We start from the raw sequence: 53,177 nt of genomic DNA on the forward strand, positions 1-53,177 counted from the left end.
TTTTGGAAGAAGATAACAACTACGAAACAGAAAGCCATCAGCCCCCAGTTGATTCTTGGAATATACATCTGTCCTTTGATTCCGGAAGGGTATTCAATATGCTGATTAGGCCAGAAAGATATGGACATTGCTTCTGAGAACATGGTAAATGATCCTGTAATAACAGCCTGACTGGCAATAATGGCAGCTGCTGTTGCTAAAATCACACTTGGTAAAACGGCCCATTCCGGCATAATTCCGAAGAAAGGATTTACCCCGTTGTGTACCTGCTGGTAATTATCTAACAGCCATGATCCCTGTCCAAGATAGTTCAGAATCAGCATCAGCTTAACAAAAATCCAGCTGATTCTGATATTTTTGGCCCCGCAGTGTCCTAAATCTGAATATAAAGCTTCAGCTCCTGTGGTACACAGAAAAACTGCTCCCATGATCACAATAGCACTTGATGAGTGGGTGATCAGATTATATGCGTATATAGGGTTAAAAGCCTTTAATATTTCGATATGATCAAAAATATGCATTGATCCTGACAGTCCCAGTACTAAAAACCATGTGACCATGACGGGTCCGAAGAATTTACCTATGGAAGCTGTACCGAACTGCTGTACGACAAAGACTATAAATAAGATCACTATGGTGATAAGCACCACCGGGGTTTCCGGATTGTATATCTTAAGTCCCTCAATCGCAGACATCACAGTCAGGGAAGGTGTGATCACACTATCTGCAACCAGTGTGGAGGCGCCAATAATGGCGACGACGTACAACCATTTTTTCTTAAGCTTTTTTACCAGTGAATAGAGGGCAAGGATTCCTCCTTCACCCTTGTTATCAGCTCTTAGAGCGATAATCACATATTTAAGGGTGGTCTGCAGCGTCAATGTCCAGATGATACAGGATAATGCTCCTTCAATGTATTCATCAAACGGCATGGTAGCGCCATCTTTTCTTGCGTTCACGATCGCCTTCATTACGTAAAGCGGTGACGTACCAATATCTCCGAAAACGATCCCGAGAGAAACTATAACGCCCACAAATGAGAGTTTCTTTAGGTCAAAGTGATGACCGCCTTCTGTAACTTCTGCCATATCAGCCAATTTATTTTTTTAAAAGCGCAAATTTAGATCAATTTTATGACGCCAAGAATTTTTCTTCATGAATATAATAAATGAAAAAACTTCCTTTCGGAAGTTTTTTTCTATTATTACTTTACGTACATCGCTTTTTTGATTTCCTCTTTTACTTTTTCAAGCTTAGGGAACCATTCTGCAAATAATGCAGCCGAGTATGGTGCAGGTGCATCAGGAGTAGTAATTCTCTTGATAGGAGCATCTAAATAATCAAATGCTTTTTGCTGTACCATGTAGGTAATTTCTGAAGATATTGATCCGAATGGCCATGCTTCTTCAAGAATAACCAATCTGTTGGTTTTCTTCACAGATTCTAAAACAGTATCAAAATCAAGAGGGCGAACTGTTCTAAGGTCAATAACTTCTACAGAGATTCCTTCTTTAGCCATATCTTCAGCAGCCTGTAAAGCCAGCTTCATGATTTTACCAAATGAAACAAGAGTTACGTCTGTTCCCTCTCTCTTAATATCTGCCTTTCCGATTGGCAGATAATATTCCTCTTCCGGAATTTCCATCTTATCTCCATACATCTGCTCAGATTCCATGAAAATAACCGGGTCGTTATCCTGAATTGCTGTTTTTAATAATCCTTTTGCATCATACGGATTGGAAGGTACAACCACTTTAAGTCCCGGGCAGTTCGCAAACCAACCTTCAAAAGCCTGAGAGTGAGTTGCTCCTAATTGTCCTGCAGAGGCAGTAGGACCACGGAAAACAATCGGGCAGTTCCACTGTCCACCACTCATCTGGCGGATTTTTGCCGCATTATTAATAATCTGGTCAATTCCTACCAAAGAGAAATTGAATGTCATAAATTCTACGATGGGTCTGTTGCCATTCATTGCAGCTCCTACGGAGATTCCTGTAAATCCTAGTTCTGCAATCGGGGTATCGATTACTCTTTTCGGACCAAATTCATCCAGCATTCCTTTTGAAGCCTTATATGCACCATTATATTCTGCCACTTCCTCCCCCATCAGGTAGATGGATTCGTCTTTACGCATTTCCTCGCTCATTGCCTGTGCAATTACCTCACGAAAAGTATATTCTGCCATATTTTCTTGAAAAATTTAGACTACAAAAATAGTGTTTTTTTATGATACACATCATAAAAAGGCGTTTCATTTGAACGAGAGGTATTAATATTAATAGGAATTTCAAAAGAGATATTTCTGTGAAAGGGAGCTGGAAGCTAAAAGAAGGAGGTTTAAAAGAATTGACAAACATCTTCTCATCGACTTTAAAATTAATATGATAAAAGTTTTTTCCTTATACCCGCGATTATATTCTATAAGTGGAGATATTAAAAAAACGGCATTTCATTGCTGAAATGCCGTTTCAAAAATTCTATTTAAACTTAAATTAATTGGCCTTCTCCCAAACCTGGGTTCTGCCTAGTAATGATAATCCTAAATAACCTCTTACATTAAGCTTATCTCCGCTTTTTGTAATGGTACATTTGTAAGTTTTACCGGTTTTTGGATCTGTGATAGATCCTCCGGTGAACTCATCCCCTTCCTTTTTTAAGCCTCTGATGATTTCTAATCCTACAATAGGTTTTCCTTTTCTATCATCTTTACATGCTGTACAATTCGGGTCTGCAGGCTTTATCAGCAATTGAGAAACTTTTCCATAATATTTCCCGTCTGATTTTTTGTATATTTCTACAATAGACTTCGCCTGCTTGGTTTCGTCATCTATCGTCTTCCACTTGCCTTCTATCTGTGCAAAAGAGAGCACACCGAATAAAGAAAGCCCAAACGTTAACAATAATTTTTTCATATTTCTTATAGTTTTAATTTTAATACAGTATTCTTATCTACGTATTGATAAAAATATAAATTAATTTTCAACAAACAAAAACTTTTATTATACAAAGCATAAATACCGGTAAAGTAGTGAAAGATCAACAAATACCACTCCAAAAAAGTGTAATCCCATTATGAGCGAATACTTTTTCCGTCTTTCTAATACAGCTTTCTGTTGATCACTCTGTTCATATAATCCTGGTACCAGGCTTTTGCTATCTGTTTTCCTTTTTCAATCTCAGTGCTTTTAAGCTGGTCGATCAGATTTTTTTCAAATCCAAGATCCGTTTTATCGTAGACCCCATTGATTTCCTTGCCGTCAAATCGGTACATATAATTCCCGATAATAAACTGCTCGGTATTCCCATCGGAATTAACTACTATTGAAGGGTATTTTTCAGGACTTACCAAGCTTCTGCCCCAGCTTCTGATCGGCTTATTGTATCCGATAAGGTCAACCAGTGTAGGATAAATATCAGCCTGCTGCGCTGTTTCCGGACTCACCCCTTTAAGCTGATATTCCGGATTGGGAGAATAGAAGATCAATGGAACTGCAAAACGGTTCATGGCTCTTTCATATTCCGGGTAATAGATCTGGTTGGTATGATCTCCAGTAAAAACAAAGATGGTATTTTTGAACCAAGGTTCTTTTTTGGCCGTTTCAAAGTATTTTTTAATTGCATAGTCCGTATACTGTATCGGCTCATGCATTTCTATTTTTCCTTTCTTAAATTTCCCCTGGTATTTTTCAGGAATTTTAAAAGGATGATGGGAAGAAGCTGTAAACACCGTAGTCATAAAAGGCTGTTTCTTTCCAACATTCTTAGCAAAATACTGAAGGAATGGCTCATCCCAGATGGCCCACATCCCATCGAAATCTTCGTCATGATTGTATTCCGTTTTTCCGAAATAATGTTTGAACCCTAAAATATTACCAAACCCCAGGAATCCCATTGAACCATTAGGAGCTCCATGGTAAAATGAAGTGTCATAACCCAGATCATTACAGACAGAAACGATAGACTGGATCTTCTGATTGGAGTATGGCGATCCCGTAAAGGCATCCGTAAGGCTGGGAATTCCGGCCAGCACACTGCTCATCCCATGAATAGACTGTCTTCCGTTCGCAAAAGTATCCGGAAAAATAAGACTTTCCCCCGCCAGACTATCCATAAAAGGAGTATAGGAAACGTAATCCTTTATATTTTTGTCTTTGTTAAAAGCACCGGAATATTCTCTGCCAAAGGATTCTACAATAAAAATGACAATATTAGGCCGGTTTTCAACTTTCCTGTCATAGGTTTTATAAGGAAAAACATGGTCATCAATATATTTTTCGTCTACAAAATGTACTTCTTTAAAGTTATTAGTATTCAAGGTTCTGAAAAAGGAGAATGTACTGTTAAGCACCATATTTCCCTGTAAAGGATTCGTCACAAACCTGGTAGCATCAACCATATTGATCGGTCTTGTACTGTGTTTGAAATCACCCCTGATTCCACCTACTACCAACACCGCAGTGATACATAATGTCACAATGGAAAAAAGGAAATAGGGAAGAAGTTTCGCAGGTTTAGTATCTTCCACTTTTACTTTCTTATAGAGGAAAACCCATCCTGCCATTAAAACAATATACCAGATCAGGACAAAAGGATGCTCTTTGATAGAGATCATCAGGGTCTGGGAAACATTAGATTCGTGCTCGGCCACCTGGAACACCGCTGAAGTAAGTCTTGCCTGGGAAAATTTGTAATAGATAAAATCTCCGAAATTCATAGCATAAGCCACCCCATTGGTTATAAAATACAGCCAGAAAAGAATTTTCTGATAGACTTTCTTTGTATTCACGACGAGAGGCAGCAGACTCAGTAGAATAAATAAAGAATTGACATACAGAATTGCTGTCGTATCGAAAGCCGTCCCGTGGTAAGCAAGCTTCAAATAATCGTAAACCGAATCAACTTTTATGAGGTCTTTATTGAAATACCAGAACAAAAGTCTTGCGATCTGATAAAAAACATAGGCTAAAAAAATTCTGTAAAACAATGCCAGAACTTCCTGTTTTCTAAATCCTTTTAAAAATTTCATGCGGCAAATTTACATCAAAATCGTTTTAATGCCTTTTTTAGTTCATATTATTTTGAGTTAGAATTTTTAAAAATGTAATTTTGTACTTATGGATTTTATAAAAAATAATCTGGCCAATGCCTTGACCCTGGCTAATTTATTTGCGGGCTGCGTGGGTGCAATACACCTTATTTTAGGAGACTATCAGACAACGGCAATATGCCTTGTTCTCTCTTCCATTTTCGATTTTTTTGACGGGTTTGTTGCCAGAGCCTTAAAATCAAATTCCAACCTTGGGCTGCAGTTGGATTCTCTTGCTGATATGGTAAGCTTTGGATTGATCCCGGGACTCACCCTATATAAAGCTCTTGAACCATTCGGAACGGAACTGCTGGGGCTTCACCTTCCTTTTGAAATCAAGTATTTCGGGTTGCTGGTTACTGTATTTTCATGTCTGAGACTGGCCATCTTTAACCTTGATGAAGAGCAGCGTTATTACTTCAAGGGACTGAATACACCTACCAACACCGTTTTACTGTTCGGTCTCTATTATGCATTTAAAGAAACCGGAACTTTCAGCTTCTTATTCAATAATGAGTTGCTATTGGTTCTGCTTACCGTCCTTACTTCATGGCTTCTGATCAGCCCGATCAAGATGATGGCCATGAAATTCAAATCCAGACAATTAAAAGACAATTACCCGAAAGTTGTATTATTGGTGGGGGGAATTGCTATTCTTGCTCTATTTCAGATCGTAGGAATTCCGATGCTTGTTATTTACTATATGCTGGTATCGGTTATTTTTCAAGGGCAGTTGAAGTAGATGAAGGGGTGATGGGTGGTAGTTGCTGGATGCGAGATGCTAGTTTTTAGTTGCTAGATGCTGGATGCGAGATGCTAGATGCTAGATGCTAGAACAAGAAACTAAAAAACTAGAAACTAGCAACTAAAAACTAGAAACTAGAAACTAGAACTTAAATAAATAAAACACATTTTCAAATTATTATTGATCAACATGAATTTAAAACTCCATAAACCGCTTTGCGTTTTTGATCTTGAAACGACAGGAACGAATATCGGAAAAGACAGAATCGTAGAAATCTGCATTTTAAAAGTAAATCCGGACGCCTCCAGAGAGAGCAAAACATGGCGGGTAAATCCTGAAATGCCGATCCCAAAAGAATGCAGTGAAATCCACGGAATTTATGATGAGGATATAAAAGATGCTCCAACCTTCAGGGAAATTGCTCCCAAAATCATGGAAATGATTACCGGTACAGATCTTGGAGGGTTCAATTCCAACCGGTTTGATGTTCCGCTGCTGGCAGAAGAACTCCTAAGAGTCGGGATAGACTTTGATCTCAGCAAATTCAGACTGGTGGATGCCCAAACCATTTTTCATAAAAAGGAACCCCGGAATCTTGGTGCTGCTTACCAGTTTTACTGTGGAAAGACCCTGGAAAATGCACATTCTGCAGAAGCCGATGTTATGGCTACTTTTGAAGTACTGGATGCGCAAGTTGGAAAATATGAGGATATCCCAAATGAGATTGCACCACTAAGCGAGTTTACCTTTCATAATAAAAATGCTGACCTTGCCGGATTCATCGGGTTCAACGAAAAGATGGAAGAAGTATTCAACTTTGGAAAATATAAAGGGCAAGGAGTGAAAGCAGTATTCCAGAAAGATCTGGGCTACTTTGGATGGCTTCAGAATGCAGATTTCCCGTTATATACCAAAAAGGTATTTACCAAGATCCAATTATCAAGTAAATTTTAAAAAATGGCAGACCTTGTTCGTTTTAAATTTTATGAAACTGCCCTTGAAGCTAACAGGGACAAGCAGATATTGGCTGAAAACGGCATCAACAGTTTTATTGCGAATGAACAGCTGATCCAGTCAGACTGGCTTCTTTCACAAGCTGTAGGAGGCATTCAGCTTCAGGTTTTTGAAGACGACATAGAAAAAGCTAGCCAGATCCTGAAGGATTATAAAGAGAATGAACAATACTCTTTAGAAGTAGAGCACACGATTGCCAACCCTGAGTTTGATTTTGTATGCCCGAAATGCGGTTCCAATCATATTTACAGGGATGATAGTGCCACCAGTTTCTTTGGAATTTCATTTCTGACGAGCCATCAGTTCAAATGTTATTATTGTGGAAATGAATTCACTCATTAAAGCTTGATATGATTAAAAGGATTGGAAAAATTTTACTCATTATTGTTCTTGGCTTTTCCGTTTTCATTATAGGAAAGTTCTTTTTAGTATGGAACAGTGTTGAAGTTGATCACAATTTGAGTCAAAAATCTCTTTTCAAAATATTTGACACACAAAAACAGCAAACGCTTTGGGACAGGGGAGATATTAAATCCAATGATTTCAAAGTAAAAACAGAAACCGATGACCTAAGTCCGGAATATTACTGGTGTTCCATCCATAAAGATCCCATATTGACCGTAAGACTTTATGCCGGAGATGGTTTTAGTGGCGACGGTTATGAAATTACTATTTTACAGAACAGATATAAAATTTCACCGTATTCATATACAGATAATATCAAATCTTTTGATTTTCTGAATACGGGAGAATATTATAAGGTTCTGGATAGTAAACTTATTCTGAATAAGGAATCTTATCAAAGAGGAGACAGTATCTTCGGATATACCGAACTTAAAATTCAAAGAAGATATGGTCCGGAAAAATATATAGTAGAAGGAAAAGGATATTTTAAAGGTAAAGTAAATTAATTAAATTATGAAAATCATCTGCATAGGAAGAAACTACAGTGAGCATGCGAAAGAATTAGGAAACGAAATTCCTGAGAATCCTGTTATCTTTATGAAGCCGGATACAGCTGTTTTAAAAGGAAACGATTTTTACATTCCTGAATTTTCGAATGATATCCACTACGAGCTTGAAGTGGTTGTAAAAATATCAAAAGGAGGAAAATATATTCAGAAAGATATCGCGCACAAGCATTATGAGGAAATAGGTCTGGGAATAGATTTCACAGCGAGAGATCTTCAGAGTCAACTGAAGTCGAAAGGGCTTCCCTGGGAACTTGCAAAAGGTTTTGACGGTTCTGCTGTGGTCAGTTCTTTCTTCAAAAAAGAGAAGTTCAGTCTGGACCATCTTCAGTTTTCATTGCTTAAAAATAAAGAAAAGGTACAGGATGGTAATACGAAGGATATGATGTTTACTTTTGATGATATTATTGCCTTCGCCTCTCAGTATTTTACGTTACGAGTGGGAGACCTCATTTTTACAGGTACGCCAAAAGGAGTTGGCAAGGTTGAAGAAAATGATGTTCTTGAAGCGTATCTTGAAGAGGAAAAAATCCTTGATATCCGAATATTATAAGTATTTAACATAAAAGTTTAGCAAATTTTTCATATCTTTAGGTAACAAAATTAGAGGTTATGATAAATATTGTATTACCCGTAGATTTTGGGGACAAGACAGACCAACTGGTAGACGGTGCCATAAAATTTGCAAAACAGCTTAACGGGAGAATTTACCTGATCCATGTAGCACCATCAGATATTGGCTTTGCCATTGGTGATATGGGATTTCAATATTTTCCGGAAGTGGAAGCCAACGAAATCAGGGAAGAGCTGGTTCAGCTCAACAAAATTGAACAGAGAATCATCGCTCAGGATGTAGATTGTGAGCACCTTTTAAAACAGGGGCTGGCAAAAGATATTATCCTGGAATACGCTGCTGCAAAGAATGCCGATTATATTGTGATGGGATCACATGGCAGAAGCGGAATTTATGATGTATTCGTCGGAAGCTTAACAAAAGGGCTTACCAAAAGTTCTACAGTTCCTGTTTTGGTACTTCCAATTCATGACTAAACAAAAGAAATTTTAATCGTTAGTAATAAAAAAACCGATCAAATTATTTAATTTGATCGGTTTTTTACTATATAACCAATTAATTAACCTTCTTTTTTGTAGATATTCGGATCGTAGTAAGGGTGCTTACCTTCCGTTGGAGAATAATAGTCTTTGTCTTTATCGCCGCCTAGTGTCACCACCAGTACATAGCACCAGTATGTAAACAGTACACAACAAACGATAAATAAGATCCAGTTTAAAACATTTCCGAAAGCATCAAAAAAACCAAAAGTCCATTTGAAAACTTTACTTAAGAATAGAAAGAAAGACGTCATTATTTTCCTTTTTTAAATTAACTTTGTACAAATTTATAAAAAATGTTTAAATTACTTTCAAAAGAAAGCAATATTTTTTCAATTCCTGTTTACATTGGTTTTCTTCTTTTAGTAGTCATAATATTTAACATACTGAATTTCAATACATATGAAGCAATTATTGCCGGAATTACTTTTCTGGGAATTGCTTTGGGATATTTCTGTTTTCACAGTATAGCCCTTAATTATCAGACCCATCTGCCTCTCTTTTTATATACGATTTTTGTTTTTGGGCTTTATCCAGGAAATCTGGATATAGGAATTGCGGTGTCCCTGCTTACCAACTCTTTCCTGCTTCTGCTTCTGACCAGTGCAGATGAAGATATCAGAAAGAAGTCGTATGTACTGGTAGGATCAATTGTAGCATTGAACTTTATTTTTCTTCCCACCACGTGGCCCATGGCTGTTTTTGTGATTATCCATGTGATTGCTACTTCGGCTAAGATAGGTTTAAATATTTTCAGGTTCCTTCTGGGAACAGTCTTGATTGCATTGAGCTATTTTTCCGTGATGTATTTCGTGCAGTTTACCTCGTGGAACATTGATTATTTTCCGTTTGGAAAAATGAAACCTGTGACAGATTATACTGAGCTTTTACCGCTGATTCCAGTAATTCTTATGCTGATATATGCGGTATATGACCATTTTAAAAACTATAATAAAAAAAGTCCGATAAGCAGGTACAAATATACGTTCCTCCTTGTTTTTTCGGTGGCCCAGCTTGTTTCGATCATCCTGTATATGAATAAAAGCTATGAATACCTACTGCTTCTGGCGTTCCCTTCAAGCATCATCCTGAGCAGAATGATCCGATTTTTACCAAAATACTGGATGCAGGAGGCCGGTTTATGGCTAATTATTTTCAGCCTGATAACCTTTAAGGCAGGTACAGTTTTTGATTTATTTTAAAAAATTATGATTCAGATAGACGATAAATTGATTTCTGAGGAAATTTTTTCCGAAGAATTTGTTTGCAACCTTACAAAATGTAAGGGCGCATGTTGTGTGGAAGGTGATGTAGGAGCTCCGTTGGACAAGAACGAGCTCGAAATCTTGGACGGTATTTTTGACAAAATAAAGCCTTACCTAACCCAGGAAGGCATTAAAGCCCTAGAAGAGCAGGGAACATGGACTACTGATCCACACGACGGAATGTACGTTACTCCTATGGTGGAGGACCGTGAATGTGCTTATGTGACATTCGATGAGAAAGGAATTACAAAGTGTGGTATTGAAAAAGCCTATGAAGACGGAGCCGTAGACTGGCAGAAACCTATTTCCTGCCACCTCTATCCTATCCGGATTACAGAATACTCGGCATTTACCGCTTTGAACTATCATGAGTGGAATGTATGCAGTGATGCCTGTACGCTTGGGAAAGAACTTCAGGTCCCTGTCTACAAATTCCTGAAAACACCATTGATCAGAAAGTACGGTGAAGAATTCTATTCTGTTCTCAGCGGAGCCGCTGATGAATGGAAAAAAGAATATGGTTCGTAACCGCCCCGAGCCTTGAACTTTAATACATAAACCGCAGACTATTTATCTGCGGTTTTTTGTTTTATCCATAATGGATTTTGGGTGAGGGATCAAGTACAAAAGTTGTGAGGAGAAACTGAGTGTTTTTCTATTTATACTTTTGCCTTGAAATCGAAGATTCGACGGAGTCAAACAAAAGTATACAAAAATTCAAGACTGGAATCATCCGCTAAAAATTGACCTTGCCTCCTAAAATTTCCAAACTCGCATGGATTCAACATTGGTTCTTCGACTCAATAGAATGGCCATGCTCAGACACTGGAAATTTCTTAACGGATTCAAGGTCAATTTTGCCTCTGATTTTTATTTTTTATTTGAATCGGCGAACCTTAGAAGGTTTATTAACGCTCCTGATTTCTAGGTCGGTTAAAGGTTTACTTACAACTATTTCCCATGGCTCTGCTACAAAGTTCCCTTAAAGTTTATGCTCAAAAATCTGTGAAAATCAGTATTATCTGTGGTTAATTATTTTTACTTATACGCTACAATCGAAAATCATCTCCCTTCAGTCGGTGAATACTATTTTTACAGAGTCAAACAGTGATGGGTATACCATCCCAATAGTATTTTTCCTATTCACATTAACTCAACTTTTTGCCTGGTGGCCCAAAACTTTTGTACCTGATCCGGCGAAAGACTGTCTACCTTTATAACTGTGTGAAGAAGTCTTTTTTATTCGTCTTCCGGTACCGTTTCCAACGCATTTCCCAGTATGCATATTGGCTGTCGTATATAAAAAAAAGCCGGAATACCCGGCTTTTATAATGTAAAAAGAATTTTATTTGAAATCTTCATCTGTAACTCCAGAGTTGATGACAACTTTTGTGGTTTTGATATTCACCTTCTGTCCGGATCCTTCTGCTTCCACTTCTGCAGGGAATTTCAATCCGTCTGCGGTCATATAGCTTTTAACAGTTACATTACCTTCTGCCGCATTGGTTTTATATAAAAGCCCTGTTGCCGCATCAAAGTAAAACTTACCTTTATCTGAAGACAGTACATTGTAGTCTTTGCCATCGAGTTTCTCTGTAGTTACCTCTTTAAAATTAGCCACATCAAAAGCAAGGGCATCTACCGGTCTTCCTTTTTTAAGATCAGCAATCTTATCTGCAGGAATATCAGTTTTGTTTCCCATCTGGTCAAAATAGCCTTTTTCACCATCAAAAAGCTGAACCATCTGCTGGCCCATCAAAGATTGTACAGACTTGAATTTGTTTCCTAATTTCTTAGTCGTCATCGTAATTTCCATTCCCTGTACGCTCAGTGTATTTTCAGTAATCGTAGACTTTACAGCTTCCAATTTATCTTTTCCTCCCAGGGCTTTGAAATAATTATCAATAACCTCTTTAGGTGTTAATTTCGATTTTACTGCTTCAGTCTTTACAGAGGCAGCTTCTTTTTTCTGAGCTGTAGCCGGAACGGAAAAAAGCACGGCACAGAAAAACGGAATGATGATCTTTTTCATATACTATAATAAGTTTTTAGAAGGTAAATATATGAATATTGACGGACATACATCAGGATAATCAATAAATCAGGGTAAGAGACATTCCAATGGAAACTTATTTGATTTAAAGACAACGATCATCTTTACATAAGGAATTACCTCCATTGTTCTTCCAGGAAATAAGAAGGCCGAATAATGCTCTTGAAGTCATACTGAATGAAAAACTATCTGTCTGCATATATGATAAAAAAACCGCCAGATCTGGCGGTTTTCAAATATTTATATCGTAATATAATTACTTTTTAAGTTCTTCTAAAAATTCGTCGTGAGAAATTTTAGTTTCTTTTTTGCTTGCTTTTTCAAGAATTACATCTTTCAGTTTAGCCATAGCTACTTCAGAAGAGATTTGTCTTACTTGCTCCTGATCTTTCAGCATTTCAACAGCATATTTCTGGATCTCCTCATCTCCAAGGTGGTGGATTCCGTAGATTGCCAACTGGTTTTTCACCAATTGCTCAGCCTGTGCCAATACATCAGCATAATCAAGGTTGATTTCGTTATCAGTCATCAGTTTACCTTCGATGATCTGGTATCTCAACTGGCTTTTTTCAGCTTCAAGAATTTCTTTAGCCTGATCATCAGACTGGATATTCTGGTTAGAGAATAATAACCACTTCACAAGGAATGATTCAGGAAGTTTTACTTCTTCTTTCTCATTAACCTGCTCCAATACCTTATTCACAAAGTGAACATCAGCATTCTGCTGGAAATACTCATCCAATTCAGTTTTTACTTTTTCTTTAAGCTCATCTTCAGACTTGATGTTTCCTTCACCATATACTTTATCAAATAACTCCTGATTAAGCTCAGCAAGATCTAATGAATAAAAGTCTTTTACTTTTACTTCTACTTCATTGTGGTGAAGATGTTCTACCTCCTCTTTGCTGAAACCTAATTCTTTAGCTAATTCTTCATCTCCTGCAAGTGTTTCTTTAGTCACTTTTACAGATCCGTCCATTTTCAAAGCTTTTACCAATTTGAAAGCTTCTTTGTTTTCAGCGGTAATGGTAACATTCTTCGGATGGTGGTGGTGCTCTCCTTCAGCATCTTCTTCCACAACCTGAGAAACTTCTAAAGCAATGTAAGAATCTTTAGTGATTTTATCTTGAGGAACCTGCTCAGCAAAACGCTTCTGCATGTTTTCAATACTCTTGCTGATTTCTTTTTCAGAAGCTTCTACTTTGTAGTGAGGAGCTTCATATTTAGCTAAATCTATAGTGAATGCAGGCTCATATCCTACTTCGAAAGCAACTTCCAGCTGATCCGCATTGTAGTCGAATTCGTTTACTGGCTGAGGAATAGGCTGACCAACTAATCTTAATTTGTTTTCATTAACATAGTTGTTCAAAGCATCAGAAACTTGTTTGTTGATCTCTTCAAATGCAATACCTGCTTCATATTGTTTTTTAACCATACTCAAAGGCACTTTCCCTTTTCTGAAACCAGGAACTTGCGCATTTTTAGCATAATTAATCAACTGCTTCTCTACTTTTTCTTTGTAGTCAGATTTTTCCAATGTCACTGTAAGCAATGCACTTACATCATCATGGTTTTGTGCGGTAACCTTCATTATTGATTAAAATTTTAGGTTGCAAAAATATGAATTTTTTATGAAAATCACCCATTTAAAATTAACTTATACAGCCAAATATTGTTAAATAAAAAAACCACTGAAAAATCAGTGGCTTCCCAAATTATTATATGACAAGATTGAAATACTCTTTTCAGAGTGTTTCGTATTAATGAAAATCAATAAGGATATCTACATCACTTTCTCCACCTATGGTGCTTCCCAACTGGTTATCAGGTGATGGAGTATTATCATCTACGGCAGTAGGTCCGTGAACAAGAACAATATTAGCCTTACCAGCAGCCGAAGCAGATACAGTCCACTCTGTTTTTAGACCCAGTTTTTTACCGTCTGTTCTTACAATATCATCGGCAGCTCTTTTTACTTTGATATCAGCTCCTGTAAATTTGTAGGTGATAAAGTGCATATCTTTTTCTTCCACGATCTCATCAGAGCTGTGATAATGATCATCATGCTTGATCTGGAAATCCAGGTTGACCAAATAGGTCTGTCCTTGGTTCAGGTGAAGGTGTTCCGCAGCGACTCCGCCTATGACATTTGCGGTCTGCTTTTCTCCCGTCGCTTTATTGGTGACAGTCACTACTACCTTTCCTATTTCCTCGTGCTCATGGATATCTTCCGGAATATCATTATTTCCGTCACGACAAGAGAATAATAAGATAGCAGCGAATAATAAAAGCGATATGTTGAATAATTTTTTCATTTTAATTTAATTTTAAATATTAATTGTTAGAAGTTGTATTTAAGAGTAACCACGACATTTCGTCCGGTCTCAGGCATATAATATCTCAGTCTGTTAAGATATTCCCTGTACTCTCTGTTAAAAATATTGTTGATTCTGAAATTCAGATTCAGGTTTTTACATAGGTCTGCCCCTACTGAAGCATGAAATATGGAATAGGCTGCCGGAGTCGAGCTATAATCTATAATCCGGGTTACCAATTCCTGATTATCAATAAACTGTACCTGCTGATCGGTTATCGGAAAACGGTTTTGTTTGAATACATTTTCATTTTCCAGTCTGATATAAAAATTGGAAGGTTTGTTCAGCTTCAGTTCCAGTGAATTTCTAAGGTTCATTGGCATCATCAGGATCAATGGTTCATTTTTGGTAAGATCATCTCCTCTTAACGCGCTAAAGCTGGTATTCCACTTTAAGTTATCCAGGATATTCAGTTGTGCATCGGCATCAATTCCGTAGATTCTTGCCTTGATCTGCTGGTATTCCCAGACGGCAAAGCTACCTCTATTGGTATCGAGAATACCTACGGGAATCTGATTGATAAAACTGTCTGAGAACATCATATAGGGGTTGGCTTCCACCTGCAGGCCCTTCAAAACATCGAAATGCCCTGTGAGTGACAGATTAGCATTATAGACCACTTCTTTATTGATCTTTAAGCTTCCTTTCTCAATGATGGCTGCAGAGTGGTGAAGCCCATCCGCAAACAATTCTGCGGGGTTGGGAGTTCTGCTCATTCGTGAGAAATTGAATTTGATATCAAAATCTTTAGCAGGTTTATAATTCAGGCCGATATTGGCAGAAAAATTATGATAATCAATTACGGGACGGGTTAAGACTCTGCTTCCGTTTTTCTGTACAAAGAACTGTGGAAAAACATCGGCATAATTGTCATCCCATTCTTTAGCATCATAATATTTATAAGCATCATATCTGCTGAAATCATATCTCACTCCTGCCTCGGCATTCAGTTTTGGTGTAAACCTATATTTGAATACGGAAAAAGCTCCTGCATCATATCTGTAATAATCAGGGATCAAACGCCTCGCTTTAGTGCCGGGATTGGGATAATTATCCTGAAAGCCTCCTGAAATACCACTTTCCAGACTCCAATTTGCCCGTTCTATAAGATGGGTAAGGCTTGCGGAGTGGGTAATCAGCCTGAGGTCCATAGAAGGAGTATCTTTAAGATCTCCTTTTCGGACATCATATTCTTTACGTCTGTTCAGCTGAAAGCTATACTGGAATGTAATTTTTCCAAAGTCGGCAAAACGTTTATAAGCAGAAAGCTTTACAATGTGGTGTTCCACATTCTGCTTTGGATAACCGATATTATAGCTGAAATCATCCAGATAATAAGGCTGTCCCAGTGTCATTGCATTGTAGATATCACGAGCATTACCAAGGTGTGCTCCCCTGTAAATCCCGAAATCCTGATTGATTCCGTTGTAGGTAACATCAAATCCCTGCATAAAGCTGTGATTTCCAAAGGAAAAATTAAAAGAATTTATTTCTGCTCCGGTATTCTGAAGGGTGTGGTGCGGAATATAAAGGTCTCCCAGTTTTCTATAGCTTCCACCAGCTTTTACAAACCATTGATTCTCCCATGATTTCAGCACGTTAGCTGAAATCTCACCGCCTCTGCCATTAGAGATTCCGGACAGCTTCACATTTCCCATTATCGTATCTTTCTTCGGAGCTACGGCAGGCTCCAGAAGAACGACTCCTGCGATTCCGTCATTCCCATATTTCAGGGCAGATGCTCCTTTGATGACATCAATATGTTCAAAATCGTTGACATCCACATTGGGAGCATGTTCTGCTCCCCATTCCTGCTCTGCCATCTTCACCCCATTATTCATAATGGAAATCCGGCTCCCATAAAGACCATGAATAACCGGTTTGGTGATATTATTTCCGGTCTTCAACACCGCTACCCCCGAAATCCTTGAAAGAATATTTCCGAGATTTTCTGTGGAATTCCTTTCAATTTCCGATTTATCCAGTGTTTTCATAATCATGGAACCTTTAGACTTATGACTTCCATGCAAAGTAATGGTTTCAATATCTCCGGTATGATGTTCCAGTGTAATGGTAATGTGAAGATCCTGATCAACTCCTATATTTTCAGTATAATCATTGCAATCAGGATGTTTGGCAATGAGTGTATACTTCCCTGCAGGGATTTTGTCAAAAGAGAACTTACCTTTTTTGTCGGTTTTCATTGCGAAACCACCGATCTTCACGACTGCATTTTCCAGCATTGTTTTGTCATGAAAATCCTGTACGGTTCCTTGTACGGTATACGTTTTTTGTGCACTCGTAAATACTGATCCGCAAAAGATCAGCAGCAGGCAATATATCAATTTCATTGTAAATAGAATGATTGCGCACCCTTTCAGGTACATTTTCGTTAAAATTTGTTGGAAGGGTTGGTTTAATTATAAAATGTACGTTGTACAACGTAAAAAGTAAAATGCCTTAACAAGAAGTCAGAAACAAGTAGTTTAACGGTATTAAATATCATTACAACTACCAGTTGTTTTCTAACAACGATAAAACTAAAAACTTTAAATTTTAAGCATTAAACATTGAACTTTAAAGTATTAAACTTTAAACCCTATAGAATCTATGAATTATGAAAGTGCGGGAGGTCCCCGAAGCTGAAAGGTGAATTTGGTCTGGGACCAGATTTTCTCCTGAATGGCGATGATTTGTTTTACCTCGTGCGTATAATGCTCAAAAGTAAAACTGAAATCTTCAGGAGCCAGTGTATGGCCGGTAGCCAAAAAATGACAGGCCAAACAGTCGCCGGCTTTCTCTTTATGGTTGGCTTGCGCCATCGTATTCTCTGTCTTTTTAAGATTAAAACCTTTAAAATAGTCTACAGAGTCATGATGGTGAAAGCTTTGAGAAAGCAGCGCGAGAAAATACACTCCAAACAAAAGCTTGGAGATAAAACTCTTTAAATTTCTGCTTTCTTTAAAAATCATTCTTCAAAAGTATGAAAATAATTTAACTGTTAGCTTAAACTTACATTAAATTACTGATGTTATTTTTGATGATAAGTGGATAAAAATTACAATATGTTACAAAAAATGCTTCATATTTTTTGGGTATGAAGCATTTTTAATTTAGTGTTAATCAAGCTGAGTCCCCAGGTATTCCCACTCCTGCAGCGCGGTATCCAGTTCTTCTTTAGCCTTATTGTATTTTTCGAGGGTTTCTTCTGAAGGATTTTCCTTTGCAAAAGAACCTTCCATTTCTTCTATTTTTGTTTCAAGCTCAGAGATTCTTTCCTCAACCTTTTTTATTTTATTCTGAATATTTTTCTGCTCCTTGCTTACTATACCGGAAGTGGGGCTAGCGCTAATGACAGGTTTCTCTTCGGCTTTTTTGGGTTCTACCTTTACTTCCTCCTGATGAAGCTTAGCTTTTTCTGCAGAAATTTCTCTGATGGTTTCTTTTTGTCTGTATTCAAGATATTCGTTGATATCACCCAGGAACTCTTTCATTTTCCCATCACGGAACTCATAGATTTTATCACAAAGTCCCTGAAGGAATTCCCTGTCGTGAGAGATTACAATCAAGGTCCCTTCAAAATTCTGTAAAGCCAGCTTAATAATCTCCTTAGACTGAATATCCAGGTGATTGGTAGGCTCATCCATGATCAGTGTATTGAAAGGGCGAAGGAGCAGTTTACATAGTGCCAGACGGTTTCTTTCACCTCCGGAAAGTACTTTTGTTTTCTTGGTAACGGCATCACCCTGGAACAGAAATGATCCTAAAAGATCTCTCACTCTAGGTCTTGTTTCTTCTGTTGCAGCATCCTCCGCTTCTTCCAGAACAGTTTTGTTTGGCGTTAAAACCTCTTCCTGATTCTGTGCAAAATAACCAATGTTTACATTATGTCCCAGGTTCCAGGTTCCTGAATAATCTTTAATATCACCTGCCAGAATTTTGGCTAAAGTTGTTTTCCCTTGTCCATTCTGTCCCAGAAGGGCAATTCTGTCTCCTCTCTGCACGATGAAGTCCACATCATCAAAGATTTGTTTATTTCCATACGCTTTTCCTAAATGTTCCGCTTCAAAAATTACTTTTCCGGGAACCATAGACTGTACGAAACGGATATTGAATTTTGAAACGTCTTCATTATCCACTTCTATCCTTTCTATCTTATCCAGCTTTTTGATCAGTGACTGGGCGAAGGATGCTTTGGTAGCACTTGCCCGGAACTTATTAATATTATCTTCCATCTGCTTGATCTCCGCGTCCTGATTCTTTTTGGCCTGAATCAGTTTTTCACGTCGATCTTCTCTCATCACAAGATATTTGGTATAGTTGGCTTTATAGTCATCAACTTTCTTATTGTTGATATCAAAAGTCCTGTTACAAACTGCAGTCATAAACTGCTTATCGTGGCTTACCAGAACAATGGCACCGGGATAGTCTTTCAGGAAGTTTTCAAGCCAGATAATGGATTCCATATCGAGGTGGTTAGTAGGCTCATCGAGAAGCATAATATCATTCTTCTGCAGAAGTAATTTTGCCAGTTCGATTCTCATTCTCCATCCTCCGGAAAACTCGTCGGTGATTTTCTGGAAATCATCAGCTTTAAATCCGAGACCAAACAATACTTTCTCCATATCACCTTCAAGATTATAGGCGTCATGGTTCATCAAAAGATCATTCAGTTCTGTCATTTTATTGATCAGATCTGTATAGGAATCACTTTCATAATCTGTTCTGACCGTCATTTGGTGGTTTACCTCTTCCAGCTCATTTTTCCATGCATTGATCTGCTCAAAAGCCTGCATCGTCTCATTCCATACCGTTCTTCCCTTTACAAAATCGAGGTCCTGCTTCAGGAAACCGATGGTAACGCTTCCTTCTGTGATGACCTCCCCTTCGTAGAAATTAATTTCACCCGACAGCATTTTTAATAAAGTAGATTTTCCCGCACCATTTTTTCCTACGAGACCTACTTTATCATCCTTTTTGATGGTGAAATTGACATTTTGGAATAAATAATTTCCCGAATGATGTAATCCTAAACTTTGAACCGAAAGCATTGTAATTGATAATTAGTAATGAATAATGAATTTTCGGGTGCAAAAATACGGAAAAAGAAATGAATAGCCCAGAAATAAAAAAGTGAGTGAAAAAGACCTTCTTTTTTTCACGGTCCTATAAAAGGCTATGTTAAAGTGTATCCTTATGAAAGACTTTGTAATGTATACGGATGGATCAAACGGATTAAGTACAAAGTGGGGAGAGAAACAGATATTTTTTCTATTCACATTAACTTTTTGCCTAGCCCCACCTTCAGAGCCTAATCCATAAAAACATTCACGATCGACCCAGCCAGGAAAAAGGGACACCTGTAAAGATGCCCCAAACCTAAATTTAAAATTGAGAAGTACTGTTATTGATTTCGTTTATTTTTACAGGTGCCGTTCTTACAATGTAACGGGTCCAGATATCGTTATTGGGAACATTGGTCCCATAGAGAAAGTCTGCAATAAAGCTGTCTTCGGGCAGATGAAGCTCTACGGAAAGCCTGGTATGGGTATTCTGATCTACTGAAGTGCTGCTGGATACATTCAGCCCGTTATTGATAAGCTCTACATTGATTTCATAATCTGTTCTTTCTAAAAAACGGGTACTGTACAAACCGAAATTACCGGAAATATGGATGTAATCTTTTAGTTCTTCGTAAGGGTATATCGGCTTTCGTGCTGTAGAAAGATCTTTTACATACCCCTGAAGTTCCCTGTAAATTTTTTTGATCACAGGATGCCTACACTCATCAGTTTCAAAATAGATGTTGTTCTCAGTACTGAAAACCGGATGTATGAAATTGGTTTCTTCAAGCATTAATTTTCCATATACTTTTGAAAGATCTGTATAAATCTTATCCCGACAGAGATAAGCCTGCGAAATGCGGTCTACTGTTTCCACCCTGTAATCTGAAAGCAAAGCATCCCAGATCTTATTTCCTTCTGCATCTGTTTTTGAATTTCTCAGATCAGAAACATAAGTCCTGAGTTCATCAGGATTTACAAAATCTGTAGAAATATATACCGATTGAGGCCCTTCCAGATATCCGCCTCCCACGTCAGCATGAGCCCCTGGAACAAAGATTTCTTTCCATACAGAATATTGATTTTTATATTCCTGATCCTCCCTCGTTTTTGAATGTTCAAAAAAACCTGTCAGCGGGAAAAAGAACCTTGATTCATTCACCGCACAAATATGAAGGGCATTTTCCACCTGATGAGGGAGGTTAAGATCATAAGTATTGAATGGCTTTGATTCTACGCTATCGAAAGCGCCTAAAAATCTGATCTTACAGTTTTCCGGAGAATACCTTGCCAAAAGCTGATGACAGAAGGTTCTTGCCAGCATAGCTCCTCTTCCGAATCCGTACAGGTAAAAATGATATTCCAGGTCTCCATTGCTGATGACCTTTCGGATAAAGTCCTCTGCTTTCTCCAGCTTATCATCCGAAGAATAGCCATTACTATAGGGAGCATTGGCACACGTAGCCATTGCAAAATTACTATCTTCCTTTCCTGTAACGGTCCCTATTCCCTCTATATATATTTTTTCAGTTCCATTGAAGAGACGGTAAAGTTTATAGATATTGGTGAAGGCACCATAGTAGCTTTCGTTATTATTCAATGGTTTATCGGTTGAGAAAACATTGACGCCATTATTTCCGGTTCCGTCAAAAAAAATCCCAACGGAAATTACACTGCTACCACTCATGCTTTTATTTCTTTTGTATTATCTGTGTTTTATTTTCATATAAAATCCCTGAAAGAGACATTTCAAAATAACAGAAGAAAAGATCATTACGCTAGAGTAAAAAGTACCAAATAAAAAATTCCGTATTTCTACGGAATCACTTATATTTTTTCAAGGGAGTAAATATGGTTTACAATAGCATAAATAACAATGCCCACCGTATTTTTGGCGCCAATTTTTTCAAGAATACGCTGCCTGTGGCTTTCTACCGTTCTGGGGCTTATAAAGAGCTTCTCCCCTATTTCATTATTGGTAAACTCCTGGCAGATAAGCTTTACGACATCTTTTTCTCGTTCAGACAGTTCATCTTCCGTCTCAAAAAGGGAGTTTTTCTTGGCGGAGCTGTTCATGTAGGTAAATAGCATCTGGTGATCTTCTGCAGTAAAGTACACTCCATTTTTATCCACCATTGTGATTGCCTCAATGAAGGTTTTCTTATTGGAATTCTTGGGAAGAAATGCAGAGACTCCAAGCTTGACCATGTATCCGAGAATAGAGGTTTTATAGTGTGATGAAAGGATGATAATTTTTAGATCAGGATATTTCTCTTTGAGAATTTCTACCAGCTCAAAGCCGTTCATGGGTTTCATCTGAACATCTACCAGGGCGATATCGGGAAACTCTTCTCCGGAAAGAAGAGCCAGACTCTCTATAAAGTCGGGACCGCTATCTCCGGTAAGAGAAACGGAAATATTCTTCTCATTGGACAGCAGCATTTTTACCCCTTCCAGGATCAGCTGTTCATCATCAATCAGGGCTATTTTTATTTGGGAACTCATGATTTTTTGGAATTTTTATAATTAAACGACTTCCTTTTTTTAAAAAAGTTTTTTTCCATTTGTGCAAGGCATTCATTGATTTGATCCGGGATTCTATGTTTTTAATGCCCATTCCTTTTTTTACCTCTTCGTACTCAAAGCCCTGTCCGTTATCTGAGATCACTACAGTCATGTTCTGAGCATAATCTTTGATATATATCCATACCTCAGTTGCTGATGAATGCCTGATGACATTGGTGGTAAATTCCTGGATAATCCTGTACAACTGTACTTCTACAAAGAGGTCCTTCTTTTCATATCCCGGCATTACCTGCAGGGAGATATTAATTTTATGGGAAAGATTAGCAATCAGTTCTTCCACATACAGCACCATCCCTACCGATTCCAGATTAACGGGATATAGTGAGTGAGAAATACTTCTGGCTGCATCAATCAGGGAAGACATCTGCCCGTAGATATTTTTTTTGATCAGCTCATCTCCCTGGGTATCGAGGTTATTGAGCCACAGGGAAAGAATATTGAGCCGGTTTCCGATATCATCATGGATCATCACTGCAATTCTCTTTCTTTCTTCTTCCTGGGCTTTGATGTTTTCCAATACCAGTTTTTTCTGATGAAGAACTTCCGCCTGATGCCGTACATTTTTTTCCTTGATAATCCTGGTTATAAAGGCTCTGTAGGCCAACATAATAAAAGAGACTATAATTGCTATGGTAACAATTATAAGAATCAGCAGGTTGATATTTAAGGTTACTTCTTTAATCTGATGAATATATATAAGAGTGAACAGTACAAAATACTTGAAAGAATATTATTGGCACTGAGAATAAGATAGTAATCGTTTTCTGACAGGTTGGCAATCTGATGCTGGATGATGAAAATAAATACAGAAACCGAGTAGTAGAAAAAAATACTGGCATCTGCCAAAAGAAACCGGTTTTGAAAGGATGTATTTTTTATCTCATGAATCAGGGTAAGTCCTGAAAGACAGATGATGATAATATTGGATATTACCTTTGCAATATCGGCATTGGCAGGATCGTTAAAGCCATACTTCGAAACCATAAATCCTACAGCCAACGCTGCTGATACGATAAGAAAATATTGAGGAAGATTCAGTCTCCTAATCATTAATCCTGTTAACAGAAAAAACTCCCCGGCAATATAAAAGGGATAGAGAAAAGAGGTATCATTCAGTCTAAAAACATAGGGCAGAACAAAATTCAGCAGTTCAATAAAAAAAAGAAAAGCGATATAATAAAAATACGGCTTTTCTTTATTATTGAGTATACGATACCGTGCTGCTCCCAGAAACAATACAGATAGAAGCAGTCCATAGTTCAGGAATAAAATTGCCTTATACAGATCAGCCATTCCTATTTATACGATATTTTGATAATTAAAATTCAACTTCCGGTAAACGGCAAATAGGCGGGCATGGTTTTGCCCAGTCGTAGGTATTGGCCTCAGTAAAGGCACTGGTTCCTGTATTTTTCAGATTTTCAAGGAATGAAATAAAAACAAGAGTAACCAGCATTCTTCCATAGACTTCATTGTATTTGAGTCCGAAGGAGCATACGATTCTTTTCAATCCGGCATTGGAAAGGCAGAGGTCTGCTGTAGGAACGTAGAACTTTGTAAAAATCCGGGTTCCTTTATAATCTTTGCACTCCATATTGAACCAATCCATTCCTTCATTCCTCCATTTTTCAATGGCATCTATCGCCTTATCCTGCTCAAGAACCGGTTTATTGGAAATCGGGAAAGACATATCTGCGGTTTTATCAATATTTTGGAGGTCTTTGGAAAGCAATGCATTTTTTACAACGGTATACTGCTGTATTTCCTGCAGCTTCAGGTCTTCCTGAAGTGGGCAAAGCAAGCTGCAAGGATATTGATCCATATTTTTTCTCACGCCTCTCTCATCCATAGGATAAAGAATGATGATTACCTGATCTTTGTAAACGCCCATGGCAGCACAGAATTCCTCATATCCGCTATTTTCTTTCATCCAGGTAAGATGTTCTCTGCCGATTTCGAAAATATAGTTGGTAGGAATGATTCTTTTCAATTCATTAAAATTGGAAAGATGGAGACTCCACTGTTCCGTGGCCGCCTTGCATTCTTCTTTGGGCAGCATAAAATCTTCGCTATTTAATCTTGTCATAATCATGGCTTTTTTAGTCGTATAAAAATATACAAACTGCGCATGTTATGCAAGTAAGAATTTTAATAATTTCTCACTGTTATATGATAACAGCTCTGTTGTTTTTCCTTTATATAGAAAATTCTACCAGCATTTGCGTAGTATTTTAGTACTTTTTCCAGAGCCACCTCCATCTTGGGATTGTATTTAAGAACATCGTTGAATCGGATGTACGAGATATCGAAAGAATTTCCATAATTATGGGAGCTTATTCCCAGCGAGGCATTGGAATTCACTCTTCGAAGTCTGCACTGGTCCTCTAGGGTTCTGGTGATTGATGATACTGTAAAAGTACCGCCCTTGGTGTCTTTACTGAATTTGGAGGCAATTTTCTCGAGGGTTGTCTTCGCCTTGGAAACCATATAAGGTCTGCTGTAACTCAGTTTCTGGACCTTATAGCCCTTTCCTGTTTTTTTTATTTTATGAAATTTACCATTGTTGATATACTTCTGTACTGTTTTTGAATCTTTGAGCAGATGGACGCTGAAGCTTTTGGAGGCGTCAAGATGCGGTTTGTAAAGAGCAGTGGGCTCCACCTTCAAAACGGAGGAAAGATCATAACAGGGAAAAGATTTTTTTGCCGCCTGCGAATGATGTAAACTGTAAATAAAAGGTACGAAGACCACACAAAGAAACTTTTTCATTAACCGTTCATTTAAAATTACCAACGAAAAATAAAACATTTATGTTGTGTCTTCCAATTCTGTCGATAATATTACAATGGGAAATTCCAAACAAACATCAAACCAAATTGTAGAATTTGTAATTTTCGCACGTTTATTTTCAAAATATTTTTTCAGAATAACCTTTCTACTTTAAGATATAAATTTTACATTTGAGTTACATTTTTAAAATAAACAACATGATAAAAAAACTTTTTGCTGAATTTTTCGGCACATTTTGGCTTGTTTTCGGTGGTTGCGGAAGCGCTGTTTTTGCAGCGGGTGTTCCGGACATCGGTATCGGACTTTTAGGAGTAGCCCTTGCGTTCGGTCTTACCGTTCTCACTATGGCTTACGCGGTAGGCCATATCTCAGGCGGCCACTTCAACCCTGCAGTTTCGTTTGGCCTTTTGGCAGGCGGACGGTTTTCAGGCAAAGACCTCATTCCGTATATTGTTGCTCAGTGTCTGGGAGCAATTGTAGCGGCAGGATGTTTATACACCATCCTTAACGGCGCTGGTGCTGTAGAATTCTCTAAACCCGGAGATTTTGCCACTAATTTTTACGGAGAAGCCGTTTATAACGGTAAAGCATTCAGTATGGGTGCTGCGTTCCTAGCAGAGTTTTTATTAACTGCTTTTTTCCTTATTGTCATCATGGGAGCCACAGATAAATGGGCCAACGGTAAATTTGCCGGTCTTGCCATTGGTCTTGCTCTTACGCTGATCCATTTGATATCTATTCCTATTACCAATACTTCTGTAAACCCTGCAAGGTCCCTTTCGCAGGCAGTTTTCATGGGTGGAATTGCGATGTCACAACTTTGGCTGTTTTGGGTAGCTCCTATTTTGGGAGGTATTGTTGGGGGACTGATCTACAAGTTCTTACTTCAGAGAGACACTGCTGAAATACCAGATTAAGTACTATTGAATATCAACGATAAAATCCTGTCAGGCGGCAGGATTTTTTTATTTTAATTTTTTGATATCAAAAGGATTTTTAAAAATGAGTTCTTCGTGTTTCCCTTTGATTTCCATTTTACGCTGAAGCAGATTTAATGCCATCTTCCGGATAAACAAATCCTTATCATTCAGTTTCCAATAAGAATCTTCATGCAGTTTTTTTGGAGGCCGGATCAGATAGAATTCTGTTTCCCACGTATCTGCATTATGGTAAAACTCAATGATTCCACAATGTTCAGGGATCAGTGCGGCATCTACCATACCCATTGGAAGGAGAAAGCTGAATGCATTACACATATAATCGCCACACAAAATTTTTTCATGTTTCAGAAACTTTTCTCCGGACTCTTTATTGAGGTAGGATTTTTTAAAATCGTTTTTGAAGTCACTTTTTGAAAGCTTGATCTCAATTTCGTGACTATTCCCGAGAGAATCAACAATGAGAATATCCGCTTCCCAATCAGCCTGGAAATAATTGGTCATCACGACTTCTTTCTCAAAATCACAATGAGAATGGATATAGGCGTGAATAAGTTCTTCTATTTTGAGCATTAGCAATGACTATAAAAATGTGTGAGGTAAAAATATTTATGATAAGACCGGATTCAGGAAGTAACCGCAAAATTTTAATTGCTGATTACATGCTGTACGAAATTGACAAGCAAGCGGAATGATTATTCAGAACTGGCTCTTAGCTTACCAGCAGGCTGCATCCGCGGATATCGGAATGATCTATCCTTCCCAATACCTGAAATTTCCGACCTGTGATTTTGCCCAAATCCTGAGTGGCTATAAAAGAACAGGAATGGGTGTTGGCCAGATCAATGATATTTATAGCTCCCGTTCTTCCTTCTTTTTCATAAGCCAGAGGATCTTCTGCATTCCGGATCATCACCCTCATCCAGGGCGGGCATTCATATTCATTGTTTCCTAAAGAATACGCCTGGGAAAGAAGTTCTGTCATCGAATATTCAGAGTAAATTTTCTGAGTATTAAAGCCATCCTGCAAGATCTTCAAAAGCTCGTCTTTTGTCATCTCCTCTTTTCTTCCTTTCATTCCTCCAGTTTCAATAACGGTCAGATTTTGAGATCTATATACAGATAAATTAAGCGTTTTTACGGTATCTAAAAAGTCCAGCAGGGCGAAAGAAACTCCAAAGAGAATTACCTTTTTGTCTTTCAGCTGCTGCAACAACTCAAAAAGCTCTTTATGATTGTAAAGAAAATATCCGTTCTCCGGCTGATCAGATTTTTTCATGAGAAAATCCACCATATATATTAATGATGAATTCTGTTTTTCCAGATAGCTTGGCAGAAGGCCCAGGAAAATAAAGTCTTCCGGCTTGCCGATAAACTGTTCAAAACTTTTATAAATACTATTTTTGTAAAGATAAGCATCCGCAATATAATGCTTTGAAAGATTCATCTTTGTTGTTCCTGAACTTTGGAAAAAAAGATCCGTACTTACATTTTTGTCGAGGATCTGATGGTTTTTAAACATTTCTATGGGCAGAAACGGTATGTTCACCAGACTGTTTACCTCATCGGGGTTAATGTTTAAAAAGTCAACAAATTTTCTGTAGATCTCAACATGATCATACTGATAGCGGAATGTTTTCAGTGAGGCTTCAAGGAAATCCTGCTCTGTCTGTATGTTAAATATATTTTTCAGCTCCATAATTAATGATCTTCTCACCGGTTGATTATCAAGCAGCTATCCGGATAATTTAATATTTTTTTAATATTCCAAAACCATACTTTGGTAAACTTCTTGCAAGAATTTACCCGGAATATGGATTAAAAACGAGAACGGGTTTCGGCCCGTTTGGGGATTACCTCTTTTTTGAGGTAATTTTTTTATTGTTCAAATACCTTCAGTTCGAAGTCTTTTTCAAAAACGCCATACGTAAAATAAGAAATCCAGTCACCCAAGTTGATATATTTCGAATGCTGTTCCAGTTCGAGTACCATGGGAAGATGCCGGTGTCCATAGATGAAATAATCGATCTTCTGCGTCTTCAGCTTTTCTTTGGAATAAATGATCAGGAACTCTTTATCTTCTCCAAGGAATGCTTTATCTTCTTCACCGGAGATCATTTTATTTTTTTGGGACAGGTATAATGCGATCTTCATGGCAATATCCGGGTGAAGCCATTTGAAAAACCACTGAGCAAGTGGATTGGTAAATAGTCTTTTCATTCTTTTATAGCCTTTGTCACCAGGTCCAAGGCCATCGCCATGAGCCAGGAGAAACTGCTTGCCACCCATTTCAAAATATTGCTTCTTGTAGAAAACGGTACATCCTATTTCTTCTTCCAGATAATCTTTCATCCATAGATCATGATTTCCCACAAAAAAATAGATCTGAATCCCCCGGTCCTTTAGTTCTGCAATTTTTCCTAAAACACGTACATATCCTTTGGGCACTACATGCTTCCACTCATGCCAGAAGTCAAAAAGATCACCCATTAAAAACAAAACCTGCGCATCTTCTTTGATCTCGTTCATCCAGCGTATAAACTTCTCTTCACGCATCCGGCTTTCTTTGGGTGTGGGAGCCCCAAAATGCTGGTCTGAAGCAAAGTATACTTTTTTTCCAGGTTCTAAATTTATTGTTGTCTTTAACACCTTATGAATTTTGGATAAAATTATTGATTATCTTCAGCAAACCATTCACCATAAGAGTTTTCAGTCTCATGAAGTTTAAGATAGGCCAGAGAAATTCCCTGAGGAAGTTTTGATTTTATTTTAGCCGCAATGGCATAGAGCATATTTTCGCAAGTCGGCTGGAAGCTGCAATAGATTACTTTATGGCCTCTCTGCTCCAGATCATCCCCCAATTCTTTGTGTGGAGTAAGTGCATTGAGTAGAACTGCATGATCCCAGACATCTACAATTTCAGATTTTACGATACTTTTGATATCTCCGAAATCTACCACCATCCCGTTTTTAGGGTTTTCAATATCATTTATCGGTTTTCCCTTCACTGTTACAAACAGCTTATAGGAATGTCCATGCATATTTTTACATTTCCCATCGTAATTGTAAAGTACGTGAGCGGTTTCGAATGTAAAAATTTTTGTAATACGTATCATATTGCAAAGATATGACAAAACCGTTAAACAGAGAAAAGACTGTTTTTATTACAGCAATATTCAGCTCCGGACCTTAATTAATTTTCAGGGTTATATTATTATCCTGCGTTCCATCCACATTAGCAGCATAATAGGGTACAGAAAGCCAGCCGTTATCATTCATCACAAACTTGAATCCATAGGTTTTTCCTTTTTCAAACTGTGATTTTGGAAGGGCCAGTTCAAAAGTATTCTTCCCTTTCGAGATCATCTGGTAGTTTTTACTTTCCGGCTTCCAGTCATTAAAAGAACCTGCAACAGAAACATTTCTGATCAGTTCAGTGCTTTGATTTTCCGGATACTGATACGAGAAGATTACATGATCATTTTCCAGACGGTAACCATAGGTTTCCTTTGTATGGTTGGGATGGGCAATAGGTTCAGAAAGGGTATATTCTTCTGCCAGCATATAGGGATCCAGCAAACGCTTATCCATAATGCCGGCAATGTGATTGAGCATTGGATAATACACCGGAAATGCTTTATATCCGTTATACATTACAATGATAGCCATCTTACTGTCCGGAAAGATTCTATATCCACTTACATTTCCACCAGAAAAATAAAAGGATTTTATATGGTTAAAATTGTTGATATCCCAGCCATGTGCAAAAGTGATTCCTTTATTTTTATACTCAAATGGGGTCCACATCATCTTTTCCGTAGCGGGTTTCAGAAAATCATTTTTGCTCAAATGGATGCTCCATTGTAAAAAGGCAGGCAATGTGACCGCCAGACCATTGGCTACATGAGCTTTCCTTCCTTCCACAAAAGTAGATTGATCATACTTATGGATATTTTTGTTATAGATATACTTCACAACCCTATTAGGAATTTTTTCGATAGAATTGGATGAAAACACCACCTGATTTTGAGTATCCGGAAACTGATTCTTCAGAATATAGTCTTCGAGTTTCTGGCCTGTTACTTTTTCAATAATCATCGCTATCAGAAGATAGTTGGTCTGATTGTATCGATATTCCCGGCCGGTCTCAAAGTCCATTTTTTCTTTTGACAACCGGTCAATGACCTGTTGGTTTGTGGCATTTACCGGAATGTCTTCAAAAATGACCCAGTCGGGTAATCCTGAAGAATGAGACAGAAGGTTTTTGACCTGAACATTCTGCCATTGTTTGGGTATATGCTCAAGATGCCTGGTAATTTTATCCTCCAATGAAACCTTCCCTTCTTCAATAAGTTTAAAAATAGCAACATTCGACATTAGCTTTGTCGTAGAATATATCCTGAACATGGTATTGGCATCTACTTTCTTATCATTTTCCAATGTTTCCCTCCCATAATATTTCTGGAAAACTATTGTATTATCTTTTACAATTCCAACTGCCATTCCTGGAATTTCATTGATCTGAATAACATTTTTTATATAGGCATCAATTGCTTTGGTCTGCTCTGCATTCTGACTGAATCCCAGCTGATAAATATTTAAAAACAGGGCTACGAAAATTGATTGTTTCATTTTGATTTCTTTGTATTTCTTATAAATGACAATTGATGGCCTTGTGGTATTACATGCAATAGAGACGGTTTCCAGGATCTGATGAATTATTCTCCTGCTGTCCTTATGGGCCTCACTGACTTATTTTTTTTCATCAACGCTACCATTATTTCTATCGGTATTTTGCGGCTATCCAGCTAAGTGCTTTACAATTGCTTATTCCCATCTGATACTCTATGACGGTTATGTTCACGCCAACGTATCGAGCCAGTTACCTTCCAGTCTTTTTATTTTCTTAGCCTCAGGATCAAATAAAACCCAAAGGGTAAGGGAATCCACAACAAGCTTATCGTGGCAGTAGAATTCTACTTTCCGGGGCTGTTTTGGTCCTTCAGGTGGCAGAGGATATGTTTTCACGGTAATGGTATCGCCCAGATAAACCTGTTTTTTATATTGAATATGATGATCCAAAAGCATCCAGGCATCATCAGCATAGTCTGTTTTATGTTTTAAAGACTCCCAGTGTTCTGCAGCTGCTTCTTCTACCCAATGCACATACTGCACATTGTTCACATGATTGTTCTGATCAATATGATCTTCGGTTACCTTAATCTGTTTTTGATGTACTAAATCCATTTCCTATTGCTTTCCTGATACCAAAGATAGGAACTTTTGACTGCAATAGCTTCTCAATTATTTACAGGCATTCCAACGGTTTTTCGAAACGATTCTCGCCATTTCTCGTTTCTTCATGTAAATAATCAGTCTATGTGTTATTCTTAAGTCCTATTTTCTGCCTTTCAAAAACACTATAATAACTCCATAAGCAATTCAATAAATTAGAATTAGCTGGAGCATAATTTTGAAGTAAAAAATATTTAGTAATTTTATTAACAGAAGTGTTTTACAAAGTGGAAATATCCACTAATAACCCACTCAATATAAAGTGATTGTAATGAAAATTTCAGGATGCAAAATATTGTTCTTTTTCCTTCTTTTTTTCCCAGGTATGACAAAAGTGTATAGCCAGGATCATAAAGAACTGATAAAACAAGAGCTGATAGAATATGCTAAAGATTTCAGTCATAATCCTTCCCAATATATTGAAAAGTTTGAAACATTACGGAGAAGAGCGGTAGAGGTTAACATCAGTGATGTCGCTACTGAATGCTTATATTACAAAGCGTACTGTTTTTATTTCACCAACAAAAGCGACAGTACTATTATTTACTCCCAAAAAGCCCTCGAAGAAGCCACGAAATACCATAACCGAAAGATCAAAGCAAAATCCATGGCATTATTGGCTCTGGCATATTCCAGACGTGGTTTTATGAACAGAGCCTTCAACCTGTTGGATAGTGCGGTAAAAGAGCCGGATCCTGATGACCATAAAACCAAGGCCCAGCTTTATGCTGTAGGATTACAAATTTCGATGTATGCGGATAATGCAGATAAAGAAGACCAGTATTCTTTGCAAGCCCTACATGAAGCAGAGCTTTCCCGTGATATACCAACACTTCGTATGGCTTATATAGGCCGGAGCCGTATTGAAAACTACCGGGGAAGCAGTGAACAGGCAAAAAAACATTTGAAAAAAGCCATAGCTTTAATCAACACCTCTAAAGATAATTATTTAAATGCCCATATTAATACGGGTTTCGGGGAAATTTATTTTAACGAAAAGAAGTATGACAGCGCAATAACCTATCAGCTGAAAGCTCTAAAATCTGCATTGGTAATCGGAGACAAAAAATTTCTGGCTGACATTTACCATGCTCTTAAAGCATCTTATAAAGCAAAAAATGACCTTGAAAACTACAAAATAGCTGATGAAAATTCCCATGCGTTACAAGACAGCCTGAGAACACTAAATATTGAACAGCATGAATCGGTGCTGACCTCTCTGGAGAAAGATTTGAAAGACAGCCATCAAAAAGAAAAATTAAACTACAGGATTATTACTGTAATTGCCATTCTTTTGCTGCTGGTCTTAGTTTCAGTATTGATAAGGTATTACAAGCGTTTGTATATCCTGAAACGTACTACCCGAGAAAAAGAGGAAATTATTAAGAAAAAGCAACAGGAAATTTACACCTTGCAGAGTGAATTCCAAAAAGATTCCATAGATGATATTTTGCGTTATGCCAGGGAAGATCAACCTATTTTCTTAAAAAAATACAGAGAGCTTTATCCTGATTTTCTCAAAAAACTGGAAACAATTGCTCCGGGGCTTACTTCCGATGATCTTAAATGCTGCGCTATGATGCATCTGAACTTTACGGCAAAAGAAATAGCTTTCTACACTTATGCTTCCATCCGTACGGTAGAAAATAGAAAATACCGTATCCGTAAAAAGCTGAATGTTGAATCCTCTATCGATTTAAATGAGTTTTTAATGAACTTATAAAAATATCTAGTCTCAAAATCTATCTACACTACCTTTTCTGCCATTCTTTTTATGGGTCACTGTAATCAATACAATCTGCTTCTTCAGAATATACTGATCAGCAAAAGTTCTTTTTAAGCCACAAAAAAACGGAATCAGGTTCTGCCTGATTCCGCTTTAAGGTATTTAATCTTGTAAGGTTATTTTGATTTTGCAGCTGGCTTAGCTGTTGTATTTGAAGCACCTAATTTGGTTTTCACAGCAGAAGTAATATCCTCGCTTCCGTCTGTATAAATTAAGTTATTCGCCCCCTGGCTTGCTGTATCAAATACATAATTGATTCCTTTCTCTTTAGCCACTGCTGAGATCGCACCATGTATTTTTTGCTGTAAAGGGGTAAATAATTCGGTTTGTTTAGCCGAAATATCTTTAGCCGCCTGTGCTCTTGCTGCTTCTATTTTTTTTCCTATAGCTTCCAGGTCTGTCTGTGCAGCCATCAGATCTTTAGTTACCGCTTCTTTATTGGTTTCGTTTAATGTTTTTTCTTTCTCCTGTGCGGCTTTCAACTTAGTCTGGTATTCACCGATTAATTTTTCAACTTCGCCCTGTCTGGTTTTCGTCAGGTTATCAATGGTAGAGGTAATCGTTTTCACTTCAGCTAAACTTGCAAAAATATCATCGGTGTTCACATTTCCTATTTTTTGTTGAGCATTCACGGCATTGGCACTAAGCGTTAATCCGGCAGTAATAAAAAGTACTTTAATTAAATTCATTTTATAATTTTTTTTTAGAAAAACTGTTTTTTTTCGACTCCAAATATAATTTAAATTTTCATTAGTTATCATCAGGCTTTTTTGATTACCACTTTTTAACCCGGAAACAACCGGAAATCCGCTTTTTGAAATGATCCCAAATATCTTCTTAAAGCCTTCCATCAGGCAAAAAACCTTCCTAAAGACAGGAAGGTTTACATCAAAAAAATATGGAAAAAATGACTAATGAAATTGTGCGGTTTCCGTAGAATCTTTCATGGCTACAGTTGCCGAAGAACCGTTCGTAACTACATTTTGCACTTCATCAAAGTATCCGGTTCCTACAAAAGACTGGTGCTTCACAGCGCGGAATCCTTTTTGCTGCAACGCAAATTCACGCTCCTGAAGTTCTGAATATCCTGCCATTCCTCTTTCTTTGTAAGCCAATGCCAGTTCAAACATTGCTGTATTCAGCGCATGGAAACCGGCCAGCGTGATAAACTGGAATTTGTAACCCATTTTGGCCAGCTCTTCACGGAACGTAGACATTTCCTCTACACTCAGTTTAGCAGCCCAGTTGAAGGAAGGAGAGCAATTGTAAGCCAGCATTTTCCCTGGGAATTTTGCGTGAATTCCTTCTGCAAATTTTCTGGCCTGTTCCAGATCAGGATTTGACGTTTCCATCCAGATCAGGTCGGCATAGGGTGCATAGGACAAACCTCTGTCTATCCCCTGCTCAACTCCGTTTCGCACAACATAGAAGCCTTCGGAAGTTCTCTCTCCGGTTACAAATTTTTTATCTCTGTCGTCGATATCTGAGGTCAACAGATCAGCAGCATCAGCGTCTGTTCTTGCAATAATAAGGCTGGGAACACCCAATACATCTGCCGCCAGACGGGCTGCAACAAGCTTATTAACAGCTTCCTGCGTAGGAACCAGCACTTTTCCGCCCAGGTGGCCACATTTTTTTGCTGAAGACAGCTGGTCTTCAAAATGTACACCCGCAGCTCCGGCTTCAATCATCTGCTTCATCAGTTCAAAGGCGTTCAGATTTCCACCGAAGCCAGCCTCTGCGTCTGCAATAATCGGCACCAGATATTCTTTATTTCCGGTTCCGCTTACAGACTGTACCTGGTCTGCTCTTAATAAGGCATTATTAATTTTTTTCACTACAGAAGGGACTGAGTTAGCCGGATAGAGCGATTGATCCGGATACATTTCTCCGGATAAGTTCGCATCAGCAGCTACCTGCCAGCCTGAAAGATAGATAGCTTCCAGCCCGGCATCCACTTCCTGAACAGCTTGGTTTCCGGTAAGCGCTCCCAGTCCTGCCACGTAATCCTGGGTATTTAGTTTATCCCAGAATTTTTTAGACATTTCTGTGGCAATAGTATAGTCTATGGTGTAAGATCCACGAAGTTTCAATACTTCTTCCGCGGTATAAGGTCTTTTTACCCCTTTCCAACGCGGATTTGTCAGCCAATCGTGTTCTAAGTTCTGGATTTGTTCTTGTCTTGTTTTCATAATATTTTGGATTTTTGTTGATTAGATATAAAATAAGAATGTCAGGGAATTTGTAGTGGCTGATGCTCAGACATTATATTCATGGCCGGATCACCATCTTTATTCCAACTTTTGCACGCTCCAACTAGATAAAAGGATATGCCTTAAGGGTTAAAAATTCTTCAAAGTTTTCAGCAAATATCAGCTCGTTGAATAGTTCTTTAGCCAGATTAAATTTTCCGTTTTTGAAGCGTTCTTCGCCAACATATTTTTCAATATTGTCCATTTCTTCAGCTTCCCATTGCAGGATCATATTGCGGGTCAGTACTCTGTCATCGCTTAGCAGCGCTTCATTTTTCAGCCACTGCCAGATCTGCGTTCTTGAAATTTCTGCGGTAGCTGCATCTTCCATAAGATTGTAAATGGCGGCAGCCCCTGTTCCCATCAGCCAGCTTTCCAGATAGAGAATGCCCACATTGATGTTTTTTCTGACTCCTTTTTCTGTGATATCTCCTTTGGGAATCTCCAGCAGGTCACTTTCTTTGATATGATATTCAGGCTTTTTGTCAATCTGATTTTTTGAAGGCATATAGTGATCGAAAACCTGTTTTGCCACAGCTACCAATGCAGGATGTGCTACCCAGGTCCCATCATGACCGTTTTTCACTTCCCTTTCCTTATCGCTTCGTACTTTTTCAAAAGCAATCGTGTTGGCTTCCTCATCATCTTTTACAGGAATCTGAGCTGCCATTCCGCCAATGGCATGCACATTTCTTTTATGGCACACTTCAATCACTCTTTTAGAATAGGCACTCATAAATGGCGAGGTCATCGTTACCTGATCTCTGTCCGGCACCATAAAATCCGGCAGATTTCTGAATTTCTTGATGAATGAGAAAATGTAATCCCACCGTCCGCAGTTTAATCCTGCACTGTGATCTTTCAGTTCATATAAAATTTCATCGATCTGGAATGAGGCGGTAATCGTTTCTATCAGCACCGTAGCTTTAATGGTTCCCTCCGGAATTCCCAGATAATTCTGAGCAAAAGCAAAAACTTCGTTCCACCAGCGGGCTTCTTTATAATGTTCAAGTTTAGGAAGATAAAAATAGGGTCCACTTCCGCTTTCTAGCAATTTTTTAGCATTTCTGAAAAAATAGATTCCGAAATCGGTAAGAGAGCCTGATGCTTCCTCTCCGTTGATTTCTATATGCTTTTCCGGAAGATGCAGTCCTCTGGGGCGCACCAGTAGAACAGCCGTATTTCCGTTAAGAGCGTAAGCTTTTCCTTTTTCGTTGACAAAATCAATGGTTCCGTTAACAGCATCGGTAAGATTGATCTGCCCATGGATACCGTTTTCCCAGGTTGGCGAGCTGCTGTCTTCAAAATCGGCCATGAAGGTGAAAGCACCGGAATTCAGGGCATTGATGATCATCTTCCGGTCAACAGGACCTGTAATCTCCACTCTTCTGTCCAAAAGATCTTCCGGCAGCGGCGCACAGATCCAGTCTCCATTTCTGATGTCTTCGGTCTCTTGTAAAAATTCCGGAAGAACTCCCTGGTCAAATTTCTGCTGTATTTTTTTTCTTTCTTCTAAAAGTTCTAATCTTTTATGATTGAAATTCTGGTGAAGTGCCATAAGAAAATCTGTCAAATCCGGTGTAAACACCTCTCCGAATGCCTGCTCTGAATGTATTTTAAATTGTGTCTTGGTTTCCATAACCTGTTGATTTTGTGATTTGATATTACAAACATAAATAAAAATTTTCACAATCAGCGAACGTTCGCTAAATTTATTTAAAAATTATTATGCGAATAATCGCATCTAATATTTATATTTGATCAATGAATTCAGAAAGCGACTTTATCAAAACAGTTTTCGGGCTGAAGCTGAAGCAGCAGAGACAAAAGAAAAACTGGTCCCTGCAGGACCTTGCCGTAAAGACAGGGTTATCCAAATCATACCTTAACGAAATCGAAAACGGAAAAAAATACCCCAAGCACGATAAGATCATTCAACTTTCAGACGCACTCAACTGCACTTTTGACGACCTGGTTTCCACAAAACTGGATAAGAGCCTCGCTCCGTTTAACGAGATTCTTCAATCTGATTTTTTCAAAGAAGTCCCTTTGGAACTGTTTGGGATTAATAAAAACAACCTTATCAGCATCATCAGTGATGCCCCAAAAAAAGTGACTGCCTTTATCAATGCACTGATAGAGATCTCACAGAATTATAATCTTGGAAAAGAGAGGTTTTACTTTGCGGTTTTAAGATCATTTCAGGAATTGTACGATAATTATTTTCCTGAAATTGAGGAAAAGGTAAATCTGTTCATTCAGGAAAACCAGGTACAGACCGGAAAAGATCTGAATCCTGATGTCCTGGAAAATATTCTTGTGGGAAAGTTCCATTATACGATCCGTTCTGAAGATTTTGAGCAGTATGGGACAGCAGACAACCTGCGTTCCCTTTTTATCCCCGAAAAAAAGCTGGTCCTGCTAAACAAAAAGCTTGAGAAAGATCAAAGGACTTTTATCCTGGCAAAGGAAATAGGATTCAACGTTCTGGAACTGAAAAACCGTCCTAATACCTACTCATGGCTTGACTTTGGAAGTTTTGAAGAAATTCTGAATAATTTTTACGCTTCTTATTTTGCGGGCGCACTGTTGATCTCAAAGGAGCCTGTGATTGAAAGAACATCCGAGCTTTTCCAGCATAATACCTGGGAACCCACACTTTTTGAAAACCTGATCAACAGCTTTACCCATTCTCCGGAAACCTTCTATTACCGGCTGACCAACCTTCTCTCTTCAGAAATGGGAATTAAAGATCTGTTTTATTTGTGCCTGGTCAAAAAGAAAGGTTCTGATAAGATCCAGATCCTGAAAGAACTGCACCTTAACCATCAGCAGGCTCCTCATGCCAATGCAATGAATGAACATTACTGCAGAAGATGGATCGCTGTAAAAAACCTGCATCACCTGAAGGATAATGAAATACTTACAGATGCTCAGATCTCTCATTACAAAGACCAGGGGATCAGCTATCTTGTGATTTCAACCTCCCAGAGAAACCCTTTTTCGGACGGCAGCAACAGAAGCTATTGCCTTGGAATCCTGCTGAATTCTCAAACGATCAAAAAGATCAGCTTTATAAAATCCCCATCTTTGAAAACGATCAATGTAGGGGTGACCTGCGAGTCCTGCAGCATCCCGGATTGCGAGGTAAGACAGGCTCCTCCCGTACGGCTGGAAAAGGAACATTTTAATCTAAGCATGAAAAGCTCAATCGAGAAGATCAGGAAAGACTTTGATCGGTAAGATTTACGAACCGGAGGGATTAGCGTCCAGAATTGAAGTACCGGAATTTACTGAAAACTATTTCATATCTTAGTAAAAACACTTCAATGATATTAGACCTACTGTTTCCCAACCGGTGCATTCACTGTAGCAGAATCATCGATGCCGAGCTGCTTGTATGTGATATTTGTTTCAGCCAGATTCACTTTACACACTATGATTATTGTGAAAATAATCCTATTAAAGAAAAATGCAGGTTACTTTTTCCTGTTGAGAATACTTATGCCTTAATACAGTTCGAGACGGAAAGCTTAAGCCGCACCATTATTCATGAACTGAAATACAGGAACCGTGAAAAGGCCGGCAAAGTTCTTGCGGACTGGACTACAGAACGTCTTGATTTTAAAGAGCAGGCACCAGACCTTATGGTAAGCGTTCCCCTGCATCCCAAAAAATTACGCGAAAGGGGGTATAATCAGCTTCATGTGTATACAGAAACTTTATCAGCGTTTTACAATATCCCTTACGATCACCACTTAATTAAAAGAAATCATTATTCGAAAGCACAGGCCCTGAAAGACAAACAGCACAGACTGGACGCCGACCATACATTTTCTGTTACTGAATCCGTCACCGGAAAACATATTCTCTTGATTGACGATGTTTTTACCACAGGAAATACGGTTTCATCTATTGCCTGGGAAATCTTAAATGCAGGAGACAATACGGTAAGCGTACTGGTCATGGCAATGGATCTATAAAATGGATAATTTTATCTGAAATCAGATTGATGGTTTATTATTTCCCAAAGCAGCCAATCACTCATTTCCCTATTATTAAAACTCATTTTCAGGTTCCAGTTCTTTTGCTTAATTTTCAGAAAACAAATAACTATGCCACATCTGATCTTATTACATGGAGCCTTGGGTCACTCTGACCTGTTTAACCCGTACCGGGAAAGGTTATCTCCGTATTTTACGGTTCACACTCCTTTATTTTCGGGACATGGAAATAGCGAGCTTCCAGCGGACGGCATTACCATTACAAAATACACGGAGGAACTGGCAGAATATTGCCTTGAGAACGGTTTAAAAGATGTTTCCATTTTCGGACACAGTATGGGCGGCTATATTGCCCTTTGTTATGCGATGAAGAATCCTGAAAATGTCAATTCTATTATTACACTCGGAACAAAGTTTGACTGGAATGAGGAGCACGCTGTAAAAGAAAGTAAAATGCTTAATCCTGAGATGATTCTCGAAAAGGTCCCAAAATACGCGCAGCTTCTTGAGTCTCAACATGGATTACAATGGAAGCAACTGCTTCCGGCTATCGCAGATCTGATGGTAGATCTGGGCAGAACCCCTCCCCTGCACGGCAATCTTTCAACAATTACAACACCTGTTCAGATCATGGTGGGTGATCAGGATACTATGGTGACTATTGAGGAAAGCAGCCACACGTACAGAAGCCTTCCGAACGCAAAATTAGCCGTACTTCCGGATACAAAGCATCCTATGGATAAAGTACGGCCAGTTCTATTATTTGAGTTGTTAAAAGATTTCTGGAATCTTTCGTAAAATTATCGCTGAAGTTTTTCGCCATAGCTAAGATCTCCGGCATCTCCTAATCCGGGAGTAATATACCCCTTTGATGTTAAATCCTCATCGATTGCTCCTACCCAGATATGAGCATCCGGATATGCATTCTGTACAGTTTCCACTCCTTGTTTTGAAGCAATAGCAGCAACGATATGAAGCTGGGTTGGGTTTCCGTTAGTAAGAAGATCTTTAATCGCTTCAATCAGAGATGCTCCTGTAGCCAGCATGGGATCTGCCACAATCAGCGGTCTTCCTTCAATGCTCGGGCAGGTAAGATAATCCTGCTTAATGGAGAAATAATCATTGGCATCGTGCTTTCTGTATGCAGCAACAAAACCACAGTCTGCTCTGTCCAGATAGTTCAGAATTCCCTCAAATAACGGAACCCCGGCTCTTAAAATGGTAGTAATAACCGGCTGCACTGCAATTTCTCTGCTTTTAATGGTATCCAAAGGGGTTTGAATTTCAACTTCCCTGTACTCCAGGCCTCTGCTGATTTCAAAAGCTGCAATTTCCCCTATTCTTTCCATATTTCTTCGGAATCTCATCCGGTCATGCTGCACATCAACATTTCGGAGTTCATTAATCCATTCGGTTACAAGAGAAAAATTTTGGGATAAAATAGTAAGCATGAAGATCTTTAATTTTTATTTACAGTTAGTCGACATTAATTCCTGCAAAATTACAACTTAAAAATGAATTGAAGTTTTGATGCCGGAAAGTATAGGTATAAAAAATCTGGTAAGGTTATTTCCCTACCAGATTTTTCTGAAATATTTGTTTTTATTTTTGTCTGAAATAAACTTCGATGGGAACTCCGGTAAAACCGAACTCTTTTCTCAGCTGATTTTCAGTAAATCTTTTGTATGGCTCCTTTACATACTGAGGCAGGTTGCAGAAAAACACAAACTGTGGCGATGGTGTAGGAAGCTGAACACAATACTTGATCTTAATATATTTTCCTTTAAGAGCAGGCGGCGGCGTATTCTCGAAGATCGGAAGCATCACTTCATTCAGTTTTGAAGTTTTGATTTTCTTCTTACGGTCTTCATACACTTCCATAGCCACCTCTACGGCTTTCAGGATTCTCTGCTTTGTTAAAGCTGAAACGAATAAGATTGGAATATCCTGAAACTGTCCGATTTTATCTTTAATCGATTTTTCAAAGTCACGCATGGTATTGGTCTGCTTGTCTTCGATCAAATCCCATTTGTTGACAAGGATAACAATTCCTTTTCTATTTTTCTGTGCCAGTCCGAAGATATTCATATCCTGAGATTCCCATCCCTGAGTAGCATCCACCATAATGATAACCACATCAGAATATTCAATAGAACGGATTGATCTCATCACGGAATAGAATTCCAGATCTTCGTTGACCTTGGACTTTCTTCTCATCCCTGCAGTATCTACCAGAACAAACTCATGTCCGAATTTGTTGTATAAAGTCTGGATACTGTCTCTGGTGGTCCCGGCGATGTCTGTTACGATATTTCTTTCCACATCCAGCAAAGCATTGGTCATGGTAGACTTTCCTACGTTAGGACGGCCGGCAATCGTAATCTTTGGCAATCCTTCAAAAGGATCTTTATATTCTGTAGTCGGGAAATCTTTAACAATATCATCCAACAGTTCTCCTGTTCCGGAACCTGTTGCTGAAGAAAGAGTATAGTATTTATCGATACCTAACTGGTAGAATTCTGTTGCCGGAAGTTCTTCCTTAGAAGAATCTACTTTGTTGATGACAATATAAATGGGTTTGTTGGATCTTCTCAGCAATCTGTAGATTTCGTAATCTGTATCGGTAAGCCCCTCTTCCACGTTCATCATAAAGATAATAGAAGTAGCCTCATCTACTGCCAGCTGTACCTGCTTGCGGATTTCCTCTTCAAAGATATCATCCGTACCTACATCATACCCTCCGGTATCAATAACGGTAAAGTCTACTCCGTTCCAGTCAGATTTTCCGTAGTGACGGTCTCTGGTTACACCGGCTGTAGAGTCTACAATAGCTTCTCTTCTTTCTAATAAACGGTTAAAAAGCGTAGATTTTCCTACGTTGGGACGTCCAACGATTGCAACAATATTTGACATAAAAAAATGTTTAATAATCCTTTTGCTAAGCTCAGGATAAGTTTATTAATGGGTTACTCCAACTTTTGGAGCCCAATTTTTTTGCAAAGATAGGTTTTTATTATTTAACCTCAGAGATGTTAGTCTATGACAGAAAGGTAAAAAAATGAATGCCAGGAGTTATGTTCCAGGACATTACCTCCAGTATTATATTCAATGAAAAGACTGGAAAGAAGGATCCCGATTCAGTCGCTGCATGATTAAACCAGAAAAAGAAAAATTTTCTTAAAAATAATTATTTGGATATCAATACATAAAGCTCACAGCATTCATTAATCTGTAATTTTGATTTTCATATTCAAAATTAATTTTCTAATTTCGCGGCATTGAAACAGACCCATGGTGTAGCGGTAACACTACTGATTTTGGTTCAGTCATCTGGGGTTCGAATCCCTGTGGGTCTACAAACCATCCTTTTTTAAGGATGGTTTTTGTTTTTTACTACTCTATTATTCGAGCGCGAAGAAATTAATTTGAATCAGGCGCTAAAGTTGGGGCAAGCAAAATGTTGAGTTAATGTGAATAGGAAAAGTAATATTGGGATGGTGTACCCATCACTGTCTGACTCCGTAGAAATAATATTCATCGACTGAAGATGATCTTCGATTGTAGCTTAAAAAAAAATTAACCACAGATCGCACAGATTTCCACAGATGTTTAAGTATTTTTTTCAGAGGCTTTTTTCTAATCGGCTTTCAGCCCAATAGAACTATGAAAAATAGTTGTAAGTATTCTTTAATCGACCTAGGAATCAGGAGCGTTAATAAACCTTTCCTACCTGTTCCTCACAGTTGAATCTTTAGTTTTTAATATTATCCACAACTTTTGCACTTGATCCTAAATCTTAGCCTTCGTTACAGTATTCATGATCCTTATTGGTTTTACCCCATGAAAAACTCAGCCTTTAATTCAGAAAAGTAAAGATAAATTAAACTTTTGCCTGGCCTCTCAATTTTTTTTAATGAATCAGAGAAAATACGACAAGTCTTGTCGCTTCCCCGTGATAGCTTTGCACAGATAAAGGCATAAGTGATAGATATCATATTCAATCACTTTAATATGAATATGAAGTTAACATTTGTTAAAAATTGTTAAATTCGCGTGGTTTTAATCAAACTAAAAAAACAATAGATGAAAAAACTCTACATGGGTGCTTACACGGTATGCACTATTTTGGGACTTTCTGCCCAGGAAGTGGTATGGCAGAAAGATATCAAATCCTCGACCCAGGATTTTCTAAGCCAGGTGACCACCACCATCGACCAGCAATATTTAATCACCGGAAGCTCTATTCACTCACGTAGTGGAAAGTTGGAAGCCGGAAGTAAGCCCAACAACGGCTATGACTTTCATTTGATCAAACTTGACCAGCAAGGGAAAGAGGTATGGGAAAAATATTTCGCAGGTCAGAATCACGATTTCCTTTCCGCTACGGTAACCACTCAGGACGGTGGATTTTTGGTGTCCGGTACCTCGTATTCCGGGAAAGGCCTTGATAAAAAAGACGATTCCAAAGGCGGATCCGACATCTGGTTGATCCGGATCAATGAATTCGGAGATGAACTGTGGCAGAAAACCTTAGGCTCCACTGCCGATGAAGAAGCCAAAGCCGTTATCCAAACCACAGACCTCGGTTTTTTTGTAGCCGGAAACATCCAAAACTCAGCCCAAGGCTATGGCTCCAAAGACGTATGGATTACCCGGCTTGACAAAGACGGAAAAGAACTTTCCCAATTGATTCTAGGAGGAAAAGGACTCGATGAAGTGGAGAAAATGATTCCCACGAAAGATGGCGGAGCTTTATTAGGGATCTACTCGAGGAGCTCGGCTGTACAAGGGACAATGTCCAATGTACAAAGTACCGGCAACTCAGGCACACCCGACACCCGACATTTTACATCAGTACAAAAAACTACAGAAAACTATGGCGAAGGAGACTACTGGATCGTTAAGCTGGACAAAACCGGCAAAGTAGAATGGGAGAAGAACTATGGCGGAAAAGGCGATGACCATATCAGAACTTTAGCTTCAACCCCTGGTGGCTTTGTCATCGGTGGCGAATCCAGATCCGAAAGATCCGGCAATAAATCCGTAGGCATCGAAGAAGGGACCGACCTTTGGGTGATGGCCTTAAATGAACGGGGTGAGGAGCAGTGGCAGAAATCCTACAACTTCAAAAACAGGGATATCCTGATGGGAATGAGTGTAATTCAGAGTCAAGATACAAGCACCAGGAACCAAGACTTAATAAAGGGGATTTTGTTGGGCGGTTACACCCAGGCAGAAGGAAGAATAGAAAAAGATGATGAAACTTTCTGGATGCTGTATGTGGATGGAAATGGAAATGAGCAGTGGCGAAAACACGTAAGCGGCGAGTCCAGAAAAAGAGAAGAGAGGCTTTCGGATCTGAAATTAAACCGTGACGGTTCCATTATCCTGGCCGGCACCAGTGCTGAAGAATTGGGTAAAGAAAATTGGAAGATCGTAAAACTGGGTGACCAACAGGTCAATGTCCTGATCGTTAAGTATGACATCAAAATCTACCCTAATCCTGTATCCGACTATGCCTACGTAGAAATCGGCTTCGATTTTAAAGAAGCAGATATCCTAGTGTATGACATGAGCGGAAGACAGCTTCAGAACTTGAAGACCAAGAATAAAGTCACTAAAATAAATACCCAGGCCTTGGTGCAGGGAACTTATCTGGTGACCATAAAAACAGATACGAATAAAACAGCAAATGCTAAACTAATAAAAAAATAAAAAGCAAATGAAAAAAATATATGCATCGTTGGCGCTACTGGTAGCTTTACAGGTAATGTCACAACAACAGCCTCGTTATGCCTTACAAGGTGTTGAGGTTAAATCTCCGCAGTCTTATGCATTTGAAAAATCTGGTAATGTACCGATCAGTTTATATACAGGTGCCCTGGATCTGAAAATCCCAATGTATTCTATTCCAACAAATGGAGGAAAAAGCATTGACATTTTTGTTTCTTATGATTCTTCCGGTTTTTTGCCACACAAGAAATCAGATAATGCAGGAATGGGCTGGTCGATGCTTGCCGGGGGACGAATTACAAGGGTTCTTAATAGGTTTCCGGACGAATACAAAGGAAGTCCTACCTCGACCAGTACTAACAATCCTTTTGATAGTGGCGCCGATCTGCATGGGTTTTTGACCGGAGTCAGACTGAATCCTTATACAAATACACAAGTTTATAATCTGAATAGTGGTGCAGGAGGTTTAAATGGTTTGGATTGGCGATTGGGATCTACGCAGAATGGATATGAAGGAACACCCGACCTCTTCAATTTTAATGCTCCAGGGTTGAGCGGAAAATTTGTAATTGGCAATGATGGTAATGTGTTGGTTGAATCTGAAGATCCTAATATTAAGGTAGATCTTTCGGGGATGGTGTCTTATGGTGGAAAAGGTTTTTGTAAACCACCAGATCAGACCATTGTTATTATTGATGGACAAGGAAATAAATATACTTTTGGAGGAGACTTCTCTAAGTACGAAATAAGCTACTCATTAGTAGACCCCGGATTTAGTAAAGATAATTGGTTCAATGGTTTTCCTTACATAAGTTCCTTTAGTCTTTCCAAAATTGAATTGACTACAGGACAGATAGTTAATTTTGGCTATGTGCAGGATACATTGGGCAGTGATTTTTGTAGCCTTACTACTGATTGGTCTGATTTTGAAAACAATCCGAAGGTGCTGAATTTTGAGGGGTATTTCCAAGATGGTGCAAGAGTAGATGAATGGACAAACTGCCCTGGAGGGCTTATGAGCTGTGTGAATGGCAATTCCAGTACATCATCGTCGCGGGAAACTTTTGCTTTGGTTAAGCGTTCACTTTTAGAAAGTATTATGTATGGTACCCAACAGGTAAAGATCAATTATAAAGATACAGGCTATCCGATAAAACACTACGATGGGCAGGCAAATGCAGATTATATTAATGAATATGTTATAGATAATATCCAGCTTTTTGATAACAATCGTCTGATCAAAAACAACATATTTGCTTATGATGATCTGGGAGGGAATAACAAAAGGCCATTCCTGAAATCCATCACCAATCAACAAAGCAATAAAGTATATCGTTTTGAGTATTATAATACAGCCAACTTACCAAAATATGTTACTAAAGGTATTGACCATTGGGGATATTGGAATGGCAACGATAATAATATTAATCTGGCACCTTATGATACGTACAATACCGCAACAGGAGATTATACGCTAGATAATACCTACAGGGATACTAATATTCAAAAATATAATGTAGGATTATTAAGCAAGATCACCTATCCTACAAAAGGGTATTCGGTTTTTGAATACGAGCCTGCCTATTATGGAAAAAGAATTGAAAGAAATTCAGCCAGTGCTTTCCTACCAACTCTGACGAATAACTCTGGGGTAATCGGCGGTGCACGAATTAAAAGACAATATGATTATTCAGAAAATAATGGAATAATCAATAACAAGGAATACAAATATACTACTGCCTTAAGTAGCTCTACTTCTTCAGGAATCCTAATGAACTGGCCTAGATATATTTATTATTTTGAGTTTAATTTCGGTTCCAGTACGAGGAAATTGTTTCTTAGATCAAGCTCTAATATTCAGCAGAATAGTTTGGACAGCTATAATATTGGATATTCAAAAGTATATGAGATTACGGCAGGTAAGGGCTATACTGAGTATGACTTTACCAGTTATGCAGATTATCCGGATATTCTAAACCCAGAAACAAATAATATAAAGCAATATTCTCCAGGAAGCCCTCCATCATCACCCGAAAATTTATACAAAAATTTCAGAAACCTGTATGGTATTGACCGTAGTGTTTTAAGAGGTAAGCTAAAAACAGAAACAAACTATACTGAAGGTTCTACCAATCCATTAAGAAAAACAGAATTTGCTTATAACGACAATATTGATTACAATTCAAACAATTTAAGAGATAACAACAACTATGTTAGCTTTAACCACCTCTCAGGTATATGGGTGCAAGGATATAAAAAATACATGAATTCTTCAGCAATAAAAAAGAAGACCGTAACTGAGTTTTTGAATGGTACGTCAATTACTACTTTAACTGACTACATCCATGATAGCAGTATACATTTAAATCGGACAAGAGAAAACAATACTACCTCAGACAATACTGTGATCTCCCAGAGCTATTCCTATGCCCAGGATTTTAATAATACATTAATGGTTGCAAAAAACATGACGGGAATTCCGGTACGGACTGAGGTAAAGCAAACTAATAATACCATTGGTAAAACTGAAACTGTTTATCCTACATCATTACCAACAGCACAGACTGGAAACTTAGTACTGCCATTATCGGAAAAAAGATTTGATATTCAGACCCTAACAAATTCCACTACTGAAGTAATGTATGACAAATACGATGCAAAAGGCAATTTACAGCAGTACACTACAAAAGATGGTGTCTCCACAACAATTATCTGGGGCTATAATAATACGAAGCCTATTGCAAAAATTGAAGATATAAAGCTTGCAGCTATCCAGCAATCTTATATTACCGCAATTGTCAACGCTTCCAATACGGATGCTGCTGCCGGCAGAAACAATGATGAATCTTCCTTACTATCTGCTTTTACCACGTTCAGAGGTCAGCTTCCAAATCATCAGATTACAACCTATTCTTATGATCCATTAATTGGGGTGAGAAGTATTACCCCGCCATCCGGTATCAGAGAGGTCTATCTTTATGACCCTGCCGGTAGGCTTAAGGAAATCCGTGAGAATAATCAGACGGGGCGTCTGGTAAAAGAATTCAAGTACAACTATAAAAACTAACACGAATGAAAAAAATAATGATCCCCTTAGGAGTACTGCTGATGGGAGGAGTAAAGGCTCAGCTCAGCCCTCTTCCCAATACAGAAAACTATATTCAGACCAAGACCTATCTTGATTACAATGGAACTTCCCCTACCAAATCTGCTGAAACCGTTCAGTATTTTGATGGCTTGGGAAGACCAAAGCAGATCGTTAATGTCAAAGCATCCCCTCTTGGACGTGATGTGGTTACTCCCATTGTTTATGATGATTTTGGAAGACCAGTGAGGGATTATCTCCCTGTACCCCAATTATCAACTAACAATGGAAGTATTTACTCCCAAAATTCTAGCTTGGTGGATTTTCCCGTGGGTGACCCTCAGGGATTATATACCAATGAAAAAGCCTTTACTGAAAAAACTCTGGAAAAATCTCCCCTTGACCGGATCCTGGAACAAAAACAGGTCGGAACAGCCTGGGATACCAAACCGGTGAAGTTTCAGTATGATGCCAATGTGCATGTAGACTATGTAAGGAAATACGAAACAACAACCACCTGGGTAGAGAACAGAACCCAAACCTCTGTCAAGCTTCTTCAGTATTTTCTTCCTAACAGCCTCTATAAAAATACCATCACCGATGAGGATGGCAACAAAACCATTGAATTTAAAAATGGTAAAGGGCAGCTGATCCTTTCAAGAAAAGTATTGAATGCGACAACAAATGCGGATACCTATTATGTGTACAATGAATATGACCAGCTGGCATTTGTTATTCCTCCTTCAGCACCTGCTCAAATAGTAGATCCTGTTACTGTAGAGGATCTTTATTATCAATACCGTTATGACGGCAGGAACCGATTGGTAGAGAAGAAGCTTCCCGGAAAAGGCTGGGAATATATGGCGTATGATAAGGCTGATAGACTTATCATGAGCCAGGATGCCAATATGCGCCCTTCCGGTAAGTGGCTGTTTACCAAATATGACCAGTTTGGAAGAGTCATTTACACCGGAATCTCCAATACTCCTGCTGGAAGAGCATCAATACAAAACAATGCGAATGCGAATGCTAATTTATATGAGACCAGAAGCGCTACAGCAGGCCTTACCTTAAATGGGATGCCGGTATATTATACTAAAGCTTCGACCCCTACCAATGTCACTCAGATTTTAAGTGTTAATTACTACGATACTTATCCGACTTATGACTTCAATCCACCTTTTCCAGTATCTATCCAGGGAGAGACTACTTTACAGCCATCAATGATGGCTGATGGAAAAAGCACCAAAAGCCTTCCTGTGATGAGCCTGGTTAAGAATATTGAAGATGACAACTGGACCAAAACCTATTCTTATTACGATACCAGAGGAAGAGCCATAGGAGCCCATTCTATCAATCACCTGGGAGGGTATACCAGAACAGAATCAAAACTTGATTTTGCAGGGGTTGTTAAAACCTCTGTGACCAAACACAAAAGGCTTGCTACTGACACCGAGAGGATCATTACCGAAACATTTGAATATGATCACCAAAACAGACTGCTGGCTCACAAACATCAGGTAGGAACTAATCCTGTTGAAATTCTGGCTCAGAATAAGTACAATGAACTTTCACAGCTTGAATCCAAGAAAGTAGGAGGAATAAGTGCAGCCTCTCCCTTACAACAGATTGACTATAAATACAATATCAGGGGATGGATGACTAAAATCAATGATCCGAGTACCTTAAATGGGAAATTATTTGGGTATGAGCTGAGGTATACCAATCCAATCAATACTACCTATGCTCCGGGCAGGCACAATGGAAATATTACAGAGGTGGACTGGAGAACAGCGAAAGATAATGAACTGAAAAGATATTCCTATAGTTATGATGCTTTGAACAGGCTTAACTTTGGACATTATTCCGAACCTAATACGACAGTTCCTTTGGAGAATCACTATGGGGAGACTACAGAATATGATCTGAATGGAAACATTATGCGGTTGTATAGAAACTCTAAAAATACAAGCAATGGCTTAGCCATGCAAATTGATGATCTGACTTATGTGTACTCCGGAAATAGGCTTACGAAGGTAACAGATGCTTCCCAGAATTATTTAGGATATGCTGGGGGAGGAAACACAATTGGTTATGATCTGAATGGAAATATGACGGATCAAAAAGACAAAGGAATCCTTCAGATAGCTTACAACCATCTAAATCAGCCTGACAATGTGGTTTTTGATAAGCTCTATTACCCTAGAAGTGGAAGACCTTTGAATATAAGAACAGAGTATCTTTATGATGCCAATGGAAATAAACTTCGTAAAAAATACCATAATAAATATAAGGATAAAGGAGGCGACGGAGAAGAGATTACAACGACAGATTATCTGAATGGATTTCAGTATGATGCTAAAAATATCAACGGAAATTCTTCTGCTTCGGTATTAAAATTTATTCCTACCTCAGAAGGATATTACAACTTTGAAAATAATAAGTATATTTACAACTATACTGATCATTTGGGAAATGTAAGATTAAGCTACATGAAAGGATTATCAGGGATGGAGATTATCGAAGAAAACAATTACTATCCTTTCGGATTAAAACACGAAGCTGATAATCCGAATGTTGGCAATCCTTCTTATCAGTACAAGTACAATGGTAAAGAATTACAGATAGAATCAGGGATGTATGATTATGGAGCGAGAATGTATATGTCAGATTTAGGAAGATGGGGAGTCGTGGATCCGTTGGCGGAAAAATATAGAAAACATTCCCCTTACAACTATGCAGTAAATAATCCAATAATGTTTATTGACCCTGATGGTCGTGGTGTAGAAAGCACTCATACAGATAAATTTGGAAATGTTGTTGCAGTTATTAAAGATGGGGATTTAGGGGTTTACCGTCATAATGGTAATGCTAAAGAAACTAAACAAGAGCTTAACGAAAACTATTCTAAAGAAAATACTTCGGGAGGTGGGGAAAGAATGGGAAGAACACTTGTGTGGAATTCCTTTACAGAATTTGATGGAAGTGGCAAGGAAGCAGGTAAAATAAATTTTGGATCTTTCCAAGCAAGAGATTGGCTTAATAATTTTAGTAAAGATGTCTCTAACGATACTGAAGCCAATGGAGGATTTGTAGCAAGGATGAATTATGCTTGGAATGGTGGCGGAGGCGATAAATATGATTATAAAACGCAAAATGGTGGCGGGTTATATGCCGGTTCACAAATAGCAGACGGGGTATATGTTTCAGCCAGAGATGTTGGAAACTTTGCAGCAGGCAGGGCAGCTGCAATAACAGGACAAAATAAAATGGATTTCATGCTGAATGCAGGAGGATTTAACATATCGGGGAATAGTAAACTGGGGCTTATATTTAAGAATTCACACTGGAAAAGTGAAGCCCAAAAAGAAGGTTTTCCAGCGTATGGAGAACATTTTAACTCAAATCTATTTCAGCGTTTAGGCTATGAAAATGTAACGACTGCTGAAGGAATAATCAAAAAAAGCAAAATAATATGGGGAGATCGAAAATAAAAAATATCTGTCTGCTTTTACCATTATTGCTATCTATTATAGCATGCGGAGGTTCTAGTTTCGATAAATTGGAAGGCATTGGTTTTTCTTATCAAGTAGGTGCAGGCAAAACAGATATAGTACGTCTTAGATTCACTACTGACGAAGGAGCACCTTCCATTCAGATTTTCGACACAAAGGGAAGACTTAAAGAAGAGGCTATCATTGCCCCCAGTTGGCCATTCCGAATGACCGCAATAAAAAATGATACGATACAAATGACCTATATTGTTGAGGAGAGTGATCTTGATATGTTTTTACGTTGGTTCAAGAAAAAGAAAAGTAAATACTATCCTACTCATATAGGTCATTATTCGATCCAGTATAACTATAAGGTACGAAATGTACATTTTATGGATCAAGATACACTACAAGTAGATTCATTGTATATTGATGAGAATACACAAATGATGTCTCTATTTTTAAAACAAAAATTAATTGCTAAAAAGCCGATGTATTTGTTTACAGTTGGGTCATCGGAAATATCACTTTATGACCCATCAAGTAAGTCATATATATATACATTTGCAGACAATAAGAATATTGCTGAGGAGTATCTTAAAGAAGTTATTGCTTTGTATTAATTAGTAATATTCTTCTACTACGCAAGGTTCAACCTTGACTTGATAAAAAACCACTGCAACCGCGGTGGTTTTTGTATTGTTCTGTTTGTAAATAAAAACAATAAGTCATGTTAGATTTGAAACTCAAAAGTAAAGAAAGCTATACGCGAAAAGACACGTCTAAAAATATTTAATAAATTATTATAATAGATTGGTTACAAAACTGGTTTGAGAAGCAATGTGACGGGAGCTGGGAACACGACTATAAGCTCAGTTATAAAAAGGATGCTAAAATATTAAAATTAGCACAGGAAACATTTAGAGGAAATGATTTATTACGTAAAGAGGCTAACACTTTGATAGGGCAATTAAAATCAGGTAATATAAATCCTGGTATTGGAACTAAAAATATTGGTAAAAATGCTTTTGAGGCAAGACTAGAGGAGGTTCAAGAGTTTACTTTAGAAATAGCTCAAATGATGTAGAAGTAGTAGGATATTCACATAAAGGTAATCAACAGCAAGTAATTAACCACCTTTGAAAAAATAAATAATCTATGAAAGATTTTAAAATAGTATTTCCAAGTGGATATAGTGTGAATGATTATTATAACGATAATATTGATTTAAATATTATTCTTCCTTCTGGAAGTGTTTTCTTTTCTACCTTCTTTACAATTATTAATGTTAAAAACTTAATTGATAAGGATGATGCAGTATATTTTTGGTCTACAGATATGCTTATTGTAAAAGATTTGAAAAAAGAAACAATAAAAAATGTTGTATTTAATATGATTAAGGATGAATATCTTGAATGTGCATGTACAGAGGTAACCTTCCCTGTTTTTCAGACAAATTAAAATTATTAAATTTAGTTTGTTAAACCTTATGAAAAAGAGCAAATTTTCGGAACATCAGATTATCCATA

General features: G+C 38.1%; 46 protein-coding genes and 1 tRNA gene (1 of these 47 cut by a window edge). 19 read left to right on the plus strand and 28 right to left on the minus strand.

Annotation, left to right across the window (positions count from 1 at the left end; genetic code table 11):
* From DRF67_RS04250 to DRF67_RS04265, 4 genes are all read right to left on the minus strand, one after another.
* Positions 1-1,088, minus strand: partial view of a KUP/HAK/KT family potassium transporter gene (locus DRF67_RS04250; protein ID WP_115926960.1) — the 5' portion only. It extends 904 nt beyond the left edge of the window; 1,088 of the gene's 1,992 nt are visible here — the first part of the coding sequence; its start codon is at positions 1,086-1,088; its stop codon lies beyond the left edge, outside the window.
* 116 nt (positions 1,089-1,204) lie between these two features.
* Positions 1,205-2,185: a pyruvate dehydrogenase complex E1 component subunit beta gene (locus DRF67_RS04255; RefSeq protein ID WP_115926962.1), complete on the minus strand. Its 981-nt coding sequence runs from the start codon at positions 2,183-2,185 to the stop codon at positions 1,205-1,207.
* A gap of 307 nt (positions 2,186-2,492) precedes the next feature.
* Positions 2,493-2,912 (minus strand): DUF2147 domain-containing protein, encoded by a 420-nt coding sequence (locus DRF67_RS04260; protein WP_115926964.1) that lies wholly within the window; start codon positions 2,910-2,912, stop codon positions 2,493-2,495.
* A 185-nt stretch (positions 2,913-3,097) separates the two neighbouring features.
* Positions 3,098-5,026 carry an LTA synthase family protein gene (locus tag DRF67_RS04265; RefSeq protein ID WP_115926966.1) on the minus strand — a complete coding sequence of 643 codons (1,929 nt, stop codon included), beginning with the start codon at positions 5,024-5,026 and terminating at the stop codon, positions 3,098-3,100.
* Between the two features lie 88 nt (positions 5,027-5,114).
* Between DRF67_RS04265 and DRF67_RS04270 the strand changes: the two genes are divergently transcribed.
* The 6 genes from DRF67_RS04270 to DRF67_RS04295 all read left to right on the plus strand — a co-directional run bounded on the left by DRF67_RS04270 (position 5,115) and on the right by DRF67_RS04295 (position 8,866).
* Entirely contained in the window at positions 5,115-5,828 is a 714-nt protein-coding gene (locus DRF67_RS04270; RefSeq protein WP_115926968.1) for a CDP-alcohol phosphatidyltransferase family protein, read from the plus strand.
* Between the two features lie 192 nt (positions 5,829-6,020).
* Positions 6,021-6,785 (plus strand): 3'-5' exonuclease, encoded by a 765-nt coding sequence (locus DRF67_RS04275; protein WP_115926970.1) that lies wholly within the window; start codon positions 6,021-6,023, stop codon positions 6,783-6,785.
* Between the two features lie 3 nt (positions 6,786-6,788).
* Positions 6,789-7,187 carry a putative signal transducing protein gene (locus DRF67_RS04280; protein WP_115926972.1) on the plus strand — a complete coding sequence of 133 codons (399 nt, stop codon included), beginning with the start codon at positions 6,789-6,791 and terminating at the stop codon, positions 7,185-7,187.
* 8 nt (positions 7,188-7,195) lie between these two features.
* Positions 7,196-7,756, plus strand: coding sequence for a hypothetical protein (locus tag DRF67_RS04285; RefSeq protein WP_115926974.1), 561 nt, complete (start codon positions 7,196-7,198; stop codon positions 7,754-7,756).
* A 7-nt stretch (positions 7,757-7,763) separates the two neighbouring features.
* Positions 7,764-8,369 (plus strand): fumarylacetoacetate hydrolase family protein, encoded by a 606-nt coding sequence (locus DRF67_RS04290; protein WP_115926976.1) that lies wholly within the window; start codon positions 7,764-7,766, stop codon positions 8,367-8,369.
* A gap of 59 nt (positions 8,370-8,428) precedes the next feature.
* Positions 8,429-8,866 carry a universal stress protein gene (locus DRF67_RS04295; RefSeq protein ID WP_115926978.1) on the plus strand — a complete coding sequence of 146 codons (438 nt, stop codon included), beginning with the start codon at positions 8,429-8,431 and terminating at the stop codon, positions 8,864-8,866.
* Positions 8,867-8,949: 83 nt separating this feature from the next.
* On the opposite strand, the gene DRF67_RS04300 is transcribed toward DRF67_RS04295, so the two are convergent.
* Entirely contained in the window at positions 8,950-9,183 is a 234-nt protein-coding gene (locus DRF67_RS04300; protein ID WP_047434770.1) for a DUF6341 family protein, read from the minus strand.
* Positions 9,184-9,225: 42 nt separating this feature from the next.
* On the opposite strand from DRF67_RS04300, the gene DRF67_RS04305 reads away from it, so the two are divergent.
* A complete protein-coding gene (locus DRF67_RS04305; protein WP_115926980.1) occupies positions 9,226-10,131 on the plus strand; it encodes a DUF6427 family protein in 906 nt (301 codons plus the stop codon).
* A gap of 6 nt (positions 10,132-10,137) precedes the next feature.
* Positions 10,138-10,722, plus strand: coding sequence for a DUF3109 family protein (locus tag DRF67_RS04310; RefSeq protein ID WP_115926982.1), 585 nt, complete (start codon positions 10,138-10,140; stop codon positions 10,720-10,722).
* Positions 10,723-11,539: 817 nt separating this feature from the next.
* Here the strand turns inward: DRF67_RS04310 and DRF67_RS04315 are convergent.
* From DRF67_RS04315 to DRF67_RS04370, 12 genes are all read right to left on the minus strand, one after another.
* Entirely contained in the window at positions 11,540-12,226 is a 687-nt protein-coding gene (locus DRF67_RS04315) for a hypothetical protein (protein WP_115926984.1), read from the minus strand.
* A 277-nt stretch (positions 12,227-12,503) separates the two neighbouring features.
* A complete protein-coding gene (locus DRF67_RS04320; protein ID WP_115926986.1) occupies positions 12,504-13,838 on the minus strand; it encodes a trigger factor in 1,335 nt (444 codons plus the stop codon).
* Positions 13,839-14,007: 169 nt separating this feature from the next.
* A complete protein-coding gene (locus DRF67_RS04325) occupies positions 14,008-14,562 on the minus strand; it encodes a hypothetical protein (RefSeq protein ID WP_115926988.1) in 555 nt (184 codons plus the stop codon).
* Positions 14,563-14,588: 26 nt separating this feature from the next.
* Positions 14,589-16,973, minus strand: a complete 2,385-nt coding sequence (locus DRF67_RS04330; protein ID WP_185142049.1) for a TonB-dependent receptor — start codon at positions 16,971-16,973, stop codon at positions 14,589-14,591.
* Positions 16,974-17,237: 264 nt separating this feature from the next.
* Positions 17,238-17,594 carry a hypothetical protein gene (locus tag DRF67_RS04335; protein WP_165851736.1) on the minus strand — a complete coding sequence of 119 codons (357 nt, stop codon included), beginning with the start codon at positions 17,592-17,594 and terminating at the stop codon, positions 17,238-17,240.
* 147 nt (positions 17,595-17,741) lie between these two features.
* Positions 17,742-19,673 carry an ABC-F family ATP-binding cassette domain-containing protein gene (locus tag DRF67_RS04340; protein WP_115926990.1) on the minus strand — a complete coding sequence of 644 codons (1,932 nt, stop codon included), beginning with the start codon at positions 19,671-19,673 and terminating at the stop codon, positions 17,742-17,744.
* Between the two features lie 334 nt (positions 19,674-20,007).
* Complete coding sequence (locus DRF67_RS04345; protein ID WP_115926992.1) at positions 20,008-21,372, minus strand: phospholipase effector Tle1 domain-containing protein; 1,365 nt, start codon at positions 21,370-21,372, stop codon at positions 20,008-20,010.
* Positions 21,373-21,512: 140 nt separating this feature from the next.
* Entirely contained in the window at positions 21,513-22,190 is a 678-nt protein-coding gene (locus tag DRF67_RS04350; protein WP_115926994.1) for a response regulator transcription factor, read from the minus strand.
* A complete protein-coding gene (locus tag DRF67_RS04355) occupies positions 22,159-22,878 on the minus strand; it encodes a sensor histidine kinase (protein ID WP_228435730.1) in 720 nt (239 codons plus the stop codon). Before DRF67_RS04355 ends, DRF67_RS04350 begins: the two co-directional genes overlap by 32 nt.
* A 62-nt stretch (positions 22,879-22,940) precedes the next feature.
* Positions 22,941-23,564 carry a hypothetical protein gene (locus DRF67_RS04360; RefSeq protein ID WP_115926996.1) on the minus strand — a complete coding sequence of 208 codons (624 nt, stop codon included), beginning with the start codon at positions 23,562-23,564 and terminating at the stop codon, positions 22,941-22,943.
* A gap of 25 nt (positions 23,565-23,589) precedes the next feature.
* The gene (locus DRF67_RS04365; protein ID WP_228435731.1) at positions 23,590-24,357 is read right to left on the minus strand and encodes a hypothetical protein; all 768 of its coding nucleotides are present in this window, start codon (positions 24,355-24,357) and stop codon (positions 23,590-23,592) included.
* 62 nt (positions 24,358-24,419) lie between these two features.
* Entirely contained in the window at positions 24,420-25,040 is a 621-nt protein-coding gene (locus DRF67_RS04370) for a DUF5715 family protein (RefSeq protein ID WP_115927000.1), read from the minus strand.
* Positions 25,041-25,261: 221 nt separating this feature from the next.
* Here DRF67_RS04370 and aqpZ point away from each other — a divergent pair, with 221 nt between their 5' ends.
* Entirely contained in the window at positions 25,262-25,978 is a 717-nt protein-coding gene (gene aqpZ / locus DRF67_RS04375) for an aquaporin Z (RefSeq protein WP_115927108.1), read from the plus strand.
* 48 nt (positions 25,979-26,026) lie between these two features.
* Here aqpZ and DRF67_RS04380 read toward each other — a convergent pair whose 3' ends face one another.
* The 6 genes from DRF67_RS04380 to DRF67_RS04405 all read right to left on the minus strand — a co-directional run bounded on the left by DRF67_RS04380 (position 26,027) and on the right by DRF67_RS04405 (position 31,246).
* Positions 26,027-26,572: a hypothetical protein gene (locus tag DRF67_RS04380; protein WP_115927002.1), complete on the minus strand. Its 546-nt coding sequence runs from the start codon at positions 26,570-26,572 to the stop codon at positions 26,027-26,029.
* 139 nt (positions 26,573-26,711) lie between these two features.
* Complete coding sequence (locus tag DRF67_RS04385; protein ID WP_185142053.1) at positions 26,712-27,698, minus strand: LuxE/PaaK family acyltransferase; 987 nt, start codon at positions 27,696-27,698, stop codon at positions 26,712-26,714.
* A 179-nt stretch (positions 27,699-27,877) separates the two neighbouring features.
* Positions 27,878-28,648, minus strand: a complete 771-nt coding sequence (locus DRF67_RS04390; protein ID WP_115927004.1) for a UDP-2,3-diacylglucosamine diphosphatase — start codon at positions 28,646-28,648, stop codon at positions 27,878-27,880.
* A gap of 20 nt (positions 28,649-28,668) precedes the next feature.
* Complete coding sequence (locus tag DRF67_RS04395) at positions 28,669-29,115, minus strand: 6-pyruvoyl trahydropterin synthase family protein (protein WP_115927006.1); 447 nt, start codon at positions 29,113-29,115, stop codon at positions 28,669-28,671.
* A 73-nt stretch (positions 29,116-29,188) separates the two neighbouring features.
* Positions 29,189-30,631 carry a serine hydrolase gene (locus DRF67_RS04400; RefSeq protein WP_115927008.1) on the minus strand — a complete coding sequence of 481 codons (1,443 nt, stop codon included), beginning with the start codon at positions 30,629-30,631 and terminating at the stop codon, positions 29,189-29,191.
* 228 nt (positions 30,632-30,859) lie between these two features.
* On the minus strand, positions 30,860-31,246 hold the full coding sequence (locus tag DRF67_RS04405; RefSeq protein ID WP_115927010.1) for an acyl-CoA thioesterase: 387 nt from the start codon (positions 31,244-31,246) through the stop codon (positions 30,860-30,862).
* A gap of 319 nt (positions 31,247-31,565) precedes the next feature.
* Here DRF67_RS04405 and DRF67_RS04410 point away from each other — a divergent pair, with 319 nt between their 5' ends.
* Entirely contained in the window at positions 31,566-33,017 is a 1,452-nt protein-coding gene (locus DRF67_RS04410; protein WP_123912706.1) for a tetratricopeptide repeat protein, read from the plus strand.
* Positions 33,018-33,196: 179 nt separating this feature from the next.
* Here the strand turns inward: DRF67_RS04410 and DRF67_RS04415 are convergent, their stop codons facing one another.
* From DRF67_RS04415 to aceB, 3 genes are all read right to left on the minus strand, one after another.
* Entirely contained in the window at positions 33,197-33,769 is a 573-nt protein-coding gene (locus DRF67_RS04415; protein ID WP_115927112.1) for an OmpH family outer membrane protein, read from the minus strand.
* A 222-nt stretch (positions 33,770-33,991) separates the two neighbouring features.
* Entirely contained in the window at positions 33,992-35,272 is a 1,281-nt protein-coding gene (gene aceA, locus DRF67_RS04420) for an isocitrate lyase (protein WP_115927014.1), read from the minus strand.
* Between the two features lie 124 nt (positions 35,273-35,396).
* Positions 35,397-36,971 carry a malate synthase A gene (gene aceB, locus DRF67_RS04425; RefSeq protein ID WP_115927016.1) on the minus strand — a complete coding sequence of 525 codons (1,575 nt, stop codon included), beginning with the start codon at positions 36,969-36,971 and terminating at the stop codon, positions 35,397-35,399.
* Positions 36,972-37,096: 125 nt separating this feature from the next.
* Between aceB and DRF67_RS04430 the strand changes: the two genes are divergently transcribed.
* The 3 genes from DRF67_RS04430 (at position 37,097) to DRF67_RS04440 (ending at position 40,134) form a co-directional block, all read left to right on the plus strand.
* Positions 37,097-38,575, plus strand: a complete 1,479-nt coding sequence (locus DRF67_RS04430) for a helix-turn-helix domain-containing protein (RefSeq protein WP_115927018.1) — start codon at positions 37,097-37,099, stop codon at positions 38,573-38,575.
* 86 nt (positions 38,576-38,661) lie between these two features.
* A complete protein-coding gene (locus DRF67_RS04435; RefSeq protein ID WP_115927020.1) occupies positions 38,662-39,315 on the plus strand; it encodes a ComF family protein in 654 nt (217 codons plus the stop codon).
* A 132-nt stretch (positions 39,316-39,447) separates the two neighbouring features.
* On the plus strand, positions 39,448-40,134 hold the full coding sequence (locus DRF67_RS04440; protein ID WP_115927022.1) for an alpha/beta fold hydrolase: 687 nt from the start codon (positions 39,448-39,450) through the stop codon (positions 40,132-40,134).
* Between the two features lie 2 nt (positions 40,135-40,136).
* Here DRF67_RS04440 and upp read toward each other — a convergent pair whose 3' ends face one another.
* A complete protein-coding gene (gene upp, locus DRF67_RS04445) occupies positions 40,137-40,787 on the minus strand; it encodes a uracil phosphoribosyltransferase (RefSeq protein WP_115927024.1) in 651 nt (216 codons plus the stop codon).
* A gap of 151 nt (positions 40,788-40,938) precedes the next feature.
* Positions 40,939-42,249: a ribosome biogenesis GTPase Der gene (gene der, locus DRF67_RS04450; protein WP_115927026.1), complete on the minus strand. Its 1,311-nt coding sequence runs from the start codon at positions 42,247-42,249 to the stop codon at positions 40,939-40,941.
* A gap of 372 nt (positions 42,250-42,621) precedes the next feature.
* Between der and DRF67_RS04455 the strand changes: the two genes are divergently transcribed.
* From DRF67_RS04455 to DRF67_RS04485, 6 genes are all read left to right on the plus strand, one after another.
* Positions 42,622-42,692: transfer RNA gene (locus DRF67_RS04455), tRNA-Gln, on the plus strand.
* Between the two features lie 727 nt (positions 42,693-43,419).
* Complete coding sequence (locus DRF67_RS04460) at positions 43,420-45,051, plus strand: T9SS type A sorting domain-containing protein (protein ID WP_115927028.1); 1,632 nt, start codon at positions 43,420-43,422, stop codon at positions 45,049-45,051.
* A gap of 7 nt (positions 45,052-45,058) precedes the next feature.
* Positions 45,059-48,136 carry an RHS repeat domain-containing protein gene (locus tag DRF67_RS04465; RefSeq protein ID WP_123912707.1) on the plus strand — a complete coding sequence of 1,026 codons (3,078 nt, stop codon included), beginning with the start codon at positions 45,059-45,061 and terminating at the stop codon, positions 48,134-48,136.
* 5 nt (positions 48,137-48,141) lie between these two features.
* On the plus strand, positions 48,142-51,648 hold the full coding sequence (locus DRF67_RS04470) for a DUF6443 domain-containing protein (protein WP_115927032.1): 3,507 nt from the start codon (positions 48,142-48,144) through the stop codon (positions 51,646-51,648).
* Positions 51,630-52,271: a hypothetical protein gene (locus DRF67_RS04475; protein ID WP_115927034.1), complete on the plus strand. Its 642-nt coding sequence runs from the start codon at positions 51,630-51,632 to the stop codon at positions 52,269-52,271. The genes DRF67_RS04470 and DRF67_RS04475 overlap by 19 nt, the downstream gene beginning before the upstream one ends.
* A gap of 535 nt (positions 52,272-52,806) precedes the next feature.
* Positions 52,807-53,109: a hypothetical protein gene (locus DRF67_RS04485; protein ID WP_115927036.1), complete on the plus strand. Its 303-nt coding sequence runs from the start codon at positions 52,807-52,809 to the stop codon at positions 53,107-53,109.
* Positions 53,110-53,177: the final 68 nt, after the last annotated feature.

The sequence above is a fragment of the Chryseobacterium pennipullorum genome, from assembly GCF_003384725.1.
Taxonomy (GTDB): Bacteria; Bacteroidota; Bacteroidia; order Flavobacteriales; family Weeksellaceae; genus Chryseobacterium; species Chryseobacterium pennipullorum.

Bases quoted from the DNA above. Each gene is read 5' to 3' on its own strand.
- DRF67_RS04415 (WP_115927112.1), bottom strand. From the start codon at position 33,769: ATGAATTTAATTAAAGTACTTTTTATTACTGCCGGATTAACGCTTAGT.
- der (WP_115927026.1), bottom strand. From the start codon at position 42,249: ATGTCAAATATTGTTGCAATCGTTGGACGTCCCAACGTAGGAAAATCT.
- DRF67_RS04325 (WP_115926988.1), bottom strand. From the start codon at position 14,562: ATGAAAAAATTATTCAACATATCGCTTTTATTATTCGCTGCTATCTTA.
- DRF67_RS04360 (WP_115926996.1), bottom strand. From the start codon at position 23,564: ATGGCTGATCTGTATAAGGCAATTTTATTCCTGAACTATGGACTGCTT.
- DRF67_RS04430 (WP_115927018.1), top strand. From the start codon at position 37,097: ATGAATTCAGAAAGCGACTTTATCAAAACAGTTTTCGGGCTGAAGCTG.
- DRF67_RS04340 (WP_115926990.1), bottom strand. From the start codon at position 19,673: ATGCTTTCGGTTCAAAGTTTAGGATTACATCATTCGGGAAATTATTTA.
- DRF67_RS04435 (WP_115927020.1), top strand. From the start codon at position 38,662: ATGATATTAGACCTACTGTTTCCCAACCGGTGCATTCACTGTAGCAGA.
- DRF67_RS04345 (WP_115926992.1), bottom strand. From the start codon at position 21,372: ATGAGTGGTAGCAGTGTAATTTCCGTTGGGATTTTTTTTGACGGAACC.
- DRF67_RS04385 (WP_185142053.1), bottom strand. From the start codon at position 27,698: ATGGAGCTGAAAAATATATTTAACATACAGACAGAGCAGGATTTCCTT.
- DRF67_RS04280 (WP_115926972.1), top strand. From the start codon at position 6,789: ATGGCAGACCTTGTTCGTTTTAAATTTTATGAAACTGCCCTTGAAGCT.
- DRF67_RS04265 (WP_115926966.1), bottom strand. From the start codon at position 5,026: ATGAAATTTTTAAAAGGATTTAGAAAACAGGAAGTTCTGGCATTGTTT.
- DRF67_RS04470 (WP_115927032.1), top strand. From the start codon at position 48,142: ATGAAAAAAATAATGATCCCCTTAGGAGTACTGCTGATGGGAGGAGTA.
- DRF67_RS04300 (WP_047434770.1), bottom strand. From the start codon at position 9,183: ATGACGTCTTTCTTTCTATTCTTAAGTAAAGTTTTCAAATGGACTTTT.
- DRF67_RS04350 (WP_115926994.1), bottom strand. From the start codon at position 22,190: ATGAGTTCCCAAATAAAAATAGCCCTGATTGATGATGAACAGCTGATC.
- DRF67_RS04305 (WP_115926980.1), top strand. From the start codon at position 9,226: ATGTTTAAATTACTTTCAAAAGAAAGCAATATTTTTTCAATTCCTGTT.
- DRF67_RS04355 (WP_228435730.1), bottom strand. From the start codon at position 22,878: ATGTTGGCCTACAGAGCCTTTATAACCAGGATTATCAAGGAAAAAAAT.
- DRF67_RS04330 (WP_185142049.1), bottom strand. From the start codon at position 16,973: ATGAAATTGATATATTGCCTGCTGCTGATCTTTTGCGGATCAGTATTT.
- DRF67_RS04270 (WP_115926968.1), top strand. From the start codon at position 5,115: ATGGATTTTATAAAAAATAATCTGGCCAATGCCTTGACCCTGGCTAAT.
- DRF67_RS04440 (WP_115927022.1), top strand. From the start codon at position 39,448: ATGCCACATCTGATCTTATTACATGGAGCCTTGGGTCACTCTGACCTG.
- DRF67_RS04380 (WP_115927002.1), bottom strand. From the start codon at position 26,572: ATGCTCAAAATAGAAGAACTTATTCACGCCTATATCCATTCTCATTGT.
- DRF67_RS04395 (WP_115927006.1), bottom strand. From the start codon at position 29,115: ATGATACGTATTACAAAAATTTTTACATTCGAAACCGCTCACGTACTT.
- upp (WP_115927024.1), bottom strand. From the start codon at position 40,787: ATGCTTACTATTTTATCCCAAAATTTTTCTCTTGTAACCGAATGGATT.
- DRF67_RS04275 (WP_115926970.1), top strand. From the start codon at position 6,021: ATGAATTTAAAACTCCATAAACCGCTTTGCGTTTTTGATCTTGAAACG.
- aceA (WP_115927014.1), bottom strand. From the start codon at position 35,272: ATGAAAACAAGACAAGAACAAATCCAGAACTTAGAACACGATTGGCTG.
- DRF67_RS04465 (WP_123912707.1), top strand. From the start codon at position 45,059: ATGAAAAAAATATATGCATCGTTGGCGCTACTGGTAGCTTTACAGGTA.
- DRF67_RS04255 (WP_115926962.1), bottom strand. From the start codon at position 2,185: ATGGCAGAATATACTTTTCGTGAGGTAATTGCACAGGCAATGAGCGAG.
- DRF67_RS04290 (WP_115926976.1), top strand. From the start codon at position 7,764: ATGAAAATCATCTGCATAGGAAGAAACTACAGTGAGCATGCGAAAGAA.
- DRF67_RS04285 (WP_115926974.1), top strand. From the start codon at position 7,196: ATGATTAAAAGGATTGGAAAAATTTTACTCATTATTGTTCTTGGCTTT.
- DRF67_RS04485 (WP_115927036.1), top strand. From the start codon at position 52,807: ATGAAAGATTTTAAAATAGTATTTCCAAGTGGATATAGTGTGAATGAT.
- DRF67_RS04475 (WP_115927034.1), top strand. From the start codon at position 51,630: ATGGGGAGATCGAAAATAAAAAATATCTGTCTGCTTTTACCATTATTG.
- DRF67_RS04405 (WP_115927010.1), bottom strand. From the start codon at position 31,246: ATGGATTTAGTACATCAAAAACAGATTAAGGTAACCGAAGATCATATT.
- DRF67_RS04410 (WP_123912706.1), top strand. From the start codon at position 31,566: ATGAAAATTTCAGGATGCAAAATATTGTTCTTTTTCCTTCTTTTTTTC.
- DRF67_RS04460 (WP_115927028.1), top strand. From the start codon at position 43,420: ATGAAAAAACTCTACATGGGTGCTTACACGGTATGCACTATTTTGGGA.
- DRF67_RS04370 (WP_115927000.1), bottom strand. From the start codon at position 25,040: ATGAAAAAGTTTCTTTGTGTGGTCTTCGTACCTTTTATTTACAGTTTA.
- DRF67_RS04315 (WP_115926984.1), bottom strand. From the start codon at position 12,226: ATGAAAAAGATCATCATTCCGTTTTTCTGTGCCGTGCTTTTTTCCGTT.
- DRF67_RS04260 (WP_115926964.1), bottom strand. From the start codon at position 2,912: ATGAAAAAATTATTGTTAACGTTTGGGCTTTCTTTATTCGGTGTGCTC.
- aceB (WP_115927016.1), bottom strand. From the start codon at position 36,971: ATGGAAACCAAGACACAATTTAAAATACATTCAGAGCAGGCATTCGGA.
- DRF67_RS04335 (WP_165851736.1), bottom strand. From the start codon at position 17,594: ATGATTTTTAAAGAAAGCAGAAATTTAAAGAGTTTTATCTCCAAGCTT.
- DRF67_RS04365 (WP_228435731.1), bottom strand. From the start codon at position 24,357: ATGACAAGATTAAATAGCGAAGATTTTATGCTGCCCAAAGAAGAATGC.
- DRF67_RS04320 (WP_115926986.1), bottom strand. From the start codon at position 13,838: ATGAAGGTTACCGCACAAAACCATGATGATGTAAGTGCATTGCTTACA.
- DRF67_RS04295 (WP_115926978.1), top strand. From the start codon at position 8,429: ATGATAAATATTGTATTACCCGTAGATTTTGGGGACAAGACAGACCAA.
- DRF67_RS04310 (WP_115926982.1), top strand. From the start codon at position 10,138: ATGATTCAGATAGACGATAAATTGATTTCTGAGGAAATTTTTTCCGAA.
- DRF67_RS04400 (WP_115927008.1), bottom strand. From the start codon at position 30,631: ATGAAACAATCAATTTTCGTAGCCCTGTTTTTAAATATTTATCAGCTG.